General features: G+C 39.5%; 46 protein-coding genes (2 of these 46 only partly in view). 26 read left to right on the top strand and 20 right to left on the bottom strand.

What is annotated here, in order from left to right; all coding sequences use genetic code 11:
* Positions 1-1,055: the 5' portion of an Rne/Rng family ribonuclease gene (locus QJV27_RS04060; protein ID WP_281447695.1), read on the bottom strand. It extends 1,594 nt beyond the left edge of the window; the window shows 1,055 of its 2,649 coding nt (coding positions 1-1,055); its start codon is at positions 1,053-1,055; its stop codon lies off the left edge, out of view.
* A gap of 556 nt (positions 1,056-1,611) precedes the next feature.
* Between QJV27_RS04060 and QJV27_RS04055 the strand changes: the two genes are divergently transcribed.
* On the top strand, positions 1,612-2,544 hold the full coding sequence (locus QJV27_RS04055) for an N-acetylmuramoyl-L-alanine amidase family protein (protein WP_281447694.1): 933 nt from the start codon (positions 1,612-1,614) through the stop codon (positions 2,542-2,544).
* Positions 2,545-2,751: 207 nt separating this feature from the next.
* Here QJV27_RS04055 and QJV27_RS04050 read toward each other — a convergent pair whose 3' ends face one another.
* On the bottom strand, positions 2,752-3,042 hold the full coding sequence (locus tag QJV27_RS04050) for a hypothetical protein (RefSeq protein ID WP_281447693.1): 291 nt from the start codon (positions 3,040-3,042) through the stop codon (positions 2,752-2,754).
* Positions 3,043-3,762: 720 nt separating this feature from the next.
* Here QJV27_RS04050 and QJV27_RS04045 point away from each other — a divergent pair.
* From QJV27_RS04045 to QJV27_RS04020, 6 genes are all read left to right on the top strand, one after another.
* Entirely contained in the window at positions 3,763-4,812 is a 1,050-nt protein-coding gene (locus QJV27_RS04045; RefSeq protein WP_281447692.1) for a rod shape-determining protein, read from the top strand.
* A gap of 113 nt (positions 4,813-4,925) precedes the next feature.
* Entirely contained in the window at positions 4,926-5,840 is a 915-nt protein-coding gene (gene mreC / locus QJV27_RS04040; protein WP_281447691.1) for a rod shape-determining protein MreC, read from the top strand.
* Positions 5,837-6,418 (top strand): rod shape-determining protein MreD, encoded by a 582-nt coding sequence (gene mreD / locus QJV27_RS04035; RefSeq protein WP_281447690.1) that lies wholly within the window; start codon positions 5,837-5,839, stop codon positions 6,416-6,418. The genes mreC and mreD overlap by 4 nt, the downstream gene beginning before the upstream one ends.
* A gap of 13 nt (positions 6,419-6,431) precedes the next feature.
* Complete coding sequence (gene mrdA, locus QJV27_RS04030) at positions 6,432-8,366, top strand: penicillin-binding protein 2 (protein WP_281447689.1); 1,935 nt, start codon at positions 6,432-6,434, stop codon at positions 8,364-8,366.
* Between the two features lie 38 nt (positions 8,367-8,404).
* On the top strand, positions 8,405-9,568 hold the full coding sequence (gene rodA, locus QJV27_RS04025; RefSeq protein WP_281447688.1) for a rod shape-determining protein RodA: 1,164 nt from the start codon (positions 8,405-8,407) through the stop codon (positions 9,566-9,568).
* Positions 9,565-9,957, top strand: coding sequence for a DUF3293 domain-containing protein (locus tag QJV27_RS04020; RefSeq protein ID WP_281447687.1), 393 nt, complete (start codon positions 9,565-9,567; stop codon positions 9,955-9,957). Before rodA ends, QJV27_RS04020 begins: the two co-directional genes overlap by 4 nt.
* 7 nt (positions 9,958-9,964) lie before the next feature.
* Here QJV27_RS04020 and QJV27_RS04015 read toward each other — a convergent pair whose 3' ends face one another.
* From QJV27_RS04015 to hrpB, 3 genes are all read right to left on the bottom strand, one after another.
* A complete protein-coding gene (locus QJV27_RS04015) occupies positions 9,965-11,029 on the bottom strand; it encodes a transporter (protein WP_281447686.1) in 1,065 nt (354 codons plus the stop codon).
* A 317-nt stretch (positions 11,030-11,346) separates the two neighbouring features.
* Positions 11,347-12,555, bottom strand: a complete 1,209-nt coding sequence (locus QJV27_RS04010; protein WP_281447685.1) for a S1C family serine protease — start codon at positions 12,553-12,555, stop codon at positions 11,347-11,349.
* A 4-nt stretch (positions 12,556-12,559) separates the two neighbouring features.
* Entirely contained in the window at positions 12,560-15,052 is a 2,493-nt protein-coding gene (gene hrpB, locus QJV27_RS04005) for an ATP-dependent helicase HrpB (protein WP_281447684.1), read from the bottom strand.
* A gap of 107 nt (positions 15,053-15,159) precedes the next feature.
* Between hrpB and QJV27_RS04000 the strand changes: the two genes are divergently transcribed.
* The 4 genes from QJV27_RS04000 (at position 15,160) to QJV27_RS03985 (ending at position 20,104) form a co-directional block, all read left to right on the top strand.
* Complete coding sequence (locus QJV27_RS04000; protein WP_281447683.1) at positions 15,160-17,253, top strand: protein-disulfide reductase DsbD family protein; 2,094 nt, start codon at positions 15,160-15,162, stop codon at positions 17,251-17,253.
* Between the two features lie 97 nt (positions 17,254-17,350).
* Complete coding sequence (locus QJV27_RS03995) at positions 17,351-18,094, top strand: (Fe-S)-binding protein (RefSeq protein ID WP_281447682.1); 744 nt, start codon at positions 17,351-17,353, stop codon at positions 18,092-18,094.
* Positions 18,091-19,533 (top strand): lactate utilization protein B, encoded by a 1,443-nt coding sequence (locus tag QJV27_RS03990; RefSeq protein WP_281447681.1) that lies wholly within the window; start codon positions 18,091-18,093, stop codon positions 19,531-19,533. The genes QJV27_RS03995 and QJV27_RS03990 overlap by 4 nt, the downstream gene beginning before the upstream one ends.
* Entirely contained in the window at positions 19,526-20,104 is a 579-nt protein-coding gene (locus tag QJV27_RS03985; protein ID WP_281447680.1) for a LutC/YkgG family protein, read from the top strand. The genes QJV27_RS03990 and QJV27_RS03985 overlap by 8 nt, the downstream gene beginning before the upstream one ends.
* A gap of 163 nt (positions 20,105-20,267) precedes the next feature.
* Here QJV27_RS03985 and QJV27_RS03980 read toward each other — a convergent pair whose 3' ends face one another.
* The 4 genes from QJV27_RS03980 to QJV27_RS03965 all read right to left on the bottom strand — a co-directional run bounded on the left by QJV27_RS03980 (position 20,268) and on the right by QJV27_RS03965 (position 24,396).
* Entirely contained in the window at positions 20,268-21,104 is an 837-nt protein-coding gene (locus QJV27_RS03980; protein WP_281447679.1) for a hypothetical protein, read from the bottom strand.
* Positions 21,105-21,196: 92 nt separating this feature from the next.
* Positions 21,197-22,126, bottom strand: a complete 930-nt coding sequence (hslO, locus tag QJV27_RS03975; protein WP_281447678.1) for an Hsp33 family molecular chaperone HslO — start codon at positions 22,124-22,126, stop codon at positions 21,197-21,199.
* A gap of 90 nt (positions 22,127-22,216) precedes the next feature.
* The gene (gene argF / locus QJV27_RS03970) at positions 22,217-23,209 is read right to left on the bottom strand and encodes an ornithine carbamoyltransferase (protein ID WP_281447677.1); all 993 of its coding nucleotides are present in this window, start codon (positions 23,207-23,209) and stop codon (positions 22,217-22,219) included.
* Positions 23,206-24,396 (bottom strand): aspartate aminotransferase family protein, encoded by a 1,191-nt coding sequence (locus QJV27_RS03965; protein WP_281447676.1) that lies wholly within the window; start codon positions 24,394-24,396, stop codon positions 23,206-23,208. The genes argF and QJV27_RS03965 overlap by 4 nt, the downstream gene beginning before the upstream one ends.
* Before the next feature lie 121 nt (positions 24,397-24,517).
* Between QJV27_RS03965 and QJV27_RS03960 the strand changes: the two genes are divergently transcribed.
* The 10 genes from QJV27_RS03960 to fumC all read left to right on the top strand — a co-directional run bounded on the left by QJV27_RS03960 (position 24,518) and on the right by fumC (position 36,343).
* Positions 24,518-25,096 carry a regulatory protein RecX gene (locus tag QJV27_RS03960; protein WP_281447675.1) on the top strand — a complete coding sequence of 193 codons (579 nt, stop codon included), beginning with the start codon at positions 24,518-24,520 and terminating at the stop codon, positions 25,094-25,096.
* 1 nt (position 25,097) lies between these two features.
* Positions 25,098-25,568 (top strand): CHAP domain-containing protein, encoded by a 471-nt coding sequence (locus tag QJV27_RS03955; protein WP_281447674.1) that lies wholly within the window; start codon positions 25,098-25,100, stop codon positions 25,566-25,568.
* 272 nt (positions 25,569-25,840) lie between these two features.
* Positions 25,841-26,104, top strand: a complete 264-nt coding sequence (locus QJV27_RS03950) for a twin-arginine translocase TatA/TatE family subunit (RefSeq protein WP_281447673.1) — start codon at positions 25,841-25,843, stop codon at positions 26,102-26,104.
* 56 nt (positions 26,105-26,160) lie between these two features.
* Positions 26,161-27,096, top strand: coding sequence for a bifunctional riboflavin kinase/FAD synthetase (locus tag QJV27_RS03945; RefSeq protein ID WP_281447672.1), 936 nt, complete (start codon positions 26,161-26,163; stop codon positions 27,094-27,096).
* A gap of 136 nt (positions 27,097-27,232) precedes the next feature.
* A complete protein-coding gene (gene ileS, locus QJV27_RS03940; RefSeq protein WP_281447671.1) occupies positions 27,233-30,112 on the top strand; it encodes an isoleucine--tRNA ligase in 2,880 nt (959 codons plus the stop codon).
* A 23-nt stretch (positions 30,113-30,135) separates the two neighbouring features.
* Positions 30,136-30,642, top strand: a complete 507-nt coding sequence (gene lspA, locus QJV27_RS03935) for a signal peptidase II (protein WP_281447670.1) — start codon at positions 30,136-30,138, stop codon at positions 30,640-30,642.
* A gap of 61 nt (positions 30,643-30,703) precedes the next feature.
* On the top strand, positions 30,704-31,225 hold the full coding sequence (locus QJV27_RS03930) for a DUF3035 domain-containing protein (protein ID WP_281447669.1): 522 nt from the start codon (positions 30,704-30,706) through the stop codon (positions 31,223-31,225).
* A gap of 18 nt (positions 31,226-31,243) precedes the next feature.
* Positions 31,244-33,115 (top strand): DNA mismatch repair endonuclease MutL, encoded by a 1,872-nt coding sequence (gene mutL / locus QJV27_RS03925; protein ID WP_281447668.1) that lies wholly within the window; start codon positions 31,244-31,246, stop codon positions 33,113-33,115.
* A 121-nt stretch (positions 33,116-33,236) separates the two neighbouring features.
* The gene (locus tag QJV27_RS03920) at positions 33,237-34,778 is read left to right on the top strand and encodes a complex I subunit 4 family protein (RefSeq protein WP_281447667.1); all 1,542 of its coding nucleotides are present in this window, start codon (positions 33,237-33,239) and stop codon (positions 34,776-34,778) included.
* A 113-nt stretch (positions 34,779-34,891) separates the two neighbouring features.
* A complete protein-coding gene (gene fumC / locus QJV27_RS03915) occupies positions 34,892-36,343 on the top strand; it encodes a class II fumarate hydratase (RefSeq protein WP_281447666.1) in 1,452 nt (483 codons plus the stop codon).
* A gap of 635 nt (positions 36,344-36,978) precedes the next feature.
* On the opposite strand, the gene parE is transcribed toward fumC, so the two are convergent.
* Positions 36,979-39,003 carry a DNA topoisomerase IV subunit B gene (gene parE / locus QJV27_RS03910; protein ID WP_281447665.1) on the bottom strand — a complete coding sequence of 675 codons (2,025 nt, stop codon included), beginning with the start codon at positions 39,001-39,003 and terminating at the stop codon, positions 36,979-36,981.
* Between the two features lie 69 nt (positions 39,004-39,072).
* Positions 39,073-39,615 carry a hypothetical protein gene (locus QJV27_RS03905; RefSeq protein ID WP_281447664.1) on the bottom strand — a complete coding sequence of 181 codons (543 nt, stop codon included), beginning with the start codon at positions 39,613-39,615 and terminating at the stop codon, positions 39,073-39,075.
* 494 nt (positions 39,616-40,109) lie between these two features.
* Here QJV27_RS03905 and QJV27_RS03900 point away from each other — a divergent pair, with 494 nt between their 5' ends.
* Positions 40,110-40,679, top strand: coding sequence for a hypothetical protein (locus QJV27_RS03900; protein ID WP_281447663.1), 570 nt, complete (start codon positions 40,110-40,112; stop codon positions 40,677-40,679).
* A gap of 58 nt (positions 40,680-40,737) precedes the next feature.
* On the opposite strand, the gene QJV27_RS03895 is transcribed toward QJV27_RS03900, so the two are convergent.
* Complete coding sequence (locus QJV27_RS03895; protein WP_281447662.1) at positions 40,738-41,187, bottom strand: RrF2 family transcriptional regulator; 450 nt, start codon at positions 41,185-41,187, stop codon at positions 40,738-40,740.
* Between the two features lie 172 nt (positions 41,188-41,359).
* Here QJV27_RS03895 and cysK point away from each other — a divergent pair, with 172 nt between their 5' ends.
* On the top strand, positions 41,360-42,361 hold the full coding sequence (gene cysK, locus QJV27_RS03890) for a cysteine synthase A (RefSeq protein ID WP_281447661.1): 1,002 nt from the start codon (positions 41,360-41,362) through the stop codon (positions 42,359-42,361).
* 61 nt (positions 42,362-42,422) lie between these two features.
* On the opposite strand, the gene QJV27_RS03885 is transcribed toward cysK, so the two are convergent.
* From QJV27_RS03885 to gltX, 8 genes are all read right to left on the bottom strand, one after another.
* Complete coding sequence (locus QJV27_RS03885; protein WP_281448967.1) at positions 42,423-43,574, bottom strand: OmpA family protein; 1,152 nt, start codon at positions 43,572-43,574, stop codon at positions 42,423-42,425.
* Between the two features lie 244 nt (positions 43,575-43,818).
* Complete coding sequence (locus tag QJV27_RS03880) at positions 43,819-45,375, bottom strand: S41 family peptidase (RefSeq protein ID WP_281447660.1); 1,557 nt, start codon at positions 45,373-45,375, stop codon at positions 43,819-43,821.
* A gap of 267 nt (positions 45,376-45,642) precedes the next feature.
* The gene (topA, locus tag QJV27_RS03875) at positions 45,643-48,237 is read right to left on the bottom strand and encodes a type I DNA topoisomerase (RefSeq protein ID WP_281447659.1); all 2,595 of its coding nucleotides are present in this window, start codon (positions 48,235-48,237) and stop codon (positions 45,643-45,645) included.
* Between the two features lie 154 nt (positions 48,238-48,391).
* Complete coding sequence (gene dprA, locus QJV27_RS03870) at positions 48,392-49,579, bottom strand: DNA-processing protein DprA (RefSeq protein ID WP_346771194.1); 1,188 nt, start codon at positions 49,577-49,579, stop codon at positions 48,392-48,394.
* Positions 49,539-50,165, bottom strand: coding sequence for a glycerol-3-phosphate 1-O-acyltransferase PlsY (gene plsY / locus QJV27_RS03865; RefSeq protein ID WP_408869635.1), 627 nt, complete (start codon positions 50,163-50,165; stop codon positions 49,539-49,541). Before plsY ends, dprA begins: the two co-directional genes overlap by 41 nt.
* Positions 50,166-50,197: 32 nt before the next feature.
* Positions 50,198-51,490 carry a dihydroorotase gene (locus QJV27_RS03860; RefSeq protein WP_281447657.1) on the bottom strand — a complete coding sequence of 431 codons (1,293 nt, stop codon included), beginning with the start codon at positions 51,488-51,490 and terminating at the stop codon, positions 50,198-50,200.
* Entirely contained in the window at positions 51,487-52,422 is a 936-nt protein-coding gene (locus tag QJV27_RS03855) for an aspartate carbamoyltransferase catalytic subunit (protein WP_281447656.1), read from the bottom strand. Before QJV27_RS03855 ends, QJV27_RS03860 begins: the two co-directional genes overlap by 4 nt.
* Positions 52,415-53,818, bottom strand: a complete 1,404-nt coding sequence (gene gltX / locus QJV27_RS03850; RefSeq protein WP_281447655.1) for a glutamate--tRNA ligase — start codon at positions 53,816-53,818, stop codon at positions 52,415-52,417. The genes QJV27_RS03855 and gltX overlap by 8 nt, the downstream gene beginning before the upstream one ends.
* Positions 53,819-54,018: 200 nt before the next feature.
* Between gltX and QJV27_RS03845 the strand changes: the two genes are divergently transcribed.
* From QJV27_RS03845 to QJV27_RS03835, 3 genes are all read left to right on the top strand, one after another.
* Complete coding sequence (locus tag QJV27_RS03845) at positions 54,019-54,942, top strand: hypothetical protein (protein WP_281447654.1); 924 nt, start codon at positions 54,019-54,021, stop codon at positions 54,940-54,942.
* Positions 54,943-55,582: 640 nt separating this feature from the next.
* Complete coding sequence (locus QJV27_RS03840; protein WP_281447653.1) at positions 55,583-56,446, top strand: sugar phosphate isomerase/epimerase family protein; 864 nt, start codon at positions 55,583-55,585, stop codon at positions 56,444-56,446.
* Positions 56,447-56,508: 62 nt separating this feature from the next.
* Positions 56,509-57,671 carry the 5' portion of a Gfo/Idh/MocA family protein gene (locus QJV27_RS03835; protein ID WP_281447652.1) on the top strand. The gene runs 10 nt beyond the window's last position, so only the first 1,163 of its 1,173 coding nucleotides appear in the window; it begins with the start codon at positions 56,509-56,511; the stop codon falls past the right edge of the window.

The raw sequence follows: 57,671 nt of genomic DNA, 5'->3' as shown, positions 1-57,671 counted from the left end.
ATAGAACGACCGGAATTAACGTCAATTGCAACTAAGGCTTCTGTTTGATTGATTACTAGATAGCCACCAGATTTTAGCTGCACGGTTGGTGACAACATTTGATCGATAAGTTTTTCTACTTTGTAATGGGAAAATAAACTTTGCTTTTGATCACGCCACAAATGTAGTTTGCGAATATTTTGAGGCATTAAAGCCCGCATATAATCCCGCGCTATGTTCCAGCCATCTTCCCCATCAATTAGAATTTCACTGATATCGGAAGTGTAAATATCTCTGATTGCACGTTTCAATAAACTTGAATCTTCATAGATTAAAGTTGGTGCAATTGCTTTCATAGTACGATCACGGATTTCATCCCATAAACGTAGTAAATATTCACCATCTTTAAGGGCGTCTGCTTTGGGACATTGTGCCCCTGCGGTGCGGATGATCATGCCCATATGGGCAGGAATATCCAATTCGTCGATAATATCTTTTAGACGACGACGTTCAGAAGAGGAAGTGATTTTACGAGAGATCCCTCCACCACGTAGAGAGTTAGGCATCAATACACAATACCGGCCTGCTAATGAAAGATAAGTTGTTAGAGCCGCACCTTTATTACCTCTTTCTTCTTTAACAACTTGAACGAGTAATATCTGTCTGCGATGGATAACTTCTTGGATTTTATAATTTTTGAGAATATTGGGAATAGGACGTTCTTCTTCGCTATTCAACTCGATAATATCTTTATCATCGTCATCGATAACATCGTCATTATTTGTTTTTTCTGATTTTTGTAGAGCAAGAAGTTCTTTACGATCAGCGATGGGAATTTGATAATAATCAGGATGGATTTCGCTGAATGCCAAGAACCCGTGACGGTTTCCGCCATAATCTACAAATGCGGCTTGCAAGCTTGGTTCAATACGAATGATTTTGGCAAGATAAATATTGCCCTTTAATTGTTTTTTTGCTGCACTTTCTACATCGTATTCTTCGATACAATTGCCATCTAAAATAACGATGCGCGTTTCTTCTTTATAGCTGGCATCGATCAGCATTTTTTTATTCATATTTTATTATTACTCCAATGATTGTCGTCTGCAATCAAATTACATTTTTTTGAATATTATTTGCGGATGGAAACATGTATTTTTATAGTCATTTTTACCGTGTAACCATGAAATATATCAAAAAAGGATAAATTTCGTGAATGATAGTCTTTTATATATCGTAACGTACCGAAATTGTATTTAGCTCTTTACGCATTTCTAAATTTGTTGAATTAAAAATTCTCTATAGAATCTTTTATCTTAAAATCATTAATAATATAGTTTATATGATGCTCAAGTGTAAAAACATATGCACATAAATCTTGATCTCTTAAATAGTAAAAAGCTAACAACAATATTTATTACTTATTAATTTTAAATCACTTCATTTTTCAGAAATTATTTAAAACATTCTTGCATTATCGCAGAATTAATAGGGAACGCAAATGTTTTTTACGCTTTCTTTATTTTGATCAGATATTTTTTTTAAAAGTAAAGATTTTTTTAATTATTTTTTGTATAGTCTTGTGAAATAGAAATAAATATTATGTTAATAAGGGTCAAGAGTATAAAATTAATGGATGAGAATAAGACAGAATTAGAAAATAAACATATAGAAACTATCGATTTTCAATTATCCAGAAGGATGCTTCTTTTTACATCTGCTTCGACAGCCTTATTGTTTTCATCCTCTGTTTTGGCTGCTGAAAAAAAAATCGTTCATTCAAAACACACAACTTCTGTTCGTACATCTTCTAAAAAACACACTAAAGATAAAGCCCCAGCAATTATTGGTCGGGCTAAGAAACCATTACCATTGATTGTGTTAGACCCTGGTCATGGTGGGAAAGATCCAGGCGCGATTGGATATTCGGGAACATATGAAAAACATATTTCGTATGCAACTGCCGTTGAGTTGTCTAGGCAATTGACAAGAACGGGTCGATACAAGGTTAAACTTACTCGTGATTCAGATCGTTTTGTTCCTCTTGACGGTCGTGTTGATTTTGCACAAAAAAATAAAGCTGATTTATTTATTTCAATGCATGCAGATGCATTAAGTAATTCTTCAATTAAGGGAGCAAGCGTTTACACACTTTCAAATACAGCATCTGATGCGCAATCTGCGGCTTTGGCGTCAACAGAAAACCAAGCTGATCGATATGGTGGTCCTAATGTACATGTGACTTCTCCTGCTGTGCAAAAAATTTTAGCAAGTTTAGTTAAACTGGAGACAAAGCGAGAATCCATTACGATGGCGCAAAATATTGTTCGATCTCTTGGACCTAGGGTGGGTTTACTCCCTAATCCACGAAGACACGCAGCTTTTGTTGTTTTAAAATCTGTTAATATTCCTTCTATTTTAGTGGAAATGGGATTTATGTCTAATCGTAGTGATGAGGCTGCATTACGTCGTGCAGGATATCGCGCTGTGATTGCATCTTCAATAAAAGGGGCCGTTGATCGTTATTTTGCTATTGGTGGCAGTGTTACTCATCTTACGGGCTAAAACATAATTATTTAATTGCGTTTTTGCCTAAAAAGTGCCAAAATATAAAGTATGCAATTTATGATATTCTTTCTCGTAGAACTTTTTCTACTGTTAAATACAGAATGAATATCTACGTTTTGTTGGATCTTTCAATTAATTAACCTCTAAAGAAAATGGGTTCTTATCCATTTTCTTTAGAGGCTTTTTTTATTTTATATAGGGTTATTAATATCTGCCCTGTTGATAGCCGTTATTATAATATCCTTGATTTGGACGGTTTGGTGTAGTCAAGGCCCCAGTACCTGCGCCTAATGCTCCTCCAGCAAGAGCACCGATTGCAGCACCACGTCCACCCCCAGCAAGAGCACCGATTGCTGCACCAGTACCCCCACCAATAAGTGCCCCAGTACCAGCACGACCACCCATACTATATCCACCATCGCAAGCGGATAAGAAAGAAGTAGAAACGATTACAAGAGCTAAGCCAGCATATGTAGATTTTAGTAATTTTTTCATTTACGGTTCTCTTTTACAATTTTTAATTATTAACTAATTTGTTGCTTCAGTATATTCGTATTATAACAAAATGGTTTATTTTTGACAGAGTCTTAATATTCTTTATCACAATTTAAAATGGCCTTTGTTAAAATGACGAAATTCGAAATTCTTGAAAGCGATATCATATTTCAGATTAGATAAAATTAAATTAATTGCCAATTCAGATTACCAATAATCGTTTTCAAGAAAATAAAAAAAATCTGTTGTCTTAAAACGTTAATGAAGGATAATCTTTTTCGATTCGTTATCAGATTATTTTATTTAAACGTTCATTGCATTGTTTTCGATTATGCACGAATAGTTTGTATTTAAAGGAATTTTGTTTAAGAACGAGATAGAGATATTGAGATTATTAACGTTTGTTAATAAATGTAGAGGGATTTTTTTCTAATTTAAAATAATTTAATTTTAAATATTATCGCAGAAAAGGAATTTTTATGTGATGATTTTATCACTATGTTGATGTTGGGTAACCTTTCTTGTCAAAAACGATTTAAAATAGAAAAAAACTTAGTTTTTTATGAGATATCTCTTGCTCCAATTGCTGCAAATGGGTATTCGATTGAAGAGCTTTTTGAAATTAAGCACTGCGAATTTCTGAAAAAGAAATAAGTTGTAGAAAATTTTAAAATTAAGTGTGGATACAATCATATAAAGTTTTGCTGTCGGGAGTGGTGGATGTTTTCTCGTCTGTTCGGTTTTATGTCTGCAGACATGGCGATAGATTTAGGAACGGCTAATACATTGGTATATGTAAAAGGTCGGGGAATAGTATTAAATGAACCATCGGTGGTTGCGATTGCTGATGTTCGTGGAAAAAAACAGGTATTAGCCGTTGGTGAAGAAGCCAAAAACATGGTCGGACGTACCCCTGGAAATATTACCGCTATTCGCCCTATGCGGGATGGAGTTATTGCAGATTTTGATGTCGCAGAAGAAATGATCAAGCACTTTATTCATAAAGTGCATAATCGTCGCATGTTTGCTAGCCCTCAAATCGTTATCTGTGTACCATCAGGTGCCACAGCGGTTGAAAGACGTGCTATCCAAGAAAGTGCTGAGGGGGCGGGGGCCCGTCGTGTTCAATTAATTGAGGAACCAATGGCCGCAGCAATTGGTGCTGGTTTACCAGTAACAGAGCCTTCAGGCAGTATGATTGTTGATATCGGTGGTGGAACAACTGAGGTTGCTGTTATTTCATTAGGTGGTATTGTTTATTCTCGCTCTGTTCGTGTGGGTGGCGATAGAATGGATGAAGCAATTATTGCTTATATTCGTCGTACTCATAATTTATTAATTGGTGAAAGCTCTGCCGAAAGATTGAAAATGGAGATTGGTGCTGCAATTGCAACGCCTTCTGCGAATGGTGATGGTGGCCCATGGTGTGATGTTAAGGGACGTGACTTAATGAATGGTGTTCCTAGAGAAATTAAAGTATCACAAGAACAGATTGCTGATAGTTTGGCCGAACCTATCGCACAAATCGTTGAAGGTGTCACAATTGCATTAGAAAACACTCCTCCTGAATTGGCTGCGGATATCGTTGATAAGGGCATTATGCTTACAGGTGGTGGCAGCTTATTATTGCGTTTAGATGATGTGTTGCGTCAAGCAACGGGTTTGCCTGTTATTGTTGCTGAAAATCCATTGGATTGTGTGGCATTGGGAACTGGCCGGGCATTAGAAGAGATGAAACGCCTTAGAAATATCTTAACTACGATGTACTAATTTATTGTAAATATTGCAATAATAAGAATTTTTTTTGAATAGTGTGTATTAATTTAATACGCACTATTGGTTTATTAAAACAATATAAATCCATTTATTGCTGAATATTCGTTATGATTCCATTATCTATTCAAATTAAACAGGGACTGGCAAAATTAGTATTGCCCTTATTGTTTGTGTTTGCTTGTTTAATTATGTTACTTGGTCAAGCACAGCCAAAATTCGTTGAAGCAGTACGCTTGAAGGTTAGCGATTATCTTGCACCTGGATACGCACTAGTGGAAGAACCTTTTGGAGTTCTTAATGGTTTCTTACAGAATTTAAAAAATATTCAGCATGTAGCTGCTGAGAATAAAGCATTAAAAGATGAAAACCTTCAATTACGTCGTTGGTATCACGTTGCTATGGGATTGGCCGACGAAAATGAGACTTTAAAAAAACAGCTTCATTGGATGCCTGACCCTGCATTATCTTTCATAACTACACGTGTTGTTGCTGATATTAGTGGGGTCTACCGCAAAGCCATTTTAGTTGTTTTAGACGAAAATCATAAAGTCCGTCCAGGTCAGGTAGCCCTTGATGGTTTTGGTTTGGTTGGTAGGGTTACTGAGGTGGGGGATCGATCTGCACGGATTTTATTAATTAACGACGATTCCAGTCGTATTCCTGTTCGTTTATTAAATTCCCATGCGGCTGCGATTATGGCTGGAGATAATAGCTTATATCCCCGTCTAATTTTTTATCCAGAAGATAAACATCCTGTAGAAGGAGAACGTGTCGTTACGGATGCTAAGGGCGAAGCATTGCCTGCTGGTATTCCGATTGGATATGTTCATTATATACAACCTGGACAGCCCGTTGTGATTCCTTATTTGCCGTTGGATCGTTTAAAAATTATTCGTATTTTTGATTATGGTATGCAACAAATTGTGGCCCCTGATGCGCCAGGCCGTGTCGTTTCAACGAAAAAGAAAAATAGACAAGGACCTGTTGCTAGTCCAAATATGCTTGGGCATAATGAAGAATGATAACAAAAAAAGATCATAGTCAAAAGGATAGCCATATTAGGAAGCCAGGAATACGACCGTCGCGGACGAAATTTCAGTGGATTGATATATGGGTTCGTTCATTAGTGCCGATGGGATTTACAGTTTTTGTAATTTTGTTTCTATCAACTCCTTTAGATATTCCTGGTCGTAATGAGTTATTACCCGCAGTTGTTATGGCATCTGTTTATTTTTGGGCAATTTATCGACCTAAGTCAATGCCAGCAATTGGCGTATTTTGTTTGGGGCTATTAATAGATTTATTGAATTTTTCAATTCCAGGAATTGTTATTCTTTTATTGTTAATTATATATGGTGTGGGGGTTACACAACGTTTTCGATTGGCAAGGTATAATTTTGTCCTTGTTTGGTTAGTCTTTTCATTTATATCGCTTGGGGTTTTTTTGTTGCAATGGGCTTTGACCTCAGCATTTAGTTTAAAGTTAATGCCTTTTTATTCTTTTTTATTTGAAATTATTTTTGCAATTGGTTTTTACCCTTTATTATCCATAATTTTTACATGGGCTCATCGTACTATAGCTGATCCTGATCAAGTGTAAGAACCTGCTGAGTATGAAAAAGAAATCTTCTTATCGACAAAAAAAACAAGAAAAACAAGATACTTCATTGCGTCGTGTATTTACACGACGGGCCTTGTTAATGATTGGTGTGCAAACAGGGATTTTATCTTTGTTAGCTAGTCGTCTTTATAAATTACAAATTACTGAGGGCGATAAATATATACAAATGGCCAAAAAGAATTTGATCAGCAAACGCCTTTTATCCCCACCCAGAGGGCGGATATGCGATCGTTTTGGTGATGTGGTTGCAAATAATAAAATTAATTGGCGAGCCTTGCTGATTCCCGAAGAAACCAGTGATGTTTCTGCAATTGTGGAACGTTTTGCCGAGTTAATACCTTTGGACGAACATGATTATGCACGCATACAATGGGGTATAGATCATCAACGTCGTTTTATTCCCATTATGTTAAAAGATTTTTTATCTTGGGATGAAATGGCCATGATCGAGGTAAATTCACCAACGTTGCCTGGGGTAGTTATCGATATTGGTACAAAACGTGTCTACCAGACAGGGCCGTTAATGGCGCATTTGGTCGGATATATTGCACCACCAAACGAAAAGGATGTTGCAAAAAATTCGATATTGGCTTTGCCTGGCATGCGTGTTGGTCGTTCAGGTATTGAACAAACACAAGACGATGTATTACGTGGTATTCCAGGAGATGTGGAGGTCGAGGTTGATTCAGTTGGACGTATTATTACAACCTTAGGCCGTAAAGAAAGCATTCAAGGGCAGGAAATCTTACTAAGCGTTGATTTGGAATTGCAAAAAGAAGTCTCTGACTTGATTGGTGAACAATCTGCCTGTGCTGTTGTATTAAATTGTCAGAATGGTGAGGTCATGGCGATGGTTAGCAACCCATCTTTTGACCCATCTTTATTCGATAGCGGGGTCAGCCATGCCCAGTGGAAAGCATGGATGGAGGACGAACGGCGTCCTTTAAGTGATAAAGCTGCGGCAGGATTATATCCACCTGGTTCGACATTTAAACCTGCCGTTGGGTTGGCTGCCTTAGAGGCAAATATTATTACAGAGCACGATCGAGTTAACTGTCCTGGGTATTATGATTTCGGGGGAACTCGCTTTCACTGTTGGAATCGATATGGTCATGGCTCATTAAATTTACATGAAGCATTAAAATACTCTTGTGATGTTTATTTTTACGAAATTGCACGAAGAACAGGTATGGATGCAATTCACAGAACATGTCAAAAATTGGGACTGGGTGTTCAACTGCCGATAGAATTGACACATGTGAAGGCAGGCCTTATTCCCACCCCAAAATGGAGAGAGTCCAAGGGAAAACATTGGAATATAGGCGATACAATCGTCAGTGGGATTGGGCAAGGGTTTGTCCATGTATCACCATTACAGTTAGCAACCTATACAGCACGGATGGCAACAGGCAAGGTCGTAAATCCTCATTTAATACGTTCTAGAGATGGTAAGATCATTTCTGAAGCTAACCCAGAATTTTGGGGAAATATAGATATTAAGCCTGAATATTTGAAAATGATACGTTCTGGCATGTATGCTGTTGTTAACGAACCAAGAGGTTCAGGCGCCAAAGCAAAGATCAATTATAACGGGATACAGCTAGCGGGGAAAACAGGGACAGCACAGGTTAAAAGAGTTTCCAGAGCGTTACGTGAAAGTGGGCATTTTAATTCTGCTAATTTGCCATGGAAGTACAGGCCACACGCTTTATTTATTTGTTTTGCCCCTTACGTTAATCCGCAATATGCAATATCCGTGGTTGTTGAGCATGGGAATGCTGCTGCTTCGGTTGCAGCACCTTTGGCAAAAGAGATTATGTTAAGAACGTTAAGACGTGATCCTGCAAATACACAACATCAGCCTGCGCAAGAAGAAAAAGAAAATTCTTCCTCCAATGACCCACAACATTCACAAGATGATGAATAAAATAGTGTCATCATTACCGATTTTATAAGAGCAATATAATGGTTTTTGAAAAACGCTTAATCAGAGCCGAGCCAAATTTAAAAATTCTAGGTAAATTATGGCGTATAAACTGGTTGTATGTAGGGCTGATTTGTTTATTGGCAGGTGTTGGATATGTTGCTTTATATTCAGCAGCCGGGGGTTCAGCATATCCATATGCACGCCCACAAATTTTACGGTTTGCTATTGGATTTATTGTAATGATCGCTGTTGCGGTAACCCCCCTTAGATATCTTGCGAAATTAGCATGGCCTTTATATGGGGTTGGGGTGATCTTATTATTAGCAGTACTTCATATGGGGCATGTTGGTAAGGGGGCAGAGCGTTGGATTATTATTGGTGGAATAGCTTTACAGCCATCAGAACTAATGAAAATAGGATTAGTATTGTTATTAGCAACATGGTTTCATAAAGTGAGTTGGAAACAAATGGGTAATCCCCTGCGGTTGATTATACCAGCTTTTCTGGTACTATTACCTGTCGTTTTGGTATTAAAAGAGCCAAATTTAGGGACCGCCGTTATTATTGGTTGCATCGGGGCATCGATTTTTTTTATGGCTGGAATGCGCTGGTGGATGATTGCCCTATTAGTTGCGCCCCTCCCATTTGCGTTTGATTTGGTTTACAATCATTTACACGATTATCAAAAGGCCAGAATTACGACATTTTTACATCCTGAAAGTGATCCTTTGGGAGCTGGATATAATATTATTCAATCTAAAATTGCATTGGGTTCTGGCGGCATGTGGGGGCAGGGGTATTTGCACGGAACACAGGGACAATTAAACTTCCTACCTGAAAAACAAACAGATTTTATCTTTACAATGATTGCTGAAGAGTGGGGATTTGTTGGTGGGGTTTGTGTTATTGGCTTACTATTATTATTAATTATAGGCGGAATGATTTTTGCCATACGTTCTAAGAACCAATTTGGCAGGTTGCTTGCTTTAGGGCTTAGCATGAATTTCTTTTTTTATTGTGCGGTTAATTTATCAATGGTGATGGGTGCTATTCCAGTAGGGGGGGTTCCACTGCCCATGGTTTCTTATGGGGGGTCAGCAATGTTAACCGTGATGTTTGGTTTTGGTTTATTATTATCTGTTCAAGTACATCGGGATTCTAAATTTGGTATGGAAGATGATCAGCATAAAAAGAACAAATGACAAATATTTTACCCCCAACAGCAAAAATAGAGCTAGCATATAAACAAAGTATCTACCAAGCTGGGCCTGTCATCACAAAGATTAACCAATATCCAATTGGCTTGTCCGAACATTATGCTTGTTATTCATGGGTGATGTTGAGTGCATGCAACCCAGGGGGACGTAAGAAACCTTGGGGTTGGAATAAGCGCATGATGGATCGGTTAAGAGAATATATTAAGCACTATCCCTATTTTGAGGGACAAGGTTCTTTAAAAGAGGTTTCAGAACCTCTTTTTATGGTTAATATTCCTTTGTCCAAAGGGATTTGTTTAGCTCGAAAATTTCGTCAAAATGCAGTTGTTTTTGTGAAATACCAACATTTATCAAGGTTGGTTTATCTTAGTTAGTATTGTTCTAGAAGGCAAAGTTGACAGCGAATTGGGGCTGCACAAAGTCGTTAGTATTATGACCATTTACCGTCAAAGATGTTCCTACAATAATACCAATAGCTGGGGTGGGGTTATATTCAATAGCAGGGGCAACTTGGATATCATGATATGCGCCTGTAACATAACGTTGAAAAGGTTGGTTTGGATATGCCCCGCGCATTCTGGTACCTTTACCCCAGTCATATTGAAAGTCAAAAGCCAAAACCCATTCTTTGGTTAAACCATATTCAAGGGAAAACCCCCAATTTCCAAATAAACCAGACTTTACATTACCATCATATCCTGTTCCTGTGCCGTAACTGCTAATATTATGGATATTTGTTGAAGAAACAGGTTTTCTGGCGACCCCCCACAACCTTACCCGCAGGGCGTGGTTGTAAATATTATAAGCGGCTTGAGATTGTAATCCAAAGCGTAAAGCGTATGATCCTGTTCCTGCACCATCTAATGCCCTGCCAAGATCAGCATAGTCACCCGTTGGAAAATTCATTCCAAGGTAAGTCGTCAAGCTTGGTATATATCGTGCATTGTCTTGATCAATCCAGCGATATTGAAATTCGACAGGGAGATCAGAAAAATGAACACTGCTAGAGGTGGTTCTGCCATTCCAATAATAGATAACTTGTGGGGTAACTTGAATACTTAGATTATCGGTAAGTCCATACTTAATCAATAAGAAGCTGTTGGCTGAATCTGTTCTGTGTTTACTATTTCTAACAGCTCCGTCCGCTTGATAAGCACCACGACTGATGGTTGATTGAAAATAGGGTTCTAACATTAACGAGCCAGCTTGTGTTACCGCTCCAGAAGGGGAAAGTAAAGAACCTGTATAACGTTGTACATCTAAGATGTTGACCTCTGTTGCGTCTATTTCATGTGAGGCTGGAGGTAAAGGTTGTGTCAACTTTGCGTAGCTTAGAGAAGGGCAGCCCCATAAAAGTCCCAAAGAGAACAGTGAGATTTTAGTTTTGCGAGCGACGTGTTTTGACATTGTGTGAACCGAGGGCAGTTTTAACAAAGAAGCATTCATACAGGGACTCCGTTAATCGAAGATTAAAATTTTCAGGGGCATTGAAGTTAACGATAATAGGATTATATGCGTTAAGTGTTTTAGAATATAAGATGGAACTAGATAATTTAAAGAAATAAAACGTTTATATATGTTAATATTTATTTATTTTTTTATAATATACAATAAAATAGCGTGTAACTTAAAAAATTATTCAAAAACTGTTGCACAATAAGTTCAGTGCGACTGTTTATTGATAATTTAATTTTTTCCCGTAAATCAAACTATATATATAAAGGGTTTCTTTTTTATCGCATTTCGTACATGTGTCAGATACATTAATCATCTGCATCTTTTGGACGGTGCCCAACTGTAACGGGCAAAGTGAGACTGCGTTTATTCCTTTTAATTTTTAATTGCAAAATAGAGCCAGGATGTGCGATTGCAACTGTCTTCATAAAAGTACGAACTGTATCAACATGTTGCGCATCGATCATTTCAATACGATCCCCAACGCGTATTTTTGCATTATATGCGGGACTATTTTTGTCAATATCAGTGATTTTTACACCATTATGATGATTATCATCTTCTAAGGTCACGCCCAACCAACCACGATCAATAAACCCTGTTTTACAAAGTTGGGTTACAATAGGGGCGACAATTTCAGAAGGGATCCCAAATCCAATGCCAACAGAGCTACCCGTTGGGGAGACGATGGCTGTATTTAATGCAACGACTTGACCGGCCAAATTAAATGATGGGCCACCAGAATTTCCAGGATTCATTGGGGCGTCTAATTGTAAAAAATCATCAAAAGGACCAGATCCAATATCACGCCCCCGCGCTGAAACGATGCCTGCTGTGACGGACGATCCCAAACCAAAAGGGTTTCCAGCAGCAAGGATCCAATCTCCTACCTCTACTTTTTTGCTATCCCCCCACTGTACATGTGGCAGTGGTTTTTTGCTGTTTACTTTGATAACCGCGATGTCGGTTAAACTGTCGCTGCCGATAACGGTGGCGGGTAACTGTGTGCCATCCATTAAGGATACCGTAATATCATCAGAATCACCAATAACATGTGTATTGGTAACAATAATTCCACTGGGATCGATAATAAATCCAGATCCTGCTTCTGTTATTTTTTGGCGTTGTTCGTGTTGCCTTTGTCTAAATTCCTTCTCGAAAGGTGTCCCTTTTAAAGAGGGTGGAATTTTTGTTCTCTTTTGTGGTTTAACTGGAACATCTTGCAATACGGCAATATTAACGACCGCAGGTACAACTTTTTTAACCAAAGGTGAAAAGGTCAGGGGGCCAGATTCCACAAGAAGTGGAGAGGTTTGAGCCAAGGAATCAGAGGGGATGACCTTGGTTGTTGATGAAGGGGGGGCAGGATTTGCGTTTGGATGGGCTTCGGTTACTTTTTGTGTATGTTCTTGCGAAAAACTGGGTAGAGTAAACAAGTTAACGATTATTATTAAATAACCGTAACAAATTAATTTTACGTGCAGTTTTACTTTGGCAGGAAAAACTAAATATTTCATTATTTTATCGTTGAGACTTTTGAGGAGTAACAGGCAATATAACCGTTGCAGGATTTTCAGGCCAATCATGCTTTGGGTATCGTCCTCTCATATCGCGACGCATATCTTTCCATCCTTCATTCCAAAACCGTTGTAAGTTATTTGTAATCGCTTGTGGGCGATTGGCTGGCGATAACAAGCAACATTGCAACGCAATTTGTCCTTTTGCAATGGTTGGTGTTTCATTTATACCATAAAAATAATGTGCGTGCGCAGAAATAACAGGATGGGGTTGAGTATAATCAATTGTAAAATGCCGATTTTTAAGCAATATTGATTTTGGCAGCATTTTATCTAATTCTTGGCATAAAGAATAACCTAAATAATTTTCAAGAATTTGCATGAGATTTAACTGCTGTATTTCTTCTAAACTGGTCAAGCCATCTAACCAAGGGGATAACCAGATTTCGCGGTTGGCTTTTAAAGATTCTTCGGATAAATCTGGAATATCCTCTCTTTTTAAATGATCACGAGCAAATTGACAGCGAGCTTGCAGTTGTTTTGCTTGATCAGTCCAATTTAAAACTTTGGTTAAATGATTACAAACATATTGTAATAATACAGGGAATGCTGCTTGCGCGTTGGCAGGAACATTTCTATCTTGTAAAACTAATCGTCCAAACCGCAGTCGTTCACGCATAATGACCTTGCCACTGACAGTATCCAATGCGGTCTCTTGTTCGATCTGAGCTTTATTTTCAAGGAACTGCATTAAAACAATAGGATGAATTGGGGTTGCTAAACAAATATTTGTGCGTTTATTGACATGTACACTGGCAACCGCCAATAAATTTTCTTTGGCAAAGGGATCTTGTGTTGAAAGATAGGCAGATCCGCCCCCAGCCAAACGAAAAGAGCCAAGATCGCTTCTGCGTTGTGCCAGACGATCTGGAAAAGCTGCACAAATTAATAATGCAGGGTCTTTAGCGGGAGAAGATATTTGATCAAGACGCAGCCTTTTACGGTAATCTTGGCTTACTTTACGTAAACGATGCCATAACCCTTGATCTTGGCGAGAGGGTGGGAAATGATTTAACCATTGCAGACGGGTTTTAATGTCAACAAAAGCTTGCTCCTCATGACGTAATGGATCTCGTTCCTCTAATAATGCTGCGATATCGGCGGCCAATGCTTTTTCCGCGGGGCTAGATGCACTTAACATCATGGCGGCCATGCGGGGATGGGCACCAAATTGCGCAATTTTTTTACCGAATGCTGTTATTGTGCCATCATTATTCATAGCACCAAGTAAAATTAATAAATCTTTGGCAGCTTCAATTACCCCGATTGCAGGGCTATCAGGTAAAGGAATGTCTTGGATAGATATTCCCATAATTTCTGACCATGTTTGGCAAATCAATAAAAATTCACTTAATTCAGCCTCTAAAATTTCAGGGCGATCATGCAGAGGCAACGCACGTTCTGTTGCATTTGTCCATAATTTATATACAATGCCTGGGCCTTCGCGTCCTGCACGCCCTGCACGTTGTGTGGCTGCTGCTTTTGAAATGCGCTGGGTTTGCAAGCGGGTTAATCCTGTATCAGCATTAAGTTGTGGGACCCTGCGAAATCCCCCGTCAACCACAATTCGAACCCCAGGTACGGTAAGAGAGGTTTCAGCAATAGAAGTTGACAGAACGATCCGGCGTTTGTGGTGCCCTGCGGGTAAATGTAGGGCCTTGTCTTGCTCTTGTGAGGGTAAGTCGCCGTATAGAGGTAGGATTTCAGCGTTAGGAAGATGAAGCAGGCTAGCTGTTTTGTGAATTTCACCTGCACCAGGCAGGAATGCTAAAATGTTCCCTTGATCTTGGTGATAGCTTTGGGTGATCTCAGCGGCCATTACTGTGGGCAAGTCCCTGAAATGGGTTAAGTCTCGTTTACGGTGATGAATGGTGATAGGATGGATATCATTTTTACTTTCAAGAACTTCACAATCCAGAATTTGTTGTAGATTGGACAAAGCTGGGGTCGCAGACATTGCAATCAGGCGTAAATCTGGACGCAAGTGTTGTTGTAAATTTCGACACAGGCCAAGACACATATCTGCATCTAAAGAGCGTTCATGAATTTCATCAAAAATGACACCTGCTACATCATCAAGCAAAGGGTTATTTAAGAGGTGGCGCAAAAATAACCCTTGGGTAACAACCTCTATAGTCGTTTTTGGACTGATCGCTTTCTCCATACGAGTACGATATCCGATTGTCTGTCCAATTTCTTCTTGGCATAAAAAAGACATTTGTTTAGCAGCAGCACGGGTGGCAATCCTTCTGGGTTCCAGCATGATTAGTTTTTTTTCTTGTTTCCATGATGCATCCAAGAGGGATAAAGGTACTAAACTGGTTTTTCCTGTTCCTGGTGGGGCGACCAAGATGACGTTTGTATGATGATTTAGATGTTCATACAGTCTGGGCAGAATGGATTGGATCGGTAAATCAATGTTTTTTATATTATACATAGAAGACGGATCGTTTGTTATTAGCTCGTAGATATGACATAGAATATTGTTTGTTTATCGTATATTTCTATATAAAGACAGAGATTATTGTAAAAAGGGTAACTACAGTGCGGTATTGGATCAGATTTTGTTTAGCAATGATGGGAATAATCCTCTTAATAAACAATAATGTGTTAGCCAAAGAGAGCAATCCCGTTATCAGTAAACACGGTACGGCCAATATTATATCTGGTGAAGATCATTATGATGGTCGCAAAAAATTACAGTTGGGATTACGAATACGTTTAATCCCAGGGTGGCATACCTATTGGAAAAATCCAGGTGATGCGGGTGAACCTGCTTCAGTAATTGCCCAAGTTAATGAAATTGGTAAAAAGATAGAGGGTAAAATTGATTGGCCTGCCCCTGAACCTTTGTCTGAAAATGGACTGATGTCATATGTGTATAAAGGGGACGTGGTTTTACCCTTTACCTTGGATTTAAATGATATTGAACAAAACAAACCTTTGCATTTAAATATTAAGGCCAATTGGTTAGTTTGTGCCGATGTTTGTATTCCTGAGAAAGGAGAGTTCACGTTAGATTTGCCAGTCGGTCAGGCAAGTCCAACCAAAGAAGCATCCCTATTGCAACAGGCTTTGGCAAAACGCCCACAAGTTAGCCCATGGGACGTGAAAATTAGTCCCAAAGGGATATTATGGGCAAAACATACCTCTATCGATCCAAAAGATATCGCCAAAGCTTGGTTCATGCCAGAGAAATCAGGCATTATTGATCAGGTATCGCCACAACAACTTGCTGTTGAGAAGGGTTTACTCACCTTACATATACCCTATTTATCCAAGGAAAATGTTAAAGAGCCGTTACGTGGCGTACTGGCAGTTCAAGATAATCAAAAACACATTCAGCATTTAGCCATTACAGCCCCCGTACAAGATTTATCTAACAAAGAAATTTCAACAGGATTATTCTTTTTGCTAGGCAGCGCTTTTTTAGGCGGGGTTTTGTTAAACTTAATGCCTTGTGTTTTTCCTGTCATTGCAATGAAGCTTTTATCACTTAGTCATATAAGACAAGAACAGGCTGGGGTACGGTATAAGAGTACCTTGGCATATACTTTGGGAATCCTCAGCTGTTTTGCGATGATGGCAGTTGCTTTTGTTGGATTGCGATGGATGGGTTCACAAATGGGATGGGGATTTCAATTTCAATCCGTTGCCTTTGTAATGATATTGTGCTGGTTACTTTTTGTTTTAGCATTAAATTTCTTGGGTGTTTTTCATATCCAATTTTCTATGGGTAATGGAACAGCATCCGCTGCTGCGTCGTCTATGACGTATTCTTCTGATTTCGTTACTGGATTGCTGGCGGTTTTAGTGGCAACCCCTTGTACAGCACCCTTTATGGGGGTGGCAGTTGCAGGGGCATTAAATGCCTCGTTATGGGTCAGTCTTTTGATTTTCATCGTGATGGGATTAGGTCTTGCTTTGCCTTATGCGGTGTTTGCCTGTATTCCTATCTTGACCCGTATTTTGCCGCGTCCTGGTTTATGGATGGATATCTTAAAACAGTTCTTGGCATTTCCGTTATTGTTAAGCTGTTTATGGTTGGCATGGGTAGTGTACCAACATCAACAACCTTTGACCTTGTTATTACTCTTATCTGGATTTATTGGATTGGGCTTTGTTGCCTGGTTATTTGGATTAAACCAAACCATGAAAATGCAGGGAATCTATCGACCTTTCCGTATTCTATCGATGGTAATAAATATCGGTATTATTGCTGCATTGGGGATTAGTGTTGTTGTCTTAGTCAAAACAGACGATGGGAATCTACAAGCCCAATCTTTAAAAGAGGGTGCAATTCCTTTTTCAGAACAAAAATTGCAAGCACTGCGCAAAGCACATCAACCCGTTTTTGTTAATATGACCGCCTCGTGGTGTTTAACCTGTATGGTCAATGACAAGGTGGCTTTGTCTTCATCGCGTGTGCAAGCTGCGTTTAAACAAAATCATATTCAGTATATGGTTGGCGATTGGACCCGATACGATAAAGCAATCGGTGATTTTTTAAAAGCACATGGCAGAGAAGGGGTTCCATTTTATATTTATTATCCAGCCGAGGGAAAGCCTAAAATATTGCCACAAATATTAACCCCTCAGATTGTTTTAGAGTATTTAAATGCATCACCAAAAAAGTGAACGATTAATAGCTGGTAAAAAGTGAGGATAGTGCTACAAATAGGGTCCATAAATCATTTTTATAATTATAAATTAAATAAATATAAGGTTTGATAAAATGGAAGTCGGGTTATTTATTCCCTGCTATATGGATGCGCTGGAACCAGAAGTTGGCATATCAACGCTAAAGTTATTAGAGCGTTTAGGTGTTGATGTGACGTACCCGTTTGATCAAACCTGTTGTGGACAGCCTATGACGAATACAGGATGTCATAAAGAGGCCGCGGCAACAGAAGCTTTGTTTGTTAAAAATTTTTCTCGTTTTGATTATATTGTTATGCCGTCAGGCAGTTGTACCAATCAGGTGCGTCACCATTTCGATGCCATAGACCAAACTGATGATGTACAGCATGTGCGAAAAAACACATATGATTTGGTTGAATTTTTACATGATATTTTAAAAGTTGAAACATTTCCATGGGCGCGTTTCCCCCATAAAGTGGCTATTCATTATAATTGTAATGCATTACGTGGTTTGCGCCATGCCAGCATGTCTGAACGTCGGGAATCTTTTTTTTCCAAACCAAAAAATTTGTTGGAAAAAGTTAAGGGTATTGAATTTGTAGAACTTGAACGCCCCGACGAATGCTGTGGTTTTGGGGGCACTTTTTCCGTGTTTGAGGAGGGGGTCTCTGCCAAAATGGGACAGGATAAAGTTATGGATCAGCAGCGCAGTGGGGCCGAATATATTATTTCTGCCGATAGCTCGTGCCTAATGCATCAAAAGGGTTGTGCACAACGTATGGGGGTAAATTTGCAGTATGCTCATATTGCTCAAATTTTAAACGGGGATTTATCATGATCAACCTTCAGGATGAAGCACAACCAAAAGGTGCCAAGATCAGAGGGAATAAACCCGTCGATCAATTAGAGGCAGCCAATCGTTTTATTGCGGCCTCTGCGCATCAAAAGATGCATGATCAGCGTTTATGGGATTTACGTAAAAAACGTGATGCTCAGATGCATTTAATTCCTGAATGGGAGGAATTACGTGATTTAGCCTCAGAGATTAAAAATCATACTTTGGATTTTCTAGCAGATTATTTAGAAGAATTTGAACGAAATGCGACAGCGAATGGGGTTCATGTGCATTGGGCCAAGGATGCGCAAGAGAGCAATCAGATCATTTCGGATATTTTAAAGCAACATGATGCAAAAACTCTTGTGAAAAGCAAGTCTATGTTGGGAGAAGAATGTTGCTTGCGCCAACATCTGGAACAAGATGGGGTAAAAGTAATCGAAACGGATTTGGGGGAACGTATTCAGCAATTGGATCATGAGGACCCTAGTCACGTGGTTGTACCTGCGGTTCATAAAACCAGAACTGATGTTTCTAAGGTTTTTGAAAAGACATTAAATGCGCAAAAAGGTAATAACGATGTTCATTATTTGGCTGAAGTACAACGTGAAACAACCCGTCCTTATATTCTAAATGCAGATGCTGGGATGACAGGGGGGAATTTTTTAGTTGCTGAAACAGGGGCTGTTGTTGTTTGCACTAACGAGGGGAATGCTGATCTATCGGCTAACACCCCTCCTTTACATATTGTAACGGTGGGTATTGAAAAAATAATTCCTAAAATGGAACATTTGGCGGTTTTTATTCGTTTGTTGTCACGCAGTGCTTTGGGGTCACCGATTACACAATATACTTCTTATTTCCGTGGCCCTCGAAAGGATGGGGAAATGCACGTTGTATTGGTGGATAATGGACGATCAACGCGCTTGGCAAATAAAACGTTTAAACCTGGATTAAAGTGTATCCGTTGTGGGGCATGTATGAATACATGTCCTGTGTTTCGTCGTAGCGGTGGGTTGAGTTACGGCAGTGTTTATGCTGGCCCTATCGGATTGATTTTAAGTCCAGGTTACAATACGCATAAATATCGTAATCTTCCCTTTGCCTCTACATTAAACGGCAGTTGTACCAACGTATGTCCTGTTAAAATTAATTTACATGAACAAATTTTTGCATGGCGTGAAACTTTGGCCAAGGATAATGAGTTATCATTATCAAAACGCGTTATTATGAAAACATTAGGGCAATTATTTGCCAGCCCTAGAATGTACCGCACTGCCATTCAAACTGGTGATCGGGCATTGAAGTATTTACCCCATTTTATGGTATATAATCGATTAAATAGTTGGGGTCGGCAAAGGGATATTCCTTCTACTCCCAAAGAAACGTTTCACAGTTGGTATGCCAAGAATTATCAAAAAAAGGAAAAAAGAGATGAGTAGCCGTGATTTTATTTTAAATAAAATTAGACAGGCTTGCGTGTCAGAGCCGACATCCCCTCCAACGGTTCCTTTTTTTCATACGTCCTCCGATCGTATAGTTGAAAAATTTCAAAAATCTTTAGAGATGATGGGAGGGGATATTTTACCAAAAGGGGAGAAAGATCCCTATGAGTTTGTAAAAACAAAACTGGCATCAGCTAAAATTATTTGCCCTGTTGTTCCCGAAATTGTCGGGAATTGCCCATTGACAGAATATACAACACCTGCCAGCTTGCAAAATGTTGATTATGGAGTGATCCGAGCTAGTTTTGGGGTCGCAGAGACAGGGTCTATTTGTTTAACAGACCAGAATTTATTGATTAATACGTTGGGATATCTGCCTCAACATTTAATTATTTTGCTTGATCCAACACAAATTGTTGAAAATTTGCATGACGCTTATGCACGACCAGAATGGAAGCAAGTTCATTATGCCGCGTTACATAGTGGGCCATCGGCAACAGCGGATATAGAAGGGGTTTTAATTCGTGGTGCCCAAGGGGTGCGATCTTTGTCAGTTTTCTTTGATTAAACAGGGTTGATTTTCGAAGAAAATACTTATTGGTTTAAGTAGTGCAATATGAATTATTGACAAATAATTTGTAATTTTTAGATAAGACAAAATAGAATAATTTAACAATAATCGTGAGATCTTATATTGATAGATCCACGATTATTCTTTTTATAAGTATTCTTTAGTAACCATCAGGAACAGCAGAGGCTGGGATTGTTCCTAAACTGCCAGTGGGGTATTTACTGGTCGTTTCAGGAACCTGTTGGGTACCAGATGTTTTAGAGCCACTATCAGGGCGCCCTCCTGGAAAGACAGCACTCAGATCTTCATCTGTTGATCCTGTATTTTGCTTGGCTTTGGTATTTTTTTGTGTTGATGTTGGTTTATTAGGTGTGCCTAGATCTTGGGTCTGGATATCATTGGCAATAGGGGTTCCTGTTGCATCAACTATATATTTTTGTAAATGCTGACGGATTTGATATTCTAATTCCACGTTCATGTCTTGCATTAACTTTTGGGTAATGTCGTATAGGTTACTTTTACTATTAGCATCCCCTTTAGAAGAATCTATATCATATGTATGATTTACCCCAGCCTGAATAGATGCCATTTTTTGATTATTACTATTATAAATATCAAAAGAAACGTCCATCTGACCATAAATTCCATTGTGCCCAGATTCTTGTAAAGAGGCACGTTTAATGGTGAATACGGCGTGCCTTGCCGATCCTCGTGCCTTGAAACGATTATTAGCCATATTTTCCAAAGCTGTTATTGGCGATACAGGGCTTAGGTTGGTGACATCGCGTGGATAGGTTGCACCAGCTGTCATATTTTGGATGGTTATCTGACCGACATTAAAAAAGATCGGGGTTAAATAATCATAGGTCAAAGGAGCAAAATTGGGTTCATCATGATGAGAGCACGCTGTTAATCCAACCATAGGACTAAATAGTAAAAAAGCTGAGGCGCATAATTTTAATCGAGTTGAAAAGGTTTTTGATTGTTTCAGTGACATTTGATTCCTCTATTAACCATTTATAAAGCTTGATTTATGTCAATCGTATTATGAACTAAATAGATTATTAGGTTTATGCTAGCCAAACTATATTATTGTATAATTTCTGTTCTAGGAAAGATAAAATCATAACGGCAAAATTCACAAGTCATTGTGATGTTGCCATTTTCACTCATACTATGCAAATCATCTTGGCTAAATGTTTTTAGAATATTCTTAAGCCGAGAACGCGAACAACGACACCCATAAGATAATGGTTTGGGAGAGCCAATACTGACAGACGTACTATTAAACAAACGATAGAGTAATTGCTCATGAGGTAATTGTATATCTAACAGTTCCGTAGACGTTAATGTTTCAGCTAAAATTGTAAGCGTATTCCAATCTTCTTCTGCGCTTTCGATTTCGTCATTGGATTTGATGACGATAGACGGATCATTTGCAATTTTTTCTAAAATCAGCCCTGCTGCCTGCCACCCATCTTCAGTTTGTTCACAGCTTAGCCGTATCCAACATGGCAGTTGCTCACTGGTTTTAAAATATTCAACTGCCATTTCTGACAATGTATTACCCGTCAGTTCGACCATCCCTTGATAAGTATCTTTGTCATTTTTTTGATCGACGGTTAAGACAAATAAACCCTTTTCAAATAATTGCAAAGCTGTTGCCTCTTTGGAAAGGGCTGCTAGTTTCTCTTCGTCAAATCTAGCATAAAATCGTAATTCACCTTTATCGGTACAATCAACGACCAATAACGACACAGCACCTTCGCCTTTAATTTGTAGGGAAAAAGAACCTTCAAATTTTAATGCAGAGGCTAACCCTGCAACCAAAACCAAAGCCTCTCCTCCTAGTTTGGAAATGGCATAGGGATAATTATGACGTTGTAACAACGCATCGGTTAAATTATCCAGTCGAATTAAACGCCCTCTCGCTGATGTAAAAAAGAATGGCGTAATACCCTTGGGAATGACGACATTGGGAACGTTAGGACGGTCGTGGTCATGTTGAAGTTTGGTCATAATTACGGTGCCTTAGAATTTAATAAAGTCAGAAGCAGGAAACTTCTGACCAATATTAATGATTAAGAACGAGGATTTAAAGAGATAGGGTTATCGTGAACCATATTTCTGCCAGTCGTCCCCCATCAATGCCCATATTAGAATGGCTTTGTGCGCATGAAGACGGTTTTCAGCTTCATCAAAGACGACGGATTGTTTGCTTTCAAATACTTCTTCTGTAACTTCTTCACCGATGTGGGCTGGTAAACAGTGAAGGAAAATTGCATCTTTGGCTGCACAACTCATCAATTCTTTATTGACTTGGTAAGGTTGCAATGCTTTTAGGCGTGCCAGTTTCTCATCTTCGTTATCTGACATGCTGACCCAAGTATCGGTAACTACAGCATCTGCATTTTTTACAGCTTCGTGTGGAGAAGAGATTAGATGAATCTTAGCACCTTGTTGCTGCGCCCACGCTAGAACTTGTTTTGAAGGTTGAAAGTTGGTAGGGGTGGCAAGATTTAGGGTAAATTCAAATTGAGCTGCGGCTTCGATAAAAGAATTAGCAACATTATTACCATCCCCTAACCATGCCACTGTACGTCCTTTAATAGGGCCTTTATGCTCTTCAAATGTCATGATATCTGCCATAACCTGTGCAGGATGAGAGGCAGGGGTAAGACCATTAATAACTGGAACCGAGCTAAGTTCAGCTAGCTCCAACAGATCATTGGTGCACCCTGTACGTAAAACCATACAATCGACAAAACGTGATAATACCCGTGCGGTATCAGCGATGGTTTCCCCACGTCCAATTTGCATTGTGTCTGTCGATAAAACAATAGGGTTTCCCCCTAATTGGCGAATACCTACCTCAAAAGACACACGGGTACGTGTCGAAGGTTTAGAAAAGATAAGAGCTATTGTTTTCCCTTTTAAGGGTTCTGCAGGGTGCAGAGGATATTTTCGTTCTTCCTGCAGTGCCTTCATTTGCTTGCCTAAAGTAATAATGTCGTGCAAATCCTGTTTGCTGACACCGCTTAGGTCAAGGAAATTTTTACATGATTTAGGTTGTGCGTTTTGCTTTGTTGGTGTTGCACTCATAGAGCTTTATCCATATTTTTTTGTAAGTCTGCAGCGGCTGCAGCCAGACGCTTTACCCCTTCTTTACATTCTTCTTGATTAATGACCAAGGGGGGGATAACCCGCAAGACGTTGTTGCCCGCTGCAACAGTTAATAAATTGTGGTGTAGTGCTGCATTTTGAATTTCAATGGGGGGAAGTTTGCCTTTGATACCTAACATTAATCCTTTTCCTCTGACCTCTTCAAAAATATCGGGATACTGGTCGATTAATTGTTGTAGTTCTTTGGCAAGATACTGTCCCACTGTTGTAATATGTTCTAAAAATCCGGGTTCTAATAAAATATCCAATACAGCATTCGCCGCAGCGCAGGCCAAAGGATTTCCGCCAAAAGTGGAACCATGTGTACCCGCAGTCAAATGTTGGGCAATCGAAGCTTTGGCTAAAAATGCCCCCATTGGTACACCACCTGCGATCCCCTTGGCTAAGGAGAAAATATCAGGTTCGACATCTGTCCATTGATAGGCAAACATCTTGCCAGTACGTCCCATACCGCACTGAACCTCATCAAATCCGAGGTAAAGATTTTTTTCGTCGCAAATTTTTCTGAGCTCACGCAAAAAATTATTTGGAACTGTTGTAATCCCACTTTCACCTTGAATAGGTTCAATTAGAAACCCAGCGGTATGTTCGTCCACTGCTTGATGCAGTTTCTCGAAATCGCCAACAGGAATATGTTTAATGCCTGGTACTTTTGGACCAAAGCCTTCCATATATTTTGGATTGCCTGTTGCGGTTAAGGTTGCCAGTGTTCTGCCATGAAAAGCATGTTCAAAACAAATAATATCCACTCTTTCTGGGTGACCGTTTTTAAATTGGGCCCGACGAATGGCTTTCATTAACCCTTCGTTTGCTTCTGCGCCAGAGTTGCAAAAAAAAGCACTGTCGGCACAGCTAATATCGACAAATCGTTGTGCCAATTTTTCAGCTTGTGGAATGCGATACAGGTTTGAAACATGCAAGACGAGTTTTGCCTGTTCTGCAATGGTGCTGGCTAGGTGGGGGTGATTATGTCCAACAGAAGATGTTGCAACCCCAGCACCAAAATCTAAAAATCGTCGTCCATCCTCCGTATAAAGCCAAACACCTTTTCCTTGCTGGAAAGCAAGATTTGCACGATTATAGGTAGGCATAAGAACGGAAATCATGGTAACTCTTTTATAATCTATTAGAATTGAAGAAAATAATTATAATCTGTTATTGCTGATATAAAGTCAATTTTTTCTTATTCCATTTTATCATTTTGATGATCTAATAATGGCGATGCATATGAATTATACGAAATTTCCAGATTTAAGAGAATATGCACTAACCTATTTGGGACGTTATAATAATACCGAAGCAGGGTTGAAACGGATTTTAAATTCGAAGTTGCGTCGGTGGGGAATGAAAGTAAAAGAGGAGGGAATGGATGAGGAGGAAATTCAAACCTTACTTCATCAAGGAAAAAAACAGATTCCAGATATTGTTGTAGATATGAAACGAATTGGTGCAATCAACGATCAGGTATTTGCAGAGTATAAAACACAATCGTTAATTCGTTCTGGGCGTTCATCAAGAATGGTGAAAATGAAACTACATGAAAAAGGTATAGATCCATCTATTATCCAAACGGTTGTTACCCAATATCAAGAAAAAGATTCAGAAATATTAGCAGCCTTAATTTATATGAAAAAACGCAGAATGGGTCCATTTCGGCGTTCAGATAGGGATGTCAGTTCTGATATAATACGAAAAGAGCAACAATCTTTGGTAAGAGGTGGTTTTTCATTTGCAATGATCGAACGTTTATTGTTAATGGATCGTTGCGAAGCAGAAGAAATGGTAGACACATTAAGATCTTTGTAAAATGGGGCAATATATGCGAATTGTAAGGTCAGCAATCATATTGTTTGGAATAATACCCTTGTTAGTAGCATGCGGTGGTGGGCGCAGTTATAATGGACCTTTACAATGTGCCCCGTATGCCCGTAAAATAACAGGGGTTCAGTTGCGTGGATCTGCTTATACGTGGTGGTCCAAGTCTAATGGAAAATATGCGCATACAAAGATACCCCAGCGCGGGGCAATATTAGTGTTCCGCAAAACGTCGCGCCTTCCTGATGGTCACGTTTCTGTTGTAAAAAAACTTAAAGATTCCAGAACTATTTTGGTTGAACATGCAAACTGGCAGGCACAACGGATTGACCGTAACGTATCCGTAGTTGACGTATCTTCTCGAAATGATTGGTCTTTGGTCAGGGTATGGTGGCCACCAATTCGCAAGTTAGGCACGCGTAAATATCCGACTTATGGGTTTATTTTACCTAATAAATCTTAGGTATTATGTGATAATAGGGATAACTATCTGTATTTCCTTACATTAGAATCGGGATGAAATTGCCAAATATAATACAAAAGGTCGCTAAATTTTAATCTGCGATTATGTTATATATGGAATACGAGTGTAAAATTTTGCATAGATGGTAAAATTATAGTATTACCCAATGTTAAAGATTATGATAATTTTCTTTATGATTTTACGTAAATTTGATGCGTTGTTAAAATATAAACAACATCCTTCTTTAACCCAAACGTCGACATGAGGGTATTATGGGTAGTATGAGCATTTGGCATTGGCTGATTGTTTTAATTGTCATTTTGTTATTGTTTGGAACGACCAAAGTATCATCATTGATGGGTGATTTTGCCAAAGGGATCAAGGCCTTTAAGAAAAATATGGCCGATGACGAGCCTTCTTCTGGTTCACAAAGTCAGCAAAATAAAGCGTTATCAGGATCAGAAAAAGCCGACACGTCTGTTCCCTTTAACGAAGAAAAGGAAAAAGTATTCCCAAAAGATGCGGATAAAAAATAATATCATGGCATCAAATTGACAATTGCTGAGGTTAAAAGAAGGATATATAGCCGTTTATGACTATAATTTTAAAAGATGGACAGCCAATTCCCAAAGAGGCTCGACTAACAGCAACAGCCTTGGGGAATTTTGACGGTGTCCATCGGGGTCATATCTATTTGTTGGAACAATTACGTCAGCAATGCCCAAACCGTCTTTTATCAGTGGTTACTTTTGAACCCCATCCGCGTCAGCTCTTCCGTGCAGAAGAAGAGCCATTTCGATTAACAACAGCCGATGAGCGCAACGCTATCTTGAATCAACTTGGGGTTGATTATATTTTTCAAATTAATTTTACCCCTCAGTTTGCCAAGTTAAGTGCACATGATTTTATTCATAAAATCTTACATAATTCTTTTGGGATAGTGCATATTGCATGCGGGGATGGTTTTGCATTTGGCAATCATCGTCATGGAAACACAGAATATTTGACTACAGAAACCCAAAAGTTAGGAATTGGATTAAGTATTATTCATCCCTTACAAGATGATAAGGGGATTATTTCTTCTAGTCGTGTAAGACATCTTCTAAGATCTGGGCAGCCTGAGAAAGCATCTGAGTTACTAGGGCGGGTGTGGAGTATTCAGAGTATCGTGCAACACGGGGATAAACGCGGGCGTACTATTGGCTTTCCCACTGCTAATTTATCTCTGGGCGAACATCTGGAACCAAAATGCGGTGTTTATGCGATTGAAGCGGCTTTATCTGATGGTAAACGGTATCAAGGCGTTGCTAATTTAGGATACCGTCCTACCATTGGTCATCAACCCAAAAGCTGTCTTGAAGTGCACTTGTTTGACTTTGATCAAGAGATCTATGATCAAGAATTGACGGTCTGGTTGCACCATTTCATCAGGGCTGAAAAACGCTTTAGTGGGCTAGATGCGCTAAAGGCACAAATTGCAAAAGATGCACAAGATGCAAAAACTTTTTTGAAAATGATTGATTTATAAAATGATCTTGTTGATTATGAGTAAGAAACAATCTTGGTTGAAGATTATATAAAATATCTTATAAAATGAGTTGTTGATTTTATCAAAGTAGAATCAATAGATATATTGTTAATATTATTACAATTAGAATGACGTTATGACTGAATCCAAATCGACTGACCTGTATCGTGATACAGTATTTTTACCCTCAACCTCTTTTCCGATGCGTGGGGGATTACCTAAAAAAGAACCAGAAATTCTAACGCGTTGGAAGAATATTGGTTTGGATGAGGCCATACAACAAAAATCAAACGATCGTTTGGCTGCTGGACATAAAGTTTTTACCCTTCATGATGGTCCTCCATATGCAAATGGTCATTTGCATATTGGTCATGCACTAAATAAAATTATCAAGGATGTCATTAATCGTGCCCACCGCATGAACGGCGAAGTTGTAAGATATATTCCAGGTTGGGACTGCCATGGTCTACCTATTGAATGGCGTATCGAGGAAGAATATCGCAAGGCTGGCAAAAATAAAGATGATGTTCCTGTGCTGCAATTTCGTGCGGAATGTCGCAATTACGCTAAAAATTGGTTATCGACCCAATCTGCTGAATTCCAGCGTTTAGGGGTTCAAGCAGAATGGGATAATCGTTACGCTACGATGGATTTTTCTTCTGAAGCCACGATTGTCGAAGAAATTGGACGTTTCTTATTAAATGGCAGTTTATACCGTGGGTTACGCCCTGTTATGTGGAGCCCTGTTGAAAAAACGGCATTGGCAGAGGCGGAAATTGAATATCACGATCATACATCTGTAACCATTTTTGTGGCATTTCCAATTGTTAATGATCCAACAACGGACAAGAGGTTAGAGGGAACATCTGCGGTTATTTGGACAACCACCCCTTGGACCATCCCTGCCAATCGTGCGATTGCTTATAATACTGAAATCACTTACCAAGTTATTGTTGCAGATACAGTTCAAGAGGATTCTTTTGTCAATATCGGTGCTAAATTTCTGGTGGCACAAGATCTAGCAGAAGCCTTTTGTAGTCAAGTCGGCATTGCCAGCCATAGCGTCGTACATAGTTTGCCAGGAAAAGCTCTGGCTGGTGCTGTGGCCGCACATCCATTGCGGGGGAAAGGGTTCGATTATGATGTGCCTTTATTGGCTGGTGATTTTGTAACCACCGAGGCAGGAACGGGATTGGTTCATTGTGCCCCAGCCCATGGTGAGGATGATTTCTATTTATGCCGTGACCATCAAATTGGTGTGGACGAATTGGTTGAAGATGATGGTCGTTATGTATCGACATTACCATTATTTGCAGGAATCCACGTATTTAAGGCGTCAGATCCAGTTTGCGAACAATTAACCTTGGTCAGAGAGGAAAGTAAGCAGACGCATAAAGCTTTTGCTGGTTTGGTTTCCAGATCTTCGATTGTTCATTCCTATCCACATTCATGGCGTTCACGTGCCCCAGTTATTTATCGGGCTACACCGCAGTGGTTTATTGCCATGGATGATGATCGTGAAATTCGTAAGAATGCATTATCCGTATTGGAAGGCGTGACTTTTGTTCCAGCGCAAATTCGTAATCGTTTAACCAGTATGGTGGCTTCACGTCCTGATTGGTGTATCAGTCGTCAACGGGCATGGGGCGTACCCATTGCGGTATTTGTGAATAAAGAAACCCGTGAAGTATTACGTGATGAAACCGTTATGAAACGGATCGTTGATGCCTTTAAGGTTGAAGGGGCTGATGCTTGGTATACATCACCAGCTTCTCGTTTTCTTGGGGAAAAATATAATGCAGATGACTTTGAACAGGTCTTCGACATTGTAGACGTTTGGTTTGAAAGTGGTTCAACCCATGCCTTTGTTTTGGGTAAAGATAAGCTGAATTTCCCTGCTGATTTGTATCTTGAGGGTTCTGATCAGCATCGAGGTTGGTTTCAGTCTTCTTTACTAGAATGTGTTGGTACACGCGGTGTTGCACCTTATAAAGCCATTGTTACCAACGGCTTTGTTATGGATGAACAGGGACGCAAAATGTCCAAATCCCTAGGCAATGTTGTTGCGCCTCAGGATGTTAATGACTCCATGGGTGCAGATATTTTACGCTTATGGGTTATGAATTCTGATACGAATGATGATTTACGTATTGGTAAAGAAATTCTAAAACAGCAGGGCGATCTGTATCGTCGATTACGCAATACGTTGCGGTGGTTACTGGGCGGTTTGGATGGTTTCTCTGACGCGGAAAAAGTCTCGTATGATGATTTACCAGAATTAGAAAAATGGGTGCTGCATCGCTTAACAGAATTACATCAAGTTATTCAGCAAGCTGTTCAATCCCACGAATGGGTGGGTGTATATCCAACATTACATCATTTTTGTACAACTGATTTATCAGCGTTTTATTTTGATATTCGTAAAGACGCTTTATACTGTGATGATAAATCCAGTTTGCGTCGTCGAGCAGTCAGAACAGTGCTTGATATTTTACACCGTTGTTTATGCACTTGGTTGGCACCTGTTCTTTGTTTTACGGCTGAAGAAGCTTGGATGGCACGTTTTGGCGAAGGGAAAAGTGTTCATCTAGAGGATTTCTCAACCATGCCATCAGAATGGTCAAATGATGCGTTGGCAGAACGTTGGGTGCAATTGCGTGCCGTACGTCGTATCATTACAACAGAAATTGAAAATGCCAGAAGAGAGGGGGTCATTAAATCCTCTTTGCAAGCAGCTGTTGATCTTAGTTTTTCTGAACAAGAAGCTGAAATTTTTGGTCAATATGATTGGGCTGAGTTGGTTATTGTGTCTCAGGTTGATGTTAACATCATCCCTGGTGCAGCATCTCTTTATACAACACGGCAAAATCAAGCTGGTGAAGGACATGATATTCCACGTGTTAGGGTTGCATCTGGCCATAAATGTGCACGTTGCTGGAAGGTTTTGGATGAGGTTGGGCAAAATGCCGACCATCCAGAATTATGTTTGCGTTGTGTTGATGTTGTCAGTCAATAAAACCAAGGGATAAAATCGACAAGATGAACGCATTTTCTGCTGGTTCTAGAAAATCTAAGAAATGGATTTTTGGCTTGGTTATGATATTGGTCGTATTGATTTGCGACCAACTTAGCAAATATTGGATTTTAAATATTGTTCATCTTCCTGAAAAAAAATCTATTGTGACTTTTCCTTTCATGAATTTCACAATGGTTTGGAATACAGCGATTACCTTTGGTATGCTGGGGCAACTTGGCTCTTGGGGGCCTGTTATTTTTACGGTTGTTGCACTAGTTATCGCAAGTGGTTTATTCATTTGGATGGTTAGATCGCATAAAATTTGGGTAACCATGAGTTTGGGCGCAATTGTCGGTGGCGCATTGGGAAATATTATTGATCGATTACGTTTTGGTGCAGTTGTGGATTTTATACATCTTCATGTTGGCGGTTGGTCATGGTATGTATTTAATGTCGCAGACAGCGCAATTGTTTGTGGGGTATGTGTATTATTAATGGATGCTTTTTTTAATTGGGGATCCAAGACATAGTATGTATAGTTTATCTTAATATTTTCGATATTTATTCTTAGTGAAGGAGAAGGGCAAAATTATGGTGCGCAAGTTAAGCCTAAATTTATTCATGCCTATGGGTTGCCTTATGGGGGCTGCGGTGCTTCTTTCTGCTTGTTCAGGAGAGGATGTTTCTCGTGCTTTTGGGTTGAAACGTTCTATGCCTGATGAATATACGGTGACGACCCGATCACCCTTGTCTATGCCACCTTCAGACAGTTTGTTATTACCAGACAGTAACGCGACACGTCCCCAAGAACAATCTATTCGACAACAGGCGTTAGAAATCCTTTCCCCTGACGTTGCGCTAGAACGTAATAAAGACGTCCCAAGTGAAGGGCAAACAGCTTTGGTTCAGCAAGCAACTCAGTCTGCCAATCAGAATCGTCAACACGAGTTGATGATCGATAATGGTTTTGTAGATCAGGTGATGTTTTGGAATAGTGGCAAACCCTCTGATCTGGCAGTGGATGGTGCTGCTGAAAATAAGCGGATACATGGTAACCTAAGCCTAGGTGTCAGTCCTGATCACGGAGCCACACCAACAACAGATAAAAAATAAATTCTAAGGATAAGCAGTTTGAGAGAAGATAAAACTGAAGAATTTTCTTCTCAACCATCCAAGATATATCAATTATCAGAGCATACAATTAACTTAATCGCTGCGGGGGAGGTTATTGAACGTCCTGCAGCAGTGGTTAAGGAATTGGTCGAGAACGCATTGGATGCTGGTGCGAATCGAATATTTATTTATCTGACAAACGGTGGGATTGATCGTATTCAGGTGATTGACGATGGCTGTGGAATGTCCCCTTCTGATTTACGCCTATCAGTAGAGCGTCATTGCACCTCTAAAATTATTAAAGATGATTTGGTGCACATCTCTACATTGGGTTTTAGAGGGGAGGCATTGCCTTCTATTGGTGCCGCGGCACGGTTAAAAATTATTTCAAGAACCATAAATGCAGATCAAGCTTGGCAAATTAGTGTTGAAGGTGGAAAAATTGGTGAAGTGACACCAGCCGCTGGACAAACTGGTACTCAGGTTATTGTTGAGGATTTGTTTTTTGCAACACCAGCCCGAAGGAAATTTTTAAAAACAATCCGAGTGGAATATACACGTTGTGAAACGATGATTCAGCGATTGGCAATTGCTCGCCCATCTGTTTCTTTTTGTCTAGTTCGCAATGATAAGATAGTGTTTGATGTTCCTGCTCAGACACAAAAAGAGCGAATTTTGGCTATTTTATCTGAAATCCGAGCCGAAGAATTAATTGATTTGGACTTTAAACGTGATGATTTGCATTTGGTTGGGTTTATTGGGGCATCTTCAGTAAATAGATCAACAACCAGTGGTCAGATTATGGTTGTGAACGATCGTCCAGTCGTTGATCCAGTAATGCAGACAGCCATTCGTGTTGGATATCGTGACGTTTTGGAAAAAGGTCGCTATCCTGTGGTTGCTTTATTTTTGAAGGTTCCTTTGGATCAAATTGACGTTAATGTGCATCCAGCGAAGACCGAGTTGCGTTTTGCTGATGAAGCGTCTGTAAGGGCTTTAATTATTGGGAGCATTCATAAAAGTCTGGCAATGGGGGCGGGGATGGTCGGTGTACATCCTGAATCTTTGCAAGTGATACCACGTCAGTACCACCCAAAATCAGTATCGGTTCAATATCCATCGCCACCAAGGGACCTTGGACTATTGTCGACACAGGCAACCCCTAGCAAATTACCAGATCGGCCTGCATCTCTTTTTGCAACAGAGGCATTATCTTTTCGGGATGTGGAAAACTCATTGGTTTCGTTTACAGAATTTGAAAACGATAAAGTCGATCACCACGAAGAAAAAGTATTCCCATTAGGCCACGCAATTGCACAGCTCTTTAAAACCTATATTCTATCTGTAACCGAGGATGAATCGTTCGTTTTAGTTGATCAGCACGCAGCACACGAACGCTTAACCCACGAAGCTTTACGCGAGCAATATTTAGAAAATGCGATTCGATCACAACCATTACTTTTACCTGAGGTGATTGATTTATCCCATATTCAAGTGCAATGCTTGTTAGATTACAAAGAAAGCCTGGCCGATTTAGGAATAGAAATCGAATCTTTTGGCGGGCGATCAATTTTAGTTCGCGCGTTACCACAATTATTGGGGGCAATTTCTGCGCGCGATTTGTTGGTGGATTTGGCTGAAGAGTTGGAAATGGATGAGCAAGCATCGCCCAAGGAATCAGAAAGCATACACAATCAACTTGATACTATTATATCGCGGATGGCTTGTCACAACAGTATTCGTGCAGGCAAGGCATTAAATATTGACGAAATGAATGCTTTATTACGTCAAATGGAAGCAACCCCAAGGGCCGGAACATGTTCACATGGTCGCCCAACATGGTTAAAATGGTCTAAAAAAGATATAGAGAAACTCTTTCATCGTTCATAGTTTCAAAGGTTTTGATTATGATAGATAAAGAAAATATAAAATCATTTCTGGGCAAATTTGTTATAAAGATGTATATATCTACATGTCATAGCATTTAAAACAATTAATTAATGAGAATACCGTGCACTCAGTATTGCTTACGTTAGTAACTTATTTGCCCTTACTTGGGGCTTTGGTCATATTTTTAATGCGTGGATCTTATGAAGAGGTTGCACGTACGGCTCGTTGGATCGCCCTATGGACAAGTATTATTGTTTTTGGATTATCCATCGTAATGTGGAGCGAATTTGATCCAACCTTACCCGGATATCAGTTTGTATATCAAAGTTCGTGGTTGTCTGGCTTTGGGGTATCCTATCATGTAGGTGTTGATGGAATTAGTTTATTCTTCATTATCTTATCAACCTTACTGACCTTAGTCGCTATTTTAGCAGCTTGGCAAATGATTACGGATCGTATTCGTGATTATATGGTAGCAATATTATTGCTGGAAACCACACTGGTTGGGTTATTTTCTTCTTTGGATATGGTGGTTTTTTACTGTTTTTACGAAGCAACCCTGTTACCAAGCAGTATGCTAATTGGGATTTGGGGTGGTCCAAAACGGATTTTTGCATCTCTTCAATTTTTCTTATTTACCTTCACAGGATCCTTGTTCATGATGATCGGGATTTTGTGGATTTGGGTAAATACGGGTACGACGGATATTCCAGTATTGATGCACCAATCTTTCTCTGCGACGGTGCAGGGATGGTTGCTATTGGGCTTTATTTTGGCCTTTGGTGTTAAATTACCTTTATTTCCATTGCATGCATGGTTGCCCGATGCATACAGCGAAGGTCCAGCATCGACCACATTGTTGGTTTCTGGTGTTATGTCCAAAGCAGGAGCCTATGGATTAATTCGTTTTTGTATTTTCATGTTGCCAGAGGCATCGCACCGTTACGCAATGCTTATTATGGCGTTGGGTGTTTGTGCGGTTATTTATGGTGCTATTGTTGCGCTGGCTCAGACCGATATTAAGCGTATGATTGCATACTCTTCTTTCTCCCACATGGGATTAATTGCGATTGGCTTATTTTCCTTTACCGCAGAGGGGATTAACGGGGCGTTGATGCAGGTGATTTCCCATGGTGTTACAATTGCTGCATTGTTCTTATGTGTTGCTGCTGTTACATATCGTGCTGAAACACGTTCCATTTCAGAGTTCGGCGGCGTTGCCAGCCAAATGCCAAAATTGGCATTATTAGGTATGATTTTTATTATGGCCAATGTTGGATTGCCAGGAACAGGTGCGTTTGTTGGTGAATTATTGGTGATGGTTGGTGCGTTGCAAGTATCATTTTGGATTGCCGTATTGGGCGGAACCAGTATGATTTTGGGTGCTATCTATACCTTGGTTTTATATCGCCGTGTTATATTTGGGGCTGTCGTTAAACCAGCAGTCAGTCACATGCGTGATCTAAGTGCTAGGGAGTTGACGATTTTGGTTCCTTTGGCTGTTATTACTTTGTGGATGGGAATTTATCCAAGTAGCTTTTTATCCATATTTGATCCAGCAGTTGTTTCTTTTACAACTTCAGGAAGAGTGGCCGAATTAACTAACCATGCGCATGCGGTTGCCAGTAATGTTATTGACGTAAAAGATGTAGTGGTTCGCTAAAAAGTGAACATTAATATAGCTTAGAATGATTTGTTTTCCCACTGTAGCCCTTGGCTTTACGGTGGGTTTTTTTTATGATCGATATAGAAAAGATAAAATAAAGGAATTTTCTTATGGCTCAGGATAAAGCTTCTTATCAATATGTAGAGATTGGTATCCAAAAAACTGGAATGCGTAAAGAAAGTGATTCCATGGGAGAGGTCGAGGTGCCAGCCGATCGTTATTGGGGGGCACAAACACAACGGTCTTTACACCATTTTAATATTGGTGGCGATATCATGCCTAGAGAAGTATACCATGCTTATGGTGTGGTTAAAGGGGCTGCAGCTGAAGTTAACTGTGATGCTGGACGGTTGGATCCTGTAATAGCTAAGGCTATCGTGCAAGCATCAAAAGAAGCCGCAAATGGTGAATTAGACGATCATTTCCCATTATGTGTTTGGCAAACAGGGTCTGGTACGCAAACCAACATGAATGCTAATGAGGTAATTGCCAATCGCGCTATTCAATTATTGAATGGTGAAATTGGTTCTAAAAAACCTGTACATCCAAACGATCATGTGAATATGGGACAGTCCTCGAACGACAGTTTTCCCACTGCTATGCATGTTGCTATGGCTTTGGAACTGGAAAAGAAATTTTTCCCAGAATTAAGTAAGCTCGTCAAGGCGATCGAAGCAAAAGCAGAAGAATGGTTCGAGGTGGTAAAAATTGGTCGCACCCATTTACAAGACGCGGTTCCATTGACGGTTGGTCAAGAGTGGTCTGGATGGGCGTATCAGTTAAAAGATGGTTTGTTACGAGTGAAAGAGGCCCAACGTGGCATTATGGAGTTGGCGGCAGGGGGGACAGCTGTCGGAACGGGCATGAATGCGCCCAAAGGTTTTTCCAAAGCAATTGCTGCTAAAATTTCAGAAATAACTGGGTATCCTTTCATCACTGCCCCCAATAAATTTGCAGCCCTTGGTGGATTGGATGGAATGGTCGCAGTAATGGCAGCATTGCGCGGAGTTGCAACGGTTCTGCTGAAAATTGCTAATGATACACGTTGGTTGGCTTCTGGTCCGCGTTGCGGTTTGGGTGAGCTGCATTTACCTGAAAATGAGCCAGGTTCTTCTATCATGCCTGGAAAAGTTAATCCAACACAGTGTGAGGCCATGATTATGGTATGTACTCAGATCATGGGCTTGGATGCAGCGGTTGCTATGGCTGGGGCACAAGGTAATTTACAACTCAACGTTACCCGCCCGTTGGTGATTATGAATGCGTTGCATGCTAGTCGCTTGCTAACGGATGCTGCTAAAGCTTTTCGCGAATTTTCTGTCGAAGGCACCACATTGAATACAAAACGTATTCAGCATTACATTGATAATTCTCTGATGTTGGTTACCGCACTGGCCCCTGTTGTTGGATATGACGGTGCAGCTAAAATTGCACATCTTGGTGATGTTGAAGGGTTAAGTTTAAAAGAAGCTGCATTGAAAACAGGTCTTTTAGACGAAAAGCAATTTGATGAGCATATTAAGCCTCGCTTGATGGCAGGTGATGGGGTGGAAGGGGCCTGATTGTAAAGATAATAATGACAAGGATTACCAGATTTATTCTTTTTTAATTATTATTTAATGAATAGTGAGCAACAAAAAGTTTATCGTTGTTCTTCGTAAAATTTGAAATCACATAATTAGACTTATGCTTTTGCATAGAATTTATTAACGACCTTGATTGCAAGGTCGTTTTTTGTGGCTAATTTCTAGCAAAATTTCATTTTGATTTAAAACAATAATTGATTGTTAAAAAACAAGTTGTTGCTTGAACGATAGAAATAGAATCTTTTGTTTGAGGTTTACGATAGAAATTAGTAATTCAATTTTAGGGAGTATTTTTTGATTTGTGACAACTCATGTTAAGGCAGTTTATTAATTATAATAAGACAAATCGTTTTTTAAGAGACAAATACCAAGTAATTTTTTCATTATATAGAATTTAAAATAAACCATGTTCAAGCGTCACTGGTGCAAAATACGATGGATTTCAAATATTTGATATAAAGACAATGACAGTTGTTTTGAGAATTTTTCCTCGTCTTAAAAGTTTATTAAACAATTTAATAAAAAAATTGAATTAAAAATATAAAAAATTTTTACAAAACTTTATCGGTAAAAAAAGGATATTCTATTTGAATATCCTCGGACGAGGCATACTAGATATCCAACATATCGACAGACCCTGCGTGTTCTTGGATAAATTGGAAGCGCATTTCTGATTTACGGCCCATCAAATTAGATACACGTTCTTCGGTCAACTCAGTTTGTTCTGATGGAATGACTACTTTTAAGAGTGTTCTGTGTTTTGGATCCATTGTTGTTTGTTTTAGATCTTTGGGTGGCATTTCTCCCAACCCTTTAAAACGGGATACTTCGACTTTGCCACGGTTTTGGTTCATTTTAGTAAGCTTTTTGTCTTTATCCTTGTCATCCATGGCATAAATGCTTTTTTCCCCTTGGGTTAAACGATATAAAGGGGGTTGGGCAAGGTATAATCGGCCTTGATGAATAAGTTCAGGCAATTCTTGATAAAAAAATGTCATAAGCAAAGATGCGATATGAGCACCATCCACGTCCGCATCCGTCATAATGATTATGCGTCCATAACGTAATTTTTTGAGATCAAAATAAGATCCTATCCCACAACCAAGGGCCTCTATTAAATCCTTAAGTTCTTGATTATTATTCAATTTTTGATTAGATGCGCTGGCAACGTTCAGAATCTTTCCACGCAAAGGCAAAATAGCTTGCGTTTCACGGTTACGTGCCTGTTTGGCGGAACCACCAGCGGAATCACCCTCAACAATAAAGATTTCCGTATATTCTGAATTCTCTCTAGTACAATCTGTCAGTTTCCCAGGCAATCGTAGGCGCTTAGTTGCACTTTTTCTGGGAACATCTTTATTTTCCTTGCGTCTTAGCCGATCCTCTGCTTTTTCTAATATTGTTGAAAACAAAATATCTGCTTGGCTAGGATCCGCAGCTAGCCAGTGGTCCAGTCTGTCTCGCAGTGCCGTCTCAACCAATTTTACAGTTTCTTTAGAACTGAGCTTTTCTTTTGTTTGCCCTTGGAATTCTGGGTCTCGAATAAAAACAGATAACTTAGCAGATAAAGAGCTCAGGACATCATCAGCTGTGATAATAGATGCTCTCTTATTAGAGCGTTGATCCCCCCAGGCCCGTATCCCTTTAAGTAAGGCATTACGGAATCCTTGTTCATGTGTACCCCCCAATGGGGTGGGGATGGTATTACAAAAAGAACTTACAGAAGATTCACCTTTGGCTAGCCAAGCAATAGCCCATTCGATTCGACCTGTACTGGAGCCATTGATATCAGTAGGTAGGGCAACGTCACCAGACCAAATTGGACAGATCAGGGCGGTGGGATCAATTTCTTCTTTCAGGCTGTCTTCTAATCCATTTGGAAAATGCAATGTTGCGTCTGATGGGATATCTGAGCTTTTGATCAGTTGGTCATTACAAGACCAGTGAATTGTAACTCCTTTAAACAGAAAAGCCTTCGCACGGCAGAGTTTAAAGAGTTGTTTAGCAGAAAAGTGAATTGTGCCAAATATTTCAGTATCAGGAATAAAGCTGATCTGCGTGCCTCGACGATTTTGGACCGTTCCTACCTTAATTAATGGTGTAACAGGTTGTCCTCGTTCGTAGGTCTGCTTCCATAAAACACGATCACGAGCAATTTCAACCTCCATCCAAGAAGAAAGTGCATTGACCACAGAAGATCCAACACCGTGTAATCCGCCCGCTGTATTATAAACTTTATTTGAGAATTTTCCACCAGCATGTAAAGTGGTTAAAATTACTTCTAAAGCAGATTTATTTTTAAATTTAGGGTGGGGATCAACAGGAATACCGCGGCCATTATCACGAATTGTTAATTTATTGCCTATGTCCAATCGTACATCAATAAGATTGGCAAACCCCCCAACCGCTTCATCCATTGAATTGTCTAAGATTTCCGATGCCATATGGTGGTATGCACCCTCATCGGTGCCACCAATATACATACCTGGACGTCTTCGAACAGGCTCTAACCCTTCAAGAACTTCGATATCTTTAGCATCATAACTGTTAGTAAGAGATGCTTGCGAACTAGATTTGTCTTTTTTTCTTGTATCAGAAGGATTAGATGTGTTTTTTGAAGAAAATAAATCGCTCATGCTGCAATAGTTCTCATAAAATTGCGTCTTTTTAAACTATTTTCTTCATTACTTTGCAGAGAAAATAGACTATTTTTTACGCGCTTTTGCTTTGTGACTTGTTGTACGTTTTTTACTGGATTTTTTTGCTTTTGAACTGGTAGGTGCCTGGCAAATCTCAGTAGATGAAGGTTGAAGGATATCTTTGGCATCTGCATATTGAGAAAGCTCGGTTGCTGTTTTTAAAGGTTTGACTTCATCAAACATGCTCATCCTTTGTAAACAAAAGATCGTGCCTGCTTTTAATCCTTGTGAAGATTGAACATTTGCTAATTGAGTAATATAATCATCTTGTGCTTTTTGTGCACGCCCCCCGTAGGTAGATCTAAAGTGGCTTTTTAGCTTGCTTTCTTGGGCATTGATAATTGAACCAAACTGCTTTACGAATGCGTTATATTGATCCTGTCCTTGACAAGAAAGGGCGGTAACCATCAATTCGCTTTTTAAGCTTTCAACATTAAAAGCTTCATGTGCTGGAGAAACGCGGCATGTTGCAGCAAAGCCAGCTTGACTAAGGGTAAGGCCAGTAAGAATCAATCCACAAAGAGCAAAGCGTTTAGGGGAAAGAGACATTGAATTCTCCGAATCAGATGATGTGAAATGTTTTAAGAATTACATTAGGACAATTAAAGATAACCGATTCGATAGTTTTTCCAGCTTTTTCATGTTTTTAGCAATTTAAACCCGTATCAGTTAGTATGACGTAATCCTCGCATATAGCAGGTATTTTATAGAATGCAATAGCTTATATAACAAACTTTACTTCATAGTTCAAAACTATATTTAAAGAATATCACAGGTTTATTTTTTTGAGGGAGGAATATATATACTGTATTTAGTTTATAATTTTATAAAATATATATAATGGTACAAAATAATAGTTTTCTTTATGAAATAATTTTTATTCCATGGCAAAAAAAATTAGATTATTTTATTAAATCAGTTGACCTTTCTTTTGGATAAGATAAGTATTTGAAGATATAATTTTTATACTATATGAACGGTTTGTTGGAACTGCGAAGTGTTTGGCTTTGTGGTTTTTATTTTAATGCAGTGGGGGCTATTACGTGCGTCTTCAATTATCTTTAGCTTTAGTTACCTTAGGGTTCGGGTTGGCTGCGTGTCAACATCAACAAGGTGTGTCATATGACCGTGAAGCAAATAATCCTTTTAGATATGATAAACGTTCAGCAGTGTGTACAGTTGGACCAATTGTTAAAAATCCTGATGGCAGTTGGAAAACAACGATGTCAGTTCGCAGTGATGATGGTCAATGTGAATTTATTGTTGAAGAACCAGATGTAAAAGGATCATTTACCTCATTTGGAATAACCACTGTTCCCGAACATGGTAAAACATTTTTATATAACTATGATAACCGTACCTATGTTCGTTACACACCGACAACTGCCTATGCGGGTTCAGATGCGTTTACCGCAAGTTTAATTCATAAAGATGGCGTAAAAAGAACACCTCTGTCTGTTGCGGTTACTGTTGACAATACAGGTGTGCAGGTAACTAAGCCGGTCACAGCACAACCAACAGCAAAGTCAAGTTCAGCAAAAAAGGCAACCAAATCTAAATCAACCAAAAGTCGTAAAAAGACAGTTCATCGTTCAACTGCAAAAAAGAAATAACTAATTAGTCATTTTGTATATTGGTAAAAATTGTTTTTACCTTTACTCATAAGTTGTATTAAATTGTGAAATAAATAGGGGTGGGACGCGGGCGTTTCATCCCTTTTTGTTCGGCTTTTTTTACCAAATCCTGTAATGTGATTTTGGATGCCTCTTTTAGTGCTTTTTGATCTATTTCATCCCAAAATGGCTTAACAATTTGTGTATATAAGGAGAAGGTAATATCTGTGTATTTTTCTTTTTCCTGAACAGAAATAGCTTGAATAACATGTGCTAAAGTAATTAATCTTTTTGGTCTGGCCAGATGATAGCCACCATGGGGGCCACGGGTACTTTCTAAGATAGAGGCTTTAGATAATAATTGTAATATTGGTTCAATGCTTCTTTTTGGTAAATCAGTGCGGGTTGAAATATCTGCTGCACTAACTGTATTATTGCGACTTGAATAAAAAGCAATATCAGTAACAATAAGAATAGCAATTACAGCACGATCTTGTCTTAAAAGCATAATACTTTCCTTAAATGCCTTTTAGGTTAATTATTTATTTAATTCTCTTATTCTTATAAGTATATATGAATTATTAAAGATAAAAAATAGCATAATTTTATAAAAAAAAAATATTCACAGCAAATTATAGTGATATACTTGTAGGCAGTACATATTGCTTAGGATGCTATTTATGACAAATTCAAAAAAATCAGACTCTTTTCTTGATAAAGGTTTTTCTTTTGCGCAACCCAGAGGACGTATTTATGACTCTTTGCTGGAAACAGTTGGGGGAACACCTTTGGTGCGGCCATCTAATCTGTTAAAAACGGATCAGATTCCTGCTGATATTTTGTTAAAGCTTGAATTTTTTAATCCGCTAGCTTCTGTAAAAGATAGGCTAGCTACAGGAATGGTTTTACAAGCCGAGGCAGAAGGACTTATCAGCCCCCACAAAAGCGTTCTTGTTGAGCCAACATCTGGTAATACAGGCATTGGTTTGGCTTTTGTTGCTGCGGCAAGGGGATATCGCTTAATTGTTACAATGCCAGAGAAAGCATCCATTGAGAGACGTAAAATGATGCGTTTTTTAGATGCTCAGGTTGAATTAACCCCAGGGCATCTGGGAATGGCAGGGGCGATTGCACGCGCTGAAGAGATTGTTGCGAAAACGCCCAACGCTTGGATGCCTAGTCAATTTGAAAACGAGGTTAATCCCGTTGTTCATGAGGCATCAACAGCCCAGGAAATTTGGCAGGATACTGCTGGCAAGGTCGATATTGTTGTCGCTGGGATTGGTACTGGCGGTACAGTTACAGGAATTGCCAAGGGATTAAAAAAGTATAATCCCAATATTGAAATTTATGGCGTTGAGCCCGCAGAAAGCGCTGTTTTAAATGGTGAAGAACCTGGTCCCCATGGTATTCAAGGGATTGGTGCAGGGTTTAAACCAAAAATCTTAGATGCAGAGCTTTTAAAACAAGTTCTAATGGTTTCCGAAAGTGATGCCTTGGCTGCTTCTCGCAGGGTGGCGCGTCTGGACGGTATCCCTGTTGGTATTTCATCTGGGGCGGCGTTACATGCAAGCTTGCTGCTTGCTGCAAAACCAGAAAATAAAGGTAAAATGGTTGTTGCAATCGCACCGTCTTTTGCAGAGAGATATTTGTCAACACCATTGTTTAATGGATTAAGTTAACACAAATAAAAAAAGGTAGCTTGATCAAGCTACCTTTTTTATAAGACCATGATAATGATAATTAATGTAAAATAATTTCAACACGACGATTTTGAGGTTCACGAACATTTGGTCCCGTTTTAACCAAAGGATTATCTGAACCATAACCATGAATATCGATATCTGTGGCAGGAACACCATTTTTAATTAACTCTGCTTTGATCATTTTTGCTCTTTTTAATGAAAGTGCGATATTATATCGTTTTCCTCGTTCATTGGGGGCAGATGACGTATCAGTATATCCATCAGCTTCTATGCGTGTAGTTCTGACACTGTTATATGCTTGTGCTGCTTCTTTTACGATTGATCTGCTGCGGTCATTAAGATCATAACTGTCCCAAGCAAAGAACACGAGATAGGTTCGTGACTTTCTAGACTCTGGCACCGTTGGTGCTTTATCAATAGTGGTCGAAGGAGGAGGGGCAGGGTTGAATTCATATCTTAATCCCAACATAATAGAGTGATTAAAATAAGTTGTTGTATCTCTGTTTCCGCGATTATAGCTATAGCTATGGGTGGTATTATATCCGCCTTGGGTTCCCCATACATCTGCTGTATGGCTTTGAGGGGCCAGCATGGTCCAAAAACGATATTCTGTAATAAAAGATAATCCAACAACCCAAGGCGTTGGAAATGATAACCCACCAATAGCTTGATAAGAGAAGTTCCCAAATGTTCCCCCCAAATGTTCGGTCAAACGGTTATCAGAAGTATGTAATTTTACCCCGTTCATTGTTGACCAACCATATCCTATACCCGCACCAAAATAGGGGAATATATACGGGTTTCCAATATCCATATCAAAAAGAGCATTAACCATAACACCGTAGGTTTGCTGACGACCTTCACCTCTTGCTTTATAGGTACCAAGATTTTGGTATTTTAAAGGATTGTTTCGATAATTACCTTCAACTTCAATGCGAAATCCATTCCCCAGGCCATATCCCAAACTGGTAACAGCTGTTGCACCTGTACTATATTTATCGCGGCCACCGGGCATAATGGGATTAAGACGAACAACTTGATCTTGATTAAAGCTGGCTCCGCCAGATCCTGTCACATATAAGCCTTGCACGGGTTGGGCTTTTGCGGTTGTTGATAAAAATGATGTTCCACAAAGAGCTGCTGAAAGGCTTAATAATGATGTTGCAAAGAGACGAAACCGTAAATTCATCTTAACCTTTAAACTCCTGACTTGTAACAATCTGCCGCAAGGTTTAGCAGAATACTCAATTGGATTGGATAGCGTGTTTTTGTTCAAGAAAGAAGTAAAAAAACGGTTTTTAAATAAAAATTTTGTTTTTGTCATTCAAAGGTCACATTCTTTAAGTTCCATCTAATAAAAAAGACGGGAGAGGATCGGTAAAAAATTTATAATATTGTTCACGATATTTAAAATTTATTCCATCATACGTTGCTCAATTGGGAATAAGATCAATTGCCTGTTTATAAATTTCTGGTTTCAAAATAATTGTATGTGCAACGTCTAAATCCACGTCTGTTCCCAATGCAGAAGGGCATGCACTGCGTAAACGCAAAAGCATTTTTTGAGGGATGGGATATTTAGCCTTACGTGAAGCAAGAACATCTTGCGCATATGTAGAAGGGGAAGCTTGTATTGATTTCAAATTCGCTAGCTGTTGATCAAGAAATTGCTGTCCACGGCTGGTACAGATTTGAGGAATAATACCCAATCCTTGTATAGGCCATCCAAGAGGGGCTAGAACTCGACTCCACGTAACGAATAATTCACTGTTATCGGGTAGTTGGGCAATAGTTTGCACTAGCCCTTTACCCAATGTCGAACTGCCGATCACAACTGCTCTTTTATGATCAGCTAGGGCCGCTGCCAAAATTTCTGCTGCACTTGCTGTATGTCCATCGACTAAAACAGCAATAGGAACATTTTCAGTTAAATCCCCTCCTTGGACTGCCCAAACGTGATTTGCATCTGGGTTACGGCCTTGGGTCGTGGCGGCTATGCCTTGATTTAATAATAAAGCTGCACTGGTAATAGCTTGCTGTAAAACACCACCTCTATTTCCTCTTAAATCAATAATTAGCCCTTTGATTTTCATGTCTTGTGTGGCTTGATCTAGATATTGGCTGATTTCTTCAGCGGTGTATGTAGAAAAAGAAGTCACTTTAAGGATAATAATATTATCACTGGTAAAAGCAAAAACCGTTGCAGGGGGAACAGCTTCTCTTTTTAAATGAAATGTTTGAATTTTCTTTTTTCTAGGGAAACCCACTGTAAGGCTTATTGATGAATTCTCAGGTCCTCTTAACCATTTTGATACAGTGTCCAAAGATTGTTTAGTCGTGCTTTTATTGTCAACTTTATATAAACGTTGCCCCACTAAAATACCACTGTCCCATGCAGGACCATTGGTGTTAATAGACGAAATAATAAAGGAATTCCCGCGTTTAGTCACGGATATTCCAGCACTTGCTTCACCGCCATCGCGGGCATCACGATCATTTGATGCTGAACTGGGGCCAACATATCGTGAATAGGGGTCCATATGGTCAAATAATTCATCAAAAAAAGCTTGAATAACGCCTTGTTCACCAGCCGATCGAATAATGTCTGAATGATCCCAAGCTGCTGACCACATATCGACAACAATTTTCGACCATTGCTTGATCTTATCAGGTGCCACAGGTGAAGGAGTAGGAGGAAGGACCGCGCTGTAAATTAAATTTTGAGCTTGATAGAGATTTAAATGATTTTGTTCTTCTTTAAGAGAAAAGGCGGGGTCGATAGCGTTTAATCCGCTTAACCCCCACAAGCATAGTTGTTTTGCTGTATGTTCTTCTAGGGTTCTAGGTTGCAGAAACGTTAAAGCAGTAGCAATAACATTAATATATGTGTTTTTATTAAAACTTTTACTTGAGACCTGTGCGGAGGATGGTGTTTGAGACAAAGCAATAGAACAACTCATTGCGGTTATAAACGCAATGATAAGAAGCATCCTTAAGAACCATTTACATCTTATCGAAATATAACAAATACCTTGTATTAGATCGTCAATCGTAAATGGAATGGTCGTTTGTCGTAACAGGAGGGAAATTGTAAGTCTCCAAGGACAAGTTAAAACTACATTAGCTACTGAATATAATCTTAGGTTTATGTTTTACAAAAATGAATATAAATAATTTCATATTCTATTTATTAAGTATGGTAAAAAAAACACAGATTATTATCACATTATAGAGGGATAATAATCTGTTTTACAGTATTATTTTTTTTGATCGCTTTTTTTTGTTGTGGTTTTTTTAGCACTAGCTTTTTTTGTCGTGCTCCGTTTTTTCTGAGCTTTGGGTGCTTTCCCTTTTTCTTCCAGCAGGGCTACTGCTTGTTCAATGGTTAATTCATTACCATCATTCCCTTTGGGTAAGGGGGCAACGGTTTTTTTATGTTGTATATAAAAACCAAAACGTCCTTTACGTATGAAAATAGGTTCGTTATCTTTAGGATGTGGACCTAGATTGCGAATAGAAGCCATTTTTTTTTCTATGACTTCTAATGCCCTAGGTAAATCAACGGTCAATACGTTTTCGTCTTTGTTTAAAGAGGCAAAGATGCTGCCCATTTTAATATAGGGGCCAAAACGACCTAATCCTGCTTCGATTTTTTCACCCGTTTCCGGATACTCCCCTAGTTTTCTGGGTAATGATAATAAACCTAACGCTTGTTCAAAGGTAATAGTGTTTCCATCCATTCCGGGGGGAATGGTTGCACGCTTGGGCTTTTTCTTTTTGTCCTCAGGGTCGGCTTCACCTAATTGAATATAAAGCCCCCAAGGCCCGCGTTTGATTGTGACTGGTTCATTGGTTTGAGGATCGTTACCCAAAATACGAACCCCATCTTTTAGGGTATCGTCTTCTTCATTATTCCCCCCATCAACGGTTAGTTTACGGGTATATTGACATTCTGGATAATTTGAGCATCCTATAAAAGCTCCATAACGTCCCAGTTTAAGATGAAGTTTGCCATCATCGCATGCCGGACAAGATCTGGGATCAGAACCATCTTTTGTTGGGGTAAAGAAATGAGCCCCAAGATCTTCATCTAAAGCATCGATAACATCAGATATTTTTAAGTCTTTTGTTTGCTCTACAGCCTTAGAAAAATCATTCCAGAAATCTTGTAAGACAGTTTTCCAGTTTGTTTTGCTATCAGAAATGTCGTCAAGACGTTCTTCTAAATTTGCTGTAAAATCGACATCTACATATCGTTTAAAAAAAGATGTTAAAAAGGCAGTAACCAATCTGCCCCGATCTTGGGGAACAAAATAACGATTTTCTAGAGTTACATAATCCCGATCGCGCAAAACTCCCAATATAGAGGCATAGGTTGACGGACGACCAATCCCTAGTTCCTCCATCTTTTTAACTAGTGAGGCCTCGCTGTATCGGGGTGGGGGTTGGGTGAAATGCTGTTCAGGTAAAATCTTTTGAGTCTTAACGGGATCATTTTCTTTCATTAAGGGCAGCATAGAAAAACGTTCTTGTTTAGAACTTTCTTTATCATGCTCTTCGAAAGTGTCTGTATAAAGTTTCAGAAAACCGTCAAAGGTAACCATTGATCCAGTGGCTCTGAAAAGATGATCCTTGTTTAAGGTTGCTAAAGTAACTGCAACTTGATCAAGTTCTGCGGATTGCATCTGACTAGCAACCGCACGTTTCCAGATTAATTCATACAATCGTTTTTGATCTGGGGACAGGTAACGTGCAACTTGGTCAGGTGTATAATCAATATTAGTGGGACGAATAGCTTCGTGTGCCTCTTGGGCATTTTTAGCTTTGCTGGTGTATTTACGCGCAGTATTCGGTAAGTATGCTTTGCCAAAGTGACCATTAATATAGTCACGAATAGCATGGATAGCTTCATTAGCTATTTGCACGCCATCGGTTCGCATATAAGTAATTAGCCCAATCGTTTCCCCATCAAGTTCAATACCTTCGTACAATTGCTGGGCTGTGCGCATAGTGTTTTGTGCACTCATATGCAATTTTTTTGAAGATTCCTGTTGTAAAGTTGACGTTGTAAAGGGTGGGGCAGGGTTACGTTTTGTTTTTTTTCGTTCGACAGTGTGAACAGAAAATTGTTCTTGTTGAACAGCAGAGCATGCTTCTTTGGCAAGTGTTTCGTTGTTAAGATCAAATTGTTCTAGTTTTTTTCCATTAAAATGGGTTAATTTTGCTTGGAACGTCTCGTTAGAAGGGGTTAAAAAAGTACCACCAATCGTCCAATATTCTTTTGATTGGAAGATTTCAATTTCAGCTTCTCGTTCACAAATTAAACGTAAAGCAACAGATTGTACGCGTCCTGCGCTGCGTGATCCTGGTAATTTTCTCCACAATACTGGGGATAATGTAAATCCTACCAAATAATCCAATGCACGTCGCGCCAAATAGGCTTCGATTAGGGGTTGGTCAAGCTGACGAGGATTTTTGATTGCATGTTGAACGGCTTGTTTGGTGATTTCATTAAAAGTAATGCGTTCAACATTAATATTTTTAAGAAGCTTTTTTTCTTCTAACATTGCGCGAACATGCCATGAAATAGCCTCTCCTTCACGGTCAGGGTCAGTGGCAAGATAAAGGTTTTTCGCACCTTTTAGTGCTTGTGCGATGGCTTTAATCTGTTTTGTTCCGCGTTCATCAGCTTGCCAGTCCATTGCAAAATTTTCTTCTGGACGCACACTGCCATCTTTGGGTGGAAGGTCTCTGACATGTCCAAAAGAGGCAAGAACGGTAAATTGATTGCCAAGATATTTGTTAATTGTTTTAGCCTTGGCAGGCGATTCTACTATAATGACGTCTGTCATTTTGTCTCCAGACGAGGAATAGATGTAAAGTAAAGATATAAAAATAAGGATACTAGCGTTTATTGAACAAGAAGCAATTATTATTTTTATTTTCTTGGGTTCAGGTCAATATAGTTTTTGTAAAAATGTATAAAAGATTTTTTTTGTCAAAGGGTTATTTATAATTCAGGATATATCCGTTTTGCTGAAAAATAATTTTATTATTTATTTCCAAAACAGTCAGTGTCCCCAAAATTTCAGGTGTCGAATAAGGAAGGTCTCGAATAAGTGTATCAATTGGCACAGGGGAAGAAGAGAGCAAAGACAAAATATAATCCTCAGGATTATCAGGTGGTTGTGTAAAATTATTGGAAGGATTAGCGTCGGGTTGAGTAATTAACGAAGTTGAAAATAAATCTTGATTATTTATGCCATGAATTGGATTAGGGGAAAATTCGGGAAGCTCTGATAAAACATCCAAGGCATTTTCCGTTAAAACGGCCCCCATCCTCAATAAATTATTACTGCCACGACACCGTGGGTCCAAGGGCGATCCAGGTACTGCAAAAATAGGTTTGTGATAGTTAAGGGCCATTTTGCTTGTGATCAAACTGCCTGAATTAAGTGCGGCCTCTATCACAACACAACCATGACATAATCCTGCAATCAAGCGGTTTCTTCTAGGAAAATGGGCAGCTTGGGGGGCTGTTCCAAAAGGGAATTCAGAAATAATAACCCCTTTTTGTGCGATTTCCTGTTGTAGTTTTAGATGTTCAGAAGGGTAGGTTATATCAATCCCACAAGCAATGGCAGCAATGGTAAATCCCGTATATAATGCCCCTTTATGGGCAGCTTGATCAATTCCTCTTGCTAAACCAGAAATTATACCAATTTTATGGGACGAAAGATCTGCTGCTAAATTTTCTGCTATTTTTATACCATGGATAGAGGCGTTTCTGGCACCAACAATCGCAACATTAGGTTTATGTAAAAGATCAGGATTCCCTAGGACGGTTAACACAGGGGGTGCATCATTGAGTTGAGATAATAAAGGGGGATAATCCATATACCCGTGGATCAGAAATTGACCAGAATATTCAAATGTTTTTTCTATTTCCTTCATAATAGAGGAAATAGGGGGAATAACAAATTTCTTATTTGGATCCTTCCCCCTTCGTAGGGTGGGCAGCGCCTCAAGAGCGGCAGCAGCTGATTTATAATGTTTTAATAATTGATGATATCGATTAGCACCGACCCCTTCGGTTCGGGCTAACCTAAGGTGATCGCTGAGGCTTTGGATTGATAAATGACTGGAGGAAAGTTTATTCATTGGATGAAGGGGGAGATTGCTCTTTTTTTTCACCAATACGAGGTTCTGTATTATTAATCAGACGATGAATATTGGCTTGATGTCGCCACATCACTAACAAGCTGATGACTAAGGCAGGAAAAACCAATGGAGTTTGCAAATCAAATTGGTTAAAAATAATTACCAATAAAGGCCATGCAACAAATGCAGATAGCGCGCCAACAGATGAAATTTTGGATAATTTTGCCCCTAATAGCCATACGATACAGCATAAAATACCAGCAAAAGGCGTTAATGCTAGTGCTGCACCCAAACCTGTTGCAACTCCTTTTCCCCCTTTAAATCCTAACCAGATTGGAAAACAATGACCAATTACTACGCATATTGCTGCCAATGCTTCAGCTTGTGAAGTGTATGAAACACAAAATATATAGGCACATAAAACAGCAAAAGCACCTTTTCCCATATCACAAAGCAGGGTCAGAGCTGCAAGCTTTTTGCTCCCAGTTCGTAAAACATTGGTTGCCCCAATATTTCCAGAGCCTATTTTACGAATATCACCAACCCCACTAATTTGGGTGATTAGCATGCCAAAGGGAATGCTTCCAATCAAGTAAGCAATGAAGGCAACGCCAGCCATCAACGGCCATGCAAAATTAGGAACATGCCAAATCACGATAAAGCCTTTTCATAAACTTTGCGGCCCATTTTCCAAGTTCCAGTCACAACACCTGGTAAGACACGGTTATCAAAAGGGGTGTTTTGCGCACGCCCAGGCAAAATACCTGCCTCAACTAGCCAGGTTTTTTCTGGATCAAACATACACAAATCTGCAGGCTGATTTTTTTCCAAGGTTCCACAAGATTGTTTCAACAATTCCGCAGGGCGGTGGGTTAATAGAGATAAAGCTTGGGGTAAAGTTAATGTTTTTTCTTTAACCCGTGTTAAGGTCACACTGAGTAAAGTGACCAGTCCAGTGCCTCCTGCTGCGGCTTCGGCAAAAGGTAGGCGTTTATCATCAACGTCACGAGGTAAATGATCCGAGGCAATGGCATCAATTGTACCGTCAGCCAAGGCTTGGCACACGGCTTGCCGATCTTCTTCAGAACGTAAAGGAGGGGAAAGTTTGGCATAGGTACGGAAGTCACCGATTGCTTCTTCATTTAGGTCAAAATACATCGGTGCAGTATCACAACTTATGGGTAAGCCACGTTGTTTTGCTTGACGAATTAGTTCTAACCCTTCTGCGGTAGAGACATGCCCAAAATGTAAATGGCATTTGGTGAGTTCTGCCAATCGTAAATCGCGCGCAATCATAATGGCCTCAGCCGCTGCAGGAATAGAGGGTAACCCCAGCCTGGTTGCTAGTTCACCTCGTGTAGCACTGCCATTTTTGGCCAAAGAGGGATCTTCTGGATGTTGTACAACTAGACAATTATATCCATGTGCATAAGACATGGTCAGCATCATCAAACGGGTATTTTCAACGGCTTTATTTCCATCTGTAAAGGCAATGGCACCTGCTTCGTGAAGCAAACCGATTTCAGCCATTTCTTTGCCTTCACAGCCTACGGTCAAAGCACCATAGGGTAAAATAGTAACAGAGCCAGTTTCATCACCCTTGGCTTTTAACACAGAAACCAAAGCAGGGTTGTCGATGGCAGGCTTAGTGTTAGGTAAAATAGCCATTGTTGTGATCCCACCTGCGGCCGCAGCTTGGGCAGCGGTGGCAATGGTTTCACGATACTCATATCCAGGTTCACCAACAGTGACACGCATATCGACCAACCCAGGGCATAAAACAGCACCCTGACCATCAATTACGTCACATTCCTCTGGTTTGCCTTCACTATCTGGTAAATCAATGCCAGCGATGATGCCGTCTTTTACGAGTAATCGCCCAGGCTGATCGATATCGGATTTTGGGTCAATTAAGCGCACATTGGTAAAAAGTAAGGGTTTCATGGCTGTGCCTTTATATGAGAGAATTTTTCAAGAACGGCCATTCTAACTGCAACACCCATTTCAACTTGTTCCTGAATAACACTTTGCTGTGGATCGTCAGCAACATTGCTATCGATTTCAACACCACGATTTAATGGCCCAGGATGCATAACCAAAGCCCCTGGTTTGGCTAGGTTCAATCGTCTGCGATCCAAGCCAAAGAAACGGAAATATTCCCTGGGGCTGGGAACTAATCCTGCTTGCATCCGTTCACGTTGCATCCGCAGCATCATAATAACATCAACGTCTTTAATGCCTTCATCCATTGAATAATAAGGAGTTGCCCCCATTTTGCTGATGGTCAAGGGTAATAGGGTTGGTGGGCCAATAACTCGGACGTGGCACCCCATTGTATTTAGTAATAAAATGTTTGATCGTGCCACGCGACTGTGTAAAATATCGCCACAGATAGCAACTGTTAAGCCTGATAGACTGCCGAAATGTCTGCGAATAGTTAGGGCATCCAGCAGGGCCTGGGTGGGATGTTCATGCATGCCATCACCCGCATTAATTACACTGGCGTCGACCTTTTGCGCCAAAAGGGCTGGCGCACCAGAATGGGAATGACGAATAATCAACAAATCTGCACGCATTGCGTTTAACGTATATGCTGTATCAAGCAAGGTCTCGCCCTTGCTGACTGAAGAGGAGGAAACAGACATATTAATAACATCAGCCCCCAGTCGCTTACCTGCTAATTCGAAAGAAGTACGCGTACGAGTGCTGTTTTCAAAGAACAAGGTGATCAGCGTGCGCTCTCTCAGAAGCGTTCTGGGTGTTTTGCGTGAACGATTTAATAGAGCATAATTATCAGCACGATCTAACAGCATTTCTATATGTTGAGAGCTTAGTCCTTCAATCCCTAAGAAATGTTGTCCAAAGGTATTATCCATTGGTAATGGCTCCTAATCTGGCCAAAACTTCGTCTTTACCCAAAGCAAGTAATGTATCATCAATTCCTGGCGACATAGTACTGCCCGTTACCGCAGCACGTAAGGGTTGGGCAACTTTACCCAACTTTAGACCTTCTGTTTCTGCAAATTGATGTAGACAGTGATTAATCGTTTCTTTGGTAAAAGGGGTTAAGGCCGAAAGTTGCGATGCAAGTTTGCCTAGCATAGCATAAGTATCTTCATTCAGTAGTTTTTTTGCTTTGTCTGTAAAGGTTAAGGGGATAGTGGCACATAAGAAGGCCGCACTTTCAGCAAGTTCTGTTAAGTTTTTTGCCCGTTCTTTTAATCCTGGCATTAAGAATAAAATACGTTTTTCATATAATGGGTCTATGTTAATATTTTTTGCGGATGATAAACGGGAGATCACTTCTGCTGTCAGCCGTAAATTGTCAGCTTGTCGTAACCAATATCCGTTGATATGGGTTAATTTTGCATAATCCATACGCGAAGGAGATCGTCCGACTCCATCCAAGTCAAAAAGAGCGATTTGCTGTTCACGGTTAAGAATTTCATCGTCACCATGCCCCCAGCCCAATCTAAGCAAATAATTACATAAAGCTTCTGGAAGGTAACCTTCGTCACGAAATTCCACCACGGAACTTGCACCATGACGTTTGGATAATTTTGCACCGTCTGGCCCATGGATTAATGGCAGATGTGCAAATTGAGGAATATCCCAATCCATAGCGCGATAAATCATGAGTTGTCTGAAGGTATTGGTTAAATGATCGTCCCCACGAATAACATGGGTGATTTGCATATCATGATCATCACACACGACCGCATGTTGATAGGTTGGGGTGCCATCAGCGCGTAAAATAATCATATCGTCCAGTTCGATATTGGCAACGGTTACTTCGCCTTGAACCAAATCGTGGATGACTGTTTTTCCTTCACGTGGGGCTTTGATTCGCACGGTATAAGGTGCATTTTTGGGGGCTTCTGCTGGATCACGATCGCGCCAGTATCCGTTATAACGCGGTGGTTTTCCTTCGGCTTGGGCCTTAGCACGCATTTCGGCCAATTCTTCAGGTGTGCAATAACATTTATAAGCTTTTCCTGTTTCAAGTAAGTGTAAGGCAACTTCTTGATGGCGTTGAATGCGGGTGGATTGATAAACAGGTTCTTCGTCAGGGGTTAATCCCATCCATGCCAGTCCATCTAAAATAACGTCTACTGCCTGTTGGGTGGATCGCTCTCGATCGGTATCCTCGATACGCAATAAAAATTGGCCATTATGATGTTTCGCATAAAGATAATTGAAAAGTGCTGCGCGAGCATTTCCAATATGAAGTAAACCTGTGGGGCTTGGGGCAAAACGTGTACGAACTGTCATAAGCGTCTTTCTTAAATGCGCAAAGTTAAAATATTTTTTGTATAAACGATCACACTATAATTATTTAAATGAAATATGTGAAGGTCAGTTTCATATTTGTTGTTACATTTATTTGTATTTTAAACAATTTAAATTAGAATTAAGCAACGATCTTTGGAATTTTCTTCTTTTTTGATTATATTTGCTAAGGGAGCAAGGCAATGAGTGTGCAAGATCATCAAAAAGGCGAATATAAGCTTACTGCAATATCTGCACCTCGCTTATATGGAATATTAGCAAGAGATGCGAGGGTCGGAGTTATTTTGCGTCGAGGGCCAAATCAATGGGTGCAGCTCGTACGTTGGGATCTTCGTAATGATACTCTTGAACATGGACAATGGCTTAAAGGGCGCGTTTACGAAAAACGTTGTGATTTGTCCCCGTCGGGGGAGTATTTAATTTATTTCATATCAAGAATGGATTCGAAAGGGTATTGTGGCACGATGGTTTCAAAACCTCCCTTTTTTACGGCACTAGCTTATTGGAAACATGGTGATAATACATGGGGTGGGGGCGGTGTATTTGATGATGAAAATTGTATCAGATTAAATCATCTTGCGGATGAGCAAGAATTAGCAGATGGATTTTCTGTGCCATCATACATGCGTATCAAACTTTTCGGAGAAAATTCTGGAAGAGGTGAAGATGGGTATGTTTATCATCATACGCAATGTCGTGATGGGTGGGTATTAATACAAGAGGGAAAGGGACATTATGCCTCTGCTGAAAAGGGATGTTCTTGGTATTACGATCCTGTAAGAATTTTTGAAAAAACAAATAAATATGGCTTCAAATTACAACAAATATGGCGCTGGACAGCAAGGAAAAATAGACCATTTCAAGAATTTGATTATTGCATTTTAGATTCCAATAATCAAATTTGCCTACAGCTTCATAACCTAACCTGGGCAGATTGGGATCAAGGAGACTTGGTTTTTGCAGAAAATGGGTGTTTATATCGGCTTTCCTGTGAGAAAGAAGGATATTTCCCTGCTATTGAAAAGCAATTTTTTAAATTAATTTATAATTTTAGGAAAAATTCGTTCATACCACTTACACCACCACCTCAGGCGTGTAAGTGGTAGTAATGCGTTTGGGAATAATGGAATTCGTAGCGTTGTGTTTGTTGTTAGGATGAATAACAATGAGGTTACTATTTAATCAAAGCAGATCTAACAGCTTATTTTTATAATACCCATTAACGATATCTATTTATTGCATATGGTGGGTTGATTTGGATAACTTTTTTTATCATAGGCGATATGTATATGTCGCAAACTAATATTTACAGAGTGATTAAGTTAATTCTTTGAAGAATAACTGCGTTATTGCGTACTCTTTTTTATATCCCGACAAATGCCAAATCATGTTTTTAATTGTTGTTGTATTAATTTTTTAATATGTCTTGGTTATTCTGTAATTAAGCTCTTTGGTTCTGCTGTGTAAACTATATGAGGCCAGATATCATAGGGTATAAAATTTTAACTATTTGTTTTCTTTATTCGTTTTCAATAAAGTTTTTTAATTGAAATTCAAGATAAGTTGATCTGTAAAAAACGATTTGCTTGTTGTCGTTCTTTGAAATGTTGTTTACCAATAGTTATAGAATTTTTTTTCTATTAAAAGAAAATTTTGCAAGAAAATAGAATTATTTTTTTATTACGGTAATGCAAATAGAAAAATATGACGATCATAATTTTATAAATTTTGTTATGGGGAACAAAAATGAAATTAGCATATGATCCCAGTCATTTTAGAGATAACACAACAATCGTTGAAATGATTCACAAGGTTGCAGACCTTGGTTATGAATATATTGAAATGTCACCGCGGGTAGATTTTTGTCCATTTTATGGCTTTCCAAAAGTTGATAAGGCAACAATACAAACTGTTAAAAAAACACTAGCTGAAACAGGCGTGAAAATTTCTTCTTTATTACCTTTATACCATTGGGCTGGACCAGAAGAAGATCGCCGTCAGGCAGCAGTGCGTAATTGGAAGCGTGCAATTGAAATTGCTGTGGAATTAGGGGTTGACCTAATGAATAGCGAGTTTTCTGGCTCTAAATATAAACAAGACGTGTGTGAAGAAATGTTCATTCGTTCAATGGACGAATTGCTGCCCATTTTTGAAAAAGAAGGTATTCGTTTAAATCTGCAGGCGCACCCCTATGACTTCATTGAGACAAATGCAGGTGCGGTGAATATGATCCGTGCTTTGGATAAACCGTGGATCAAGTTGGTTTATTCGACGGCACATGCGTTTTATTATGATGATGGTGTTGGTGATATAAATGCGCAATTTGATGAAGCAGGTGATTTAATAGATCACGTTTTATTTGCTGATACGTTTAATCATAAAGCAGCATTTGGATTGCGGTATATTATTAATCCCCCTGATGCACAGGTAACAATTCATCAACATTTGAATATTGGTGAAGGTGAAGTTGATTTTGACACAATTTTCAAAAGGCTACAGGCTATGAAATTTGATGGTATCGCCACCAATGCTGTTTTCGCATGGTCTGATAAACCTGAAGCGTCTTCTGAATTTATGATGAAGAAATTAAAACTGGGTTTAGGAATCTGAATCAAGATTAAAATTAATTATTTATTTCAAAGGTTTAAAGTTTTTTAAAAAAGGTTATGTGAATGATAAATGGTGAAAGAAAAATTTCGCGCCCATTGCGCTGGGGTATGGTCGGTGGTGGACGAACGGGACAGGTTGGATATAAACATCGTACTGGGGCGTTACGGGATGGAACCTATCAATTAGTTTGTGGTGCATTTGATCTGGATGTTGAACGTGGACGTGATTTTGGCGTTCACTTGGGGGTGGCTGCTGATCGCTGTTATGCGGATTATAAAGAATTAATTGCCAAAGAAACCAGTCGTTCAGACGGGGTGGAGGTTGTCTCAATTGCAACCCCTAATTTTACACATTTTGAAATTACCAAAGCCTGCTTAGAGGCAGGGTTACACGTGATTTGTGAAAAACCTCTTTTCTTTACTGTTGCTGAGTGTGATGAAGTACAGAAAATTGCTCAATCCAAAGGTCTGATCGTTGGGGTAACGTACGGTTTTACGGGACATCCATTGGTCCGTCAGATGGCGCAGATGATTAAAAAGGGAATGTTAGGTGATATTCGTATTATTGACTTACAATATACGCATGGATTTAATGCGGGTGATGATGTAAACGCCAGCGAGGCACAAAAATGGCGGACTGATCCTAAAACTTCAGGTCCAACGTTTGTGTTGGGGGATATTGGTACACATCTATATTACCTTTCAGAAGTAGTGTTGCCACACTTGAAAATAGAAAAATTATTGTGTGATCGCAAAGCATTTATTCCAACGCGTGCCCCCTTGGAAGATCATGCAACGGTCTTAATGCATTACGATAATGGTGCACGTGGACATTTATGGGTCTCTTCTGTCGATGCAGGGAATATGCGTTCTCAACGTTATCGATTTGTAGGATCAAAAGCATCGCTGGAATGGACAGATTCATTTCCCAATCAATTAAGTTACGAGATCCAAGGCGAACCTGTGCAGATTTTGCATCATGGTATGCCTTATCTTGAAGATGAAACCAATGAAATTGATCGAATGGGTGCATTACATACCGAAGGATTAGGCGATAGTTGGTCCAATGTCTATCTTTGGATTGCCCAGGCCATAGACGCCGCTCAAAAAGGGGATCATTCATTTTTAAACACGCATCATTATCCTGGTATTACCGCGGGGACAGAAGGGGTGCGATGGTTAGAAAACTGCGTACGTTCAGCAGATGCTGGAGCTGTATGGGTTGA

The sequence above is a fragment of the Commensalibacter oyaizuii genome (genome assembly GCF_029953265.1).
GTDB classification, from domain to species: Bacteria; Pseudomonadota; Alphaproteobacteria; order Acetobacterales; family Acetobacteraceae; genus Commensalibacter; species Commensalibacter oyaizuii.
Note: the sequence above shows the minus strand (reverse complement) of the source record. Positions and strands in the feature narration are given on the sequence as shown.

Coding starts and splice junctions, on each gene's coding strand:
- QJV27_RS04055 (WP_281447694.1), top strand. CDS start 1,612: ATGGATGAGAATAAGACAGAATTAGAAAATAAACATATAGAAACTATC.
- QJV27_RS04050 (WP_281447693.1), bottom strand. CDS start 3,042: ATGAAAAAATTACTAAAATCTACATATGCTGGCTTAGCTCTTGTAATC.
- QJV27_RS04045 (WP_281447692.1), top strand. CDS start 3,763: ATGTTTTCTCGTCTGTTCGGTTTTATGTCTGCAGACATGGCGATAGAT.
- mreC (WP_281447691.1), top strand. CDS start 4,926: ATGATTCCATTATCTATTCAAATTAAACAGGGACTGGCAAAATTAGTA.
- mreD (WP_281447690.1), top strand. CDS start 5,837: ATGATAACAAAAAAAGATCATAGTCAAAAGGATAGCCATATTAGGAAG.
- mrdA (WP_281447689.1), top strand. CDS start 6,432: ATGAAAAAGAAATCTTCTTATCGACAAAAAAAACAAGAAAAACAAGAT.
- rodA (WP_281447688.1), top strand. CDS start 8,405: ATGGTTTTTGAAAAACGCTTAATCAGAGCCGAGCCAAATTTAAAAATT.
- QJV27_RS04020 (WP_281447687.1), top strand. CDS start 9,565: ATGACAAATATTTTACCCCCAACAGCAAAAATAGAGCTAGCATATAAA.
- QJV27_RS04015 (WP_281447686.1), bottom strand. CDS start 11,029: ATGAATGCTTCTTTGTTAAAACTGCCCTCGGTTCACACAATGTCAAAA.
- QJV27_RS04010 (WP_281447685.1), bottom strand. CDS start 12,555: ATGAAATATTTAGTTTTTCCTGCCAAAGTAAAACTGCACGTAAAATTA.
- hrpB (WP_281447684.1), bottom strand. CDS start 15,052: ATGTATAATATAAAAAACATTGATTTACCGATCCAATCCATTCTGCCC.
- QJV27_RS03995 (WP_281447682.1), top strand. CDS start 17,351: ATGGAAGTCGGGTTATTTATTCCCTGCTATATGGATGCGCTGGAACCA.
- QJV27_RS03990 (WP_281447681.1), top strand. CDS start 18,091: ATGATCAACCTTCAGGATGAAGCACAACCAAAAGGTGCCAAGATCAGA.
- QJV27_RS03985 (WP_281447680.1), top strand. CDS start 19,526: ATGAGTAGCCGTGATTTTATTTTAAATAAAATTAGACAGGCTTGCGTG.
- QJV27_RS03980 (WP_281447679.1), bottom strand. CDS start 21,104: ATGTCACTGAAACAATCAAAAACCTTTTCAACTCGATTAAAATTATGC.
- hslO (WP_281447678.1), bottom strand. CDS start 22,126: ATGACCAAACTTCAACATGACCACGACCGTCCTAACGTTCCCAATGTC.
- argF (WP_281447677.1), bottom strand. CDS start 23,209: ATGAGTGCAACACCAACAAAGCAAAACGCACAACCTAAATCATGTAAA.
- QJV27_RS03965 (WP_281447676.1), bottom strand. CDS start 24,396: ATGATTTCCGTTCTTATGCCTACCTATAATCGTGCAAATCTTGCTTTC.
- QJV27_RS03960 (WP_281447675.1), top strand. CDS start 24,518: ATGAATTATACGAAATTTCCAGATTTAAGAGAATATGCACTAACCTAT.
- QJV27_RS03955 (WP_281447674.1), top strand. CDS start 25,098: ATGGGGCAATATATGCGAATTGTAAGGTCAGCAATCATATTGTTTGGA.
- QJV27_RS03950 (WP_281447673.1), top strand. CDS start 25,841: ATGGGTAGTATGAGCATTTGGCATTGGCTGATTGTTTTAATTGTCATT.
- QJV27_RS03945 (WP_281447672.1), top strand. CDS start 26,161: ATGACTATAATTTTAAAAGATGGACAGCCAATTCCCAAAGAGGCTCGA.
- ileS (WP_281447671.1), top strand. CDS start 27,233: ATGACTGAATCCAAATCGACTGACCTGTATCGTGATACAGTATTTTTA.
- lspA (WP_281447670.1), top strand. CDS start 30,136: ATGAACGCATTTTCTGCTGGTTCTAGAAAATCTAAGAAATGGATTTTT.
- QJV27_RS03930 (WP_281447669.1), top strand. CDS start 30,704: ATGGTGCGCAAGTTAAGCCTAAATTTATTCATGCCTATGGGTTGCCTT.
- fumC (WP_281447666.1), top strand. CDS start 34,892: ATGGCTCAGGATAAAGCTTCTTATCAATATGTAGAGATTGGTATCCAA.
- parE (WP_281447665.1), bottom strand. CDS start 39,003: ATGAGCGATTTATTTTCTTCAAAAAACACATCTAATCCTTCTGATACA.
- QJV27_RS03905 (WP_281447664.1), bottom strand. CDS start 39,615: ATGTCTCTTTCCCCTAAACGCTTTGCTCTTTGTGGATTGATTCTTACT.
- QJV27_RS03895 (WP_281447662.1), bottom strand. CDS start 41,187: ATGCTTTTAAGACAAGATCGTGCTGTAATTGCTATTCTTATTGTTACT.
- cysK (WP_281447661.1), top strand. CDS start 41,360: ATGACAAATTCAAAAAAATCAGACTCTTTTCTTGATAAAGGTTTTTCT.
- QJV27_RS03885 (WP_281448967.1), bottom strand. CDS start 43,574: ATGAATTTACGGTTTCGTCTCTTTGCAACATCATTATTAAGCCTTTCA.
- QJV27_RS03880 (WP_281447660.1), bottom strand. CDS start 45,375: ATGCTTCTTATCATTGCGTTTATAACCGCAATGAGTTGTTCTATTGCT.
- topA (WP_281447659.1), bottom strand. CDS start 48,237: ATGACAGACGTCATTATAGTAGAATCGCCTGCCAAGGCTAAAACAATT.
- plsY (WP_408869635.1), bottom strand. CDS start 50,165: ATGGCTGGCGTTGCCTTCATTGCTTACTTGATTGGAAGCATTCCCTTT.
- QJV27_RS03860 (WP_281447657.1), bottom strand. CDS start 51,490: ATGAAACCCTTACTTTTTACCAATGTGCGCTTAATTGACCCAAAATCC.
- QJV27_RS03855 (WP_281447656.1), bottom strand. CDS start 52,422: ATGGATAATACCTTTGGACAACATTTCTTAGGGATTGAAGGACTAAGC.
- gltX (WP_281447655.1), bottom strand. CDS start 53,818: ATGACAGTTCGTACACGTTTTGCCCCAAGCCCCACAGGTTTACTTCAT.
- QJV27_RS03845 (WP_281447654.1), top strand. CDS start 54,019: ATGAGTGTGCAAGATCATCAAAAAGGCGAATATAAGCTTACTGCAATA.
- QJV27_RS03840 (WP_281447653.1), top strand. CDS start 55,583: ATGAAATTAGCATATGATCCCAGTCATTTTAGAGATAACACAACAATC.